This is a genomic window from Brevundimonas sp. KH_058, from assembly GCF_057838505.1.
In genome coordinates, this window is the sequence record NZ_CM174469.1 from 2,014,789 (window position 1) to 2,066,838 (window position 52,050).

The 52,050-nt window shown below is 67.1% G+C and carries 63 protein-coding genes and 1 other annotated feature (2 of these 64 cut by a window edge); of the genes, 29 read left to right on the forward strand and 34 right to left on the reverse strand.

Annotated elements, in window-relative coordinates; translation table 11 throughout:
* Positions 1–271 carry the end of a TSUP family transporter gene (locus AC3ISA_RS09650; RefSeq protein WP_489177716.1) on the forward strand. 518 nt of this gene lie to the left of the window's left edge, so 271 of the gene's 789 nt are visible here — the last part of the coding sequence; its start codon lies off the left edge, out of view; it ends in the stop codon at positions 269–271.
* Here AC3ISA_RS09650 and pgm read toward each other — a convergent pair.
* The 3 genes from pgm to AC3ISA_RS09665 all read right to left on the reverse strand — a co-directional run bounded on the left by pgm (position 268) and on the right by AC3ISA_RS09665 (position 3,262).
* Positions 268–1,905 carry a phosphoglucomutase (alpha-D-glucose-1,6-bisphosphate-dependent) gene (gene pgm / locus AC3ISA_RS09655; protein ID WP_489177717.1) on the reverse strand — a complete coding sequence of 546 codons (1,638 nt, stop codon included), beginning with the start codon at positions 1,903–1,905 and terminating at the stop codon, positions 268–270. The two genes, AC3ISA_RS09650 and pgm, sit on opposite strands and share 4 nt — an antisense overlap.
* Positions 1,906–1,940: 35 nt before the next feature.
* Positions 1,941–2,795 (reverse strand): KPN_02809 family neutral zinc metallopeptidase, encoded by an 855-nt coding sequence (ypfJ, locus tag AC3ISA_RS09660; protein ID WP_489177718.1) that lies wholly within the window; start codon positions 2,793–2,795, stop codon positions 1,941–1,943.
* A 77-nt stretch (positions 2,796–2,872) separates the two neighbouring features.
* The gene (locus AC3ISA_RS09665; RefSeq protein WP_489177719.1) at positions 2,873–3,262 is read right to left on the reverse strand and encodes a hypothetical protein; all 390 of its coding nucleotides are present in this window, start codon (positions 3,260–3,262) and stop codon (positions 2,873–2,875) included.
* 106 nt (positions 3,263–3,368) lie between these two features.
* Here AC3ISA_RS09665 and AC3ISA_RS09670 point away from each other — a divergent pair, with 106 nt between their 5' ends.
* Entirely contained in the window at positions 3,369–3,932 is a 564-nt protein-coding gene (locus AC3ISA_RS09670; protein WP_489177720.1) for a type 1 glutamine amidotransferase domain-containing protein, read from the forward strand.
* Here the strand turns inward: AC3ISA_RS09670 and AC3ISA_RS09675 are convergent.
* Positions 3,929–4,579, reverse strand: a complete 651-nt coding sequence (locus AC3ISA_RS09675) for a class I SAM-dependent methyltransferase (protein WP_489177721.1) — start codon at positions 4,577–4,579, stop codon at positions 3,929–3,931. The genes AC3ISA_RS09670 and AC3ISA_RS09675 overlap by 4 nt on opposite strands.
* 184 nt (positions 4,580–4,763) lie before the next feature.
* Between AC3ISA_RS09675 and AC3ISA_RS09680 the strand changes: the two genes are divergently transcribed.
* From AC3ISA_RS09680 to AC3ISA_RS09695, 4 genes are read left to right on the forward strand one after another with little or no spacing between them, the layout of a single operon-like run.
* Entirely contained in the window at positions 4,764–5,114 is a 351-nt protein-coding gene (locus AC3ISA_RS09680; protein ID WP_489177722.1) for a hypothetical protein, read from the forward strand.
* Positions 5,111–5,311: a helix-turn-helix transcriptional regulator gene (locus AC3ISA_RS09685; protein ID WP_489177723.1), complete on the forward strand. Its 201-nt coding sequence runs from the start codon at positions 5,111–5,113 to the stop codon at positions 5,309–5,311. The genes AC3ISA_RS09680 and AC3ISA_RS09685 overlap by 4 nt, the downstream gene beginning before the upstream one ends.
* Before the next feature lie 37 nt (positions 5,312–5,348).
* Positions 5,349–5,771: an alpha/beta fold hydrolase gene (locus AC3ISA_RS09690; RefSeq protein ID WP_489177724.1), complete on the forward strand. Its 423-nt coding sequence runs from the start codon at positions 5,349–5,351 to the stop codon at positions 5,769–5,771.
* Positions 5,768–6,295, forward strand: coding sequence for an alpha/beta fold hydrolase (locus tag AC3ISA_RS09695; protein WP_489177725.1), 528 nt, complete (start codon positions 5,768–5,770; stop codon positions 6,293–6,295). The genes AC3ISA_RS09690 and AC3ISA_RS09695 overlap by 4 nt, the downstream gene beginning before the upstream one ends.
* Positions 6,296–6,335: 40 nt before the next feature.
* On the opposite strand, the gene AC3ISA_RS09700 is transcribed toward AC3ISA_RS09695, so the two are convergent.
* From AC3ISA_RS09700 to AC3ISA_RS09720, 5 genes are all read right to left on the reverse strand, one after another.
* A complete protein-coding gene (locus AC3ISA_RS09700; RefSeq protein ID WP_489177726.1) occupies positions 6,336–7,160 on the reverse strand; it encodes a DUF3298 and DUF4163 domain-containing protein in 825 nt (274 codons plus the stop codon).
* A 14-nt stretch (positions 7,161–7,174) separates the two neighbouring features.
* Positions 7,175–8,203: a UbiA family prenyltransferase gene (locus tag AC3ISA_RS09705; protein WP_489177727.1), complete on the reverse strand. Its 1,029-nt coding sequence runs from the start codon at positions 8,201–8,203 to the stop codon at positions 7,175–7,177.
* A gap of 288 nt (positions 8,204–8,491) precedes the next feature.
* Positions 8,492–9,274 (reverse strand): GIN domain-containing protein, encoded by a 783-nt coding sequence (locus tag AC3ISA_RS09710; protein WP_489177728.1) that lies wholly within the window; start codon positions 9,272–9,274, stop codon positions 8,492–8,494.
* Positions 9,271–9,885 carry a DUF1700 domain-containing protein gene (locus tag AC3ISA_RS09715; RefSeq protein WP_372692616.1) on the reverse strand — a complete coding sequence of 205 codons (615 nt, stop codon included), beginning with the start codon at positions 9,883–9,885 and terminating at the stop codon, positions 9,271–9,273. The genes AC3ISA_RS09710 and AC3ISA_RS09715 overlap by 4 nt, the downstream gene beginning before the upstream one ends.
* Entirely contained in the window at positions 9,882–10,226 is a 345-nt protein-coding gene (locus AC3ISA_RS09720; protein ID WP_159846234.1) for a PadR family transcriptional regulator, read from the reverse strand. The genes AC3ISA_RS09715 and AC3ISA_RS09720 overlap by 4 nt, the downstream gene beginning before the upstream one ends.
* 254 nt (positions 10,227–10,480) lie before the next feature.
* On the opposite strand from AC3ISA_RS09720, the gene coxB reads away from it, so the two are divergent.
* From coxB to AC3ISA_RS09780, 12 genes are all read left to right on the forward strand, one after another.
* Positions 10,481–11,482 (forward strand): cytochrome c oxidase subunit II, encoded by a 1,002-nt coding sequence (gene coxB / locus AC3ISA_RS09725; RefSeq protein WP_489180089.1) that lies wholly within the window; start codon positions 10,481–10,483, stop codon positions 11,480–11,482.
* A 15-nt stretch (positions 11,483–11,497) separates the two neighbouring features.
* Positions 11,498–13,180: a cytochrome c oxidase subunit I gene (gene ctaD / locus AC3ISA_RS09730; RefSeq protein ID WP_489177729.1), complete on the forward strand. Its 1,683-nt coding sequence runs from the start codon at positions 11,498–11,500 to the stop codon at positions 13,178–13,180.
* 151 nt (positions 13,181–13,331) lie between these two features.
* Complete coding sequence (gene cyoE, locus AC3ISA_RS09735) at positions 13,332–14,309, forward strand: heme o synthase (protein WP_489177730.1); 978 nt, start codon at positions 13,332–13,334, stop codon at positions 14,307–14,309.
* A 4-nt stretch (positions 14,310–14,313) separates the two neighbouring features.
* Complete coding sequence (locus tag AC3ISA_RS09740) at positions 14,314–14,487, forward strand: hypothetical protein (RefSeq protein ID WP_372692611.1); 174 nt, start codon at positions 14,314–14,316, stop codon at positions 14,485–14,487.
* Positions 14,484–15,020, forward strand: a complete 537-nt coding sequence (locus AC3ISA_RS09745) for a cytochrome c oxidase assembly protein (RefSeq protein ID WP_372692610.1) — start codon at positions 14,484–14,486, stop codon at positions 15,018–15,020. Before AC3ISA_RS09740 ends, AC3ISA_RS09745 begins: the two co-directional genes overlap by 4 nt.
* A complete protein-coding gene (locus AC3ISA_RS09750; protein ID WP_489177731.1) occupies positions 15,017–15,454 on the forward strand; it encodes an NUDIX domain-containing protein in 438 nt (145 codons plus the stop codon). Before AC3ISA_RS09745 ends, AC3ISA_RS09750 begins: the two co-directional genes overlap by 4 nt.
* 271 nt (positions 15,455–15,725) lie before the next feature.
* Entirely contained in the window at positions 15,726–16,634 is a 909-nt protein-coding gene (locus AC3ISA_RS09755) for a cytochrome c oxidase subunit 3 (protein ID WP_372692608.1), read from the forward strand.
* A gap of 89 nt (positions 16,635–16,723) precedes the next feature.
* Positions 16,724–17,179, forward strand: a complete 456-nt coding sequence (locus AC3ISA_RS09760; RefSeq protein WP_489180090.1) for a DUF983 domain-containing protein — start codon at positions 16,724–16,726, stop codon at positions 17,177–17,179.
* Positions 17,176–17,877 (forward strand): SURF1 family protein, encoded by a 702-nt coding sequence (locus tag AC3ISA_RS09765; protein WP_489177732.1) that lies wholly within the window; start codon positions 17,176–17,178, stop codon positions 17,875–17,877. The genes AC3ISA_RS09760 and AC3ISA_RS09765 overlap by 4 nt, the downstream gene beginning before the upstream one ends.
* A gap of 50 nt (positions 17,878–17,927) precedes the next feature.
* Entirely contained in the window at positions 17,928–19,142 is a 1,215-nt protein-coding gene (locus AC3ISA_RS09770; RefSeq protein WP_489177733.1) for a M16 family metallopeptidase, read from the forward strand.
* 214 nt (positions 19,143–19,356) lie between these two features.
* Entirely contained in the window at positions 19,357–19,911 is a 555-nt protein-coding gene (locus AC3ISA_RS09775; protein WP_489177734.1) for an NADPH-dependent FMN reductase, read from the forward strand.
* Between the two features lie 78 nt (positions 19,912–19,989).
* Complete coding sequence (locus AC3ISA_RS09780) at positions 19,990–20,406, forward strand: BLUF domain-containing protein (RefSeq protein ID WP_489177735.1); 417 nt, start codon at positions 19,990–19,992, stop codon at positions 20,404–20,406.
* A gap of 570 nt (positions 20,407–20,976) precedes the next feature.
* Here the strand turns inward: AC3ISA_RS09780 and AC3ISA_RS09785 are convergent.
* On the reverse strand, positions 20,977–21,189 hold the full coding sequence (locus tag AC3ISA_RS09785) for a cold-shock protein (protein ID WP_008260410.1): 213 nt from the start codon (positions 21,187–21,189) through the stop codon (positions 20,977–20,979).
* Between the two features lie 237 nt (positions 21,190–21,426).
* Between AC3ISA_RS09785 and AC3ISA_RS09790 the strand changes: the two genes are divergently transcribed.
* Positions 21,427–21,651, forward strand: a complete 225-nt coding sequence (locus AC3ISA_RS09790; protein ID WP_425985958.1) for a hypothetical protein — start codon at positions 21,427–21,429, stop codon at positions 21,649–21,651.
* A gap of 7 nt (positions 21,652–21,658) precedes the next feature.
* Here the strand turns inward: AC3ISA_RS09790 and AC3ISA_RS09795 are convergent, their stop codons facing one another.
* The 4 genes from AC3ISA_RS09795 to AC3ISA_RS09810 all read right to left on the reverse strand — a co-directional run bounded on the left by AC3ISA_RS09795 (position 21,659) and on the right by AC3ISA_RS09810 (position 27,018).
* A complete protein-coding gene (locus AC3ISA_RS09795; RefSeq protein WP_489177736.1) occupies positions 21,659–23,143 on the reverse strand; it encodes a SulP family inorganic anion transporter in 1,485 nt (494 codons plus the stop codon).
* Positions 23,144–23,197: 54 nt separating this feature from the next.
* Positions 23,198–23,261, reverse strand: a sequence feature (sul1 is cis-regulatory element that is thought to sense ions involved in sulfur or methionine metabolism; They are found in Alphaproteobacteria).
* A 175-nt stretch (positions 23,262–23,436) separates the two neighbouring features.
* Positions 23,437–24,618 (reverse strand): DUF1501 domain-containing protein, encoded by a 1,182-nt coding sequence (locus AC3ISA_RS09800; protein ID WP_489177737.1) that lies wholly within the window; start codon positions 24,616–24,618, stop codon positions 23,437–23,439.
* A complete protein-coding gene (locus AC3ISA_RS09805) occupies positions 24,615–26,105 on the reverse strand; it encodes a DUF1800 domain-containing protein (RefSeq protein ID WP_489177738.1) in 1,491 nt (496 codons plus the stop codon). The genes AC3ISA_RS09800 and AC3ISA_RS09805 overlap by 4 nt, the downstream gene beginning before the upstream one ends.
* A 76-nt stretch (positions 26,106–26,181) precedes the next feature.
* Positions 26,182–27,018 (reverse strand): metal-dependent hydrolase, encoded by an 837-nt coding sequence (locus AC3ISA_RS09810; RefSeq protein ID WP_489177739.1) that lies wholly within the window; start codon positions 27,016–27,018, stop codon positions 26,182–26,184.
* Between the two features lie 65 nt (positions 27,019–27,083).
* Here AC3ISA_RS09810 and AC3ISA_RS09815 point away from each other — a divergent pair, with 65 nt between their 5' ends.
* Genes AC3ISA_RS09815 through AC3ISA_RS09825 form a run of 3 tightly spaced genes read left to right on the forward strand, consistent with a single transcriptional unit; the run spans position 27,084 to position 29,984 of the window.
* Positions 27,084–27,671, forward strand: a complete 588-nt coding sequence (locus AC3ISA_RS09815; RefSeq protein WP_489177740.1) for a TetR/AcrR family transcriptional regulator — start codon at positions 27,084–27,086, stop codon at positions 27,669–27,671.
* 35 nt (positions 27,672–27,706) lie between these two features.
* On the forward strand, positions 27,707–28,285 hold the full coding sequence (locus tag AC3ISA_RS09820; RefSeq protein ID WP_489177741.1) for a GNAT family N-acetyltransferase: 579 nt from the start codon (positions 27,707–27,709) through the stop codon (positions 28,283–28,285).
* A 31-nt stretch (positions 28,286–28,316) separates the two neighbouring features.
* Entirely contained in the window at positions 28,317–29,984 is a 1,668-nt protein-coding gene (locus AC3ISA_RS09825; RefSeq protein WP_489177742.1) for a putative bifunctional diguanylate cyclase/phosphodiesterase, read from the forward strand.
* Between the two features lie 3 nt (positions 29,985–29,987).
* Here the strand turns inward: AC3ISA_RS09825 and AC3ISA_RS09830 are convergent, their stop codons facing one another.
* Entirely contained in the window at positions 29,988–30,341 is a 354-nt protein-coding gene (locus AC3ISA_RS09830) for a VOC family protein (RefSeq protein ID WP_489177743.1), read from the reverse strand.
* A gap of 158 nt (positions 30,342–30,499) precedes the next feature.
* Here AC3ISA_RS09830 and AC3ISA_RS09835 point away from each other — a divergent pair, with 158 nt between their 5' ends.
* Positions 30,500–31,054 (forward strand): TetR/AcrR family transcriptional regulator, encoded by a 555-nt coding sequence (locus AC3ISA_RS09835; RefSeq protein WP_489177744.1) that lies wholly within the window; start codon positions 30,500–30,502, stop codon positions 31,052–31,054.
* Here the strand turns inward: AC3ISA_RS09835 and AC3ISA_RS09840 are convergent.
* Positions 31,032–31,568: a hypothetical protein gene (locus AC3ISA_RS09840; protein WP_489177745.1), complete on the reverse strand. Its 537-nt coding sequence runs from the start codon at positions 31,566–31,568 to the stop codon at positions 31,032–31,034. The two genes, AC3ISA_RS09835 and AC3ISA_RS09840, sit on opposite strands and share 23 nt — an antisense overlap.
* A 141-nt stretch (positions 31,569–31,709) precedes the next feature.
* Here AC3ISA_RS09840 and AC3ISA_RS09845 point away from each other — a divergent pair, with 141 nt between their 5' ends.
* Together AC3ISA_RS09845 and AC3ISA_RS09850 are read left to right on the forward strand one after the other, a co-directional pair.
* Complete coding sequence (locus tag AC3ISA_RS09845) at positions 31,710–33,410, forward strand: bifunctional protein-serine/threonine kinase/phosphatase (protein WP_489177746.1); 1,701 nt, start codon at positions 31,710–31,712, stop codon at positions 33,408–33,410.
* 137 nt (positions 33,411–33,547) lie between these two features.
* On the forward strand, positions 33,548–34,384 hold the full coding sequence (locus tag AC3ISA_RS09850) for an outer membrane protein (protein WP_489177747.1): 837 nt from the start codon (positions 33,548–33,550) through the stop codon (positions 34,382–34,384).
* Between the two features lie 20 nt (positions 34,385–34,404).
* Here the strand turns inward: AC3ISA_RS09850 and AC3ISA_RS09855 are convergent, their stop codons facing one another.
* Positions 34,405–34,974, reverse strand: coding sequence for a YqgE/AlgH family protein (locus AC3ISA_RS09855; RefSeq protein WP_372692592.1), 570 nt, complete (start codon positions 34,972–34,974; stop codon positions 34,405–34,407).
* Between the two features lie 126 nt (positions 34,975–35,100).
* On the opposite strand from AC3ISA_RS09855, the gene AC3ISA_RS09860 reads away from it, so the two are divergent.
* On the forward strand, positions 35,101–35,586 hold the full coding sequence (locus AC3ISA_RS09860) for a peroxiredoxin (protein ID WP_489177748.1): 486 nt from the start codon (positions 35,101–35,103) through the stop codon (positions 35,584–35,586).
* Positions 35,587–35,640: 54 nt separating this feature from the next.
* The gene (locus tag AC3ISA_RS09865) at positions 35,641–36,069 is read left to right on the forward strand and encodes a very short patch repair endonuclease (protein ID WP_489177749.1); all 429 of its coding nucleotides are present in this window, start codon (positions 35,641–35,643) and stop codon (positions 36,067–36,069) included.
* On the opposite strand, the gene AC3ISA_RS09870 is transcribed toward AC3ISA_RS09865, so the two are convergent.
* The 5 genes from AC3ISA_RS09870 to AC3ISA_RS09890 all read right to left on the reverse strand — a co-directional run bounded on the left by AC3ISA_RS09870 (position 36,045) and on the right by AC3ISA_RS09890 (position 40,702).
* Positions 36,045–37,931 (reverse strand): ATP-binding protein, encoded by a 1,887-nt coding sequence (locus AC3ISA_RS09870; protein ID WP_489177750.1) that lies wholly within the window; start codon positions 37,929–37,931, stop codon positions 36,045–36,047. The two genes, AC3ISA_RS09865 and AC3ISA_RS09870, sit on opposite strands and share 25 nt — an antisense overlap.
* Before the next feature lie 70 nt (positions 37,932–38,001).
* Positions 38,002–39,048, reverse strand: coding sequence for a quinone-dependent dihydroorotate dehydrogenase (locus AC3ISA_RS09875; protein WP_489177751.1), 1,047 nt, complete (start codon positions 39,046–39,048; stop codon positions 38,002–38,004).
* Entirely contained in the window at positions 39,045–39,389 is a 345-nt protein-coding gene (locus tag AC3ISA_RS09880) for a DUF952 domain-containing protein (protein WP_489177752.1), read from the reverse strand. The genes AC3ISA_RS09875 and AC3ISA_RS09880 overlap by 4 nt, the downstream gene beginning before the upstream one ends.
* Positions 39,386–39,910 (reverse strand): SixA phosphatase family protein, encoded by a 525-nt coding sequence (locus AC3ISA_RS09885; protein WP_489177753.1) that lies wholly within the window; start codon positions 39,908–39,910, stop codon positions 39,386–39,388. The genes AC3ISA_RS09880 and AC3ISA_RS09885 overlap by 4 nt, the downstream gene beginning before the upstream one ends.
* Before the next feature lie 48 nt (positions 39,911–39,958).
* Positions 39,959–40,702, reverse strand: a complete 744-nt coding sequence (locus tag AC3ISA_RS09890; protein ID WP_372692584.1) for a methyltransferase domain-containing protein — start codon at positions 40,700–40,702, stop codon at positions 39,959–39,961.
* A gap of 46 nt (positions 40,703–40,748) precedes the next feature.
* Here AC3ISA_RS09890 and gloB point away from each other — a divergent pair, with 46 nt between their 5' ends.
* A complete protein-coding gene (gene gloB, locus AC3ISA_RS09895; protein ID WP_489177754.1) occupies positions 40,749–41,471 on the forward strand; it encodes a hydroxyacylglutathione hydrolase in 723 nt (240 codons plus the stop codon).
* A gap of 265 nt (positions 41,472–41,736) precedes the next feature.
* On the opposite strand, the gene AC3ISA_RS09900 is transcribed toward gloB, so the two are convergent.
* The 7 genes from AC3ISA_RS09900 to AC3ISA_RS09930 form a co-directional block, all read right to left on the reverse strand.
* Positions 41,737–42,441 (reverse strand): DUF4908 domain-containing protein, encoded by a 705-nt coding sequence (locus tag AC3ISA_RS09900; protein WP_489180091.1) that lies wholly within the window; start codon positions 42,439–42,441, stop codon positions 41,737–41,739.
* A gap of 99 nt (positions 42,442–42,540) precedes the next feature.
* Positions 42,541–43,266, reverse strand: a complete 726-nt coding sequence (phbB, locus tag AC3ISA_RS09905; RefSeq protein ID WP_489177755.1) for an acetoacetyl-CoA reductase — start codon at positions 43,264–43,266, stop codon at positions 42,541–42,543.
* A 130-nt stretch (positions 43,267–43,396) separates the two neighbouring features.
* On the reverse strand, positions 43,397–44,458 hold the full coding sequence (locus AC3ISA_RS09910; RefSeq protein WP_489177756.1) for an NAD(P)-dependent alcohol dehydrogenase: 1,062 nt from the start codon (positions 44,456–44,458) through the stop codon (positions 43,397–43,399).
* 76 nt (positions 44,459–44,534) lie between these two features.
* On the reverse strand, positions 44,535–45,284 hold the full coding sequence (locus AC3ISA_RS09915) for a DUF72 domain-containing protein (RefSeq protein WP_489177757.1): 750 nt from the start codon (positions 45,282–45,284) through the stop codon (positions 44,535–44,537).
* Positions 45,281–45,601 carry a type II toxin-antitoxin system RelE/ParE family toxin gene (locus AC3ISA_RS09920; protein ID WP_372692577.1) on the reverse strand — a complete coding sequence of 107 codons (321 nt, stop codon included), beginning with the start codon at positions 45,599–45,601 and terminating at the stop codon, positions 45,281–45,283. The genes AC3ISA_RS09915 and AC3ISA_RS09920 overlap by 4 nt, the downstream gene beginning before the upstream one ends.
* Positions 45,598–45,852, reverse strand: coding sequence for a type II toxin-antitoxin system ParD family antitoxin (locus AC3ISA_RS09925; RefSeq protein ID WP_372692576.1), 255 nt, complete (start codon positions 45,850–45,852; stop codon positions 45,598–45,600). The genes AC3ISA_RS09920 and AC3ISA_RS09925 overlap by 4 nt, the downstream gene beginning before the upstream one ends.
* 55 nt (positions 45,853–45,907) lie before the next feature.
* Positions 45,908–47,479 carry an ATP-binding protein gene (locus AC3ISA_RS09930; RefSeq protein WP_489177758.1) on the reverse strand — a complete coding sequence of 524 codons (1,572 nt, stop codon included), beginning with the start codon at positions 47,477–47,479 and terminating at the stop codon, positions 45,908–45,910.
* 111 nt (positions 47,480–47,590) lie between these two features.
* Here AC3ISA_RS09930 and AC3ISA_RS09935 point away from each other — a divergent pair, with 111 nt between their 5' ends.
* On the forward strand, positions 47,591–48,328 hold the full coding sequence (locus AC3ISA_RS09935; RefSeq protein WP_489177759.1) for a hypothetical protein: 738 nt from the start codon (positions 47,591–47,593) through the stop codon (positions 48,326–48,328).
* Here the strand turns inward: AC3ISA_RS09935 and AC3ISA_RS09940 are convergent.
* From AC3ISA_RS09940 to AC3ISA_RS09960, 5 genes are all read right to left on the reverse strand, one after another.
* Positions 48,325–49,686: a glutamate--cysteine ligase gene (locus tag AC3ISA_RS09940; protein WP_372692571.1), complete on the reverse strand. Its 1,362-nt coding sequence runs from the start codon at positions 49,684–49,686 to the stop codon at positions 48,325–48,327. The two genes, AC3ISA_RS09935 and AC3ISA_RS09940, sit on opposite strands and share 4 nt — an antisense overlap.
* A gap of 134 nt (positions 49,687–49,820) precedes the next feature.
* Entirely contained in the window at positions 49,821–50,657 is an 837-nt protein-coding gene (locus AC3ISA_RS09945) for a 16S rRNA (uracil(1498)-N(3))-methyltransferase (protein WP_372692569.1), read from the reverse strand.
* Positions 50,654–50,914 (reverse strand): Txe/YoeB family addiction module toxin, encoded by a 261-nt coding sequence (locus AC3ISA_RS09950; protein WP_372692568.1) that lies wholly within the window; start codon positions 50,912–50,914, stop codon positions 50,654–50,656. Before AC3ISA_RS09950 ends, AC3ISA_RS09945 begins: the two co-directional genes overlap by 4 nt.
* Positions 50,911–51,165, reverse strand: a complete 255-nt coding sequence (locus AC3ISA_RS09955) for a type II toxin-antitoxin system Phd/YefM family antitoxin (RefSeq protein ID WP_489177760.1) — start codon at positions 51,163–51,165, stop codon at positions 50,911–50,913. The genes AC3ISA_RS09950 and AC3ISA_RS09955 overlap by 4 nt, the downstream gene beginning before the upstream one ends.
* 53 nt (positions 51,166–51,218) lie before the next feature.
* A protein-coding gene (locus tag AC3ISA_RS09960; protein ID WP_489177761.1) for an acyl-CoA dehydrogenase family protein crosses the window boundary here: on the reverse strand, positions 51,219–52,050 show its 3' portion. 332 nt of this gene lie beyond the right edge of the window; 832 of the gene's 1,164 nt are visible here — the last part of the coding sequence; its start codon lies beyond the right edge, outside the window; its stop codon occupies positions 51,219–51,221.

Genomic DNA, 52,050 nt, shown 5'->3' on the forward strand with positions numbered 1-52,050 from the left:
ACGCGCCACGGCCCATACCAAGGCGCTGAACTTTTCCAGCAATCTGGTGTCCGTGGTGGTGTTCGCCATCGGCGGCCATGTGCTGTGGGCCATCGGCCTGATCATGGCGGTGGGTCAGGTGCTGGGAGGCTGGCTAGGGTCGCACGCAGCCATGCGGTTCGGGCCCAAGCTGATCCGCCCGCTGCTGGTGGTGATCTGCATCGGCATGGTGATCAAGCTGCTGTCCGATCCCGCCAACCCGCTGAGGGCGTGGGTCGAGGGCCTGATCTAGCCCGCCAGCGCCGTCGCCACCACGGCCCTGGCCTCGGCCTGGACGGTCGCCAGATGGTCGGGACCGAGGAAGGATTCGGCGTAGATCTTGTAGACGTCCTCTGTGCCCGAGGGGCGGGCGGCGAACCAGGCGTCGGCGGTGACGACCTTGAGCCCGCCGATGGCCTCGCCGTTGCCGGGGGCCTTGGTCAGGATGTCTGTGATGGGTTGTCCGGCCAGTGTGGTGGCGGTGATGTCCGAAGGGCTTAAGGCTGCGAGCCGAGCCTTCTGCGTGCGGTTCGCCGGAGCGTCGACGCGGGCATAGACGGGCGCGCCGTACTGGTCGGTCAGGCCGGCGTAGAGCTGGCTGGCGCTCCGGCCCGTGCGGGCCTGGATCTCGGCGGCCAGCAGGCACAGCAGAAGCCCGTCCTTGTCGGTGGTCCAGACCGTGCCGTCGTGGCGCAGGAAGGAGGCGCCGGCCGATTCCTCGCCGCCGAAGCCGACGCTTCCGTCCAGCAGGCCGGGTACGAAATGCTTGAAGCCGACGGGGACTTCCAGCAGGCGGCGGCCCATTCCGGCGACGACCCGGTCGATCATCGACGACGAGACCAGGGTCTTGCCCACCGCCACGTCCGCGCCCCAGCCAGGCCGATTGGCGAACAGATAGGCGATGGCGGCGGCCAGGAAATGATTGGGGTTCATCAGGCCGGCGTCGGGGGTGACGATGCCGTGGCGGTCCGCGTCGGCGTCGTTGCCGAAGGCGACATCGTAGGCCGAACCGCCCTTCATCATGCCGATCAGTCCGGCCATGGCGCAGGGCGACGAACAGTCCATGCGGATCTTGCCGTCGGCGTCCAGCGGCATGAAGGCCCAGCGCGGATCGACGGCGTCGTTGACCACGGTCAGGTTCAGCCGGTGGCGCGTTGCGATCTCGCCCCAATAGGCGACGGCCGCGCCGCCCAGCGGATCAGCGCCGATGCGGACCCCGGCGTTGCGGATGGCGTCCAGGTCCAGCACGCTGGGCAGGTCGTCGATATAGGCGGACAGGTAGTCGAACCGGCCCGCAGTCGCATGGGCCTGGGCGAACGGGACGCGCCGGACCTCGGTCAGGCCGCCCTCGATCAACTGGTTGGCGCGGGCGGCGATGGCGGCGGTGGCCTCGCCCCCGGCCGGGCCGCCGGAGGGGGGATTGTATTTGATGCCGCCGTCGCGGGGCGGATTGTGCGACGGGGTGATCAGGACGCCGTCGGCCTTGCGTGTGTTCGCGCGGTTGTGCGTCAGGATGGCGTGCGACACGGCAGGGGTCGGGGTGAAGCCGTCGCGGGCGTCGATCAGCACCTCGACCCCGTTGGCGATCAGGACTTCCAGCGTGGTGCGCCAGGCCGGTTCGGACAGGCCGTGGGTGTCGCGGCCGATGAACAGGGGGCCGTCGACGCCCTGAGCCGCGCGGTATTCGGCGATCGACTGGGCGATGGCGAGGATGTGGGCCTGGTTGAAGGCGCCGTCCAGGCTGGAACCACGATGGCCCGAGGTGCCGAACACGACCCGCTGCATCGGGTCAGTCATGTCGGGCCGCACCGCCTCATAGGCGCCGATCAGGGCGTCGAGGTCGATCAGGTCTTCGGGGCGAGCGGTCGTACCGGCGCGATCATGCATCGTCAGTCAATCAATCGTTGTCGGGGAAAGGGCGATCAGGCGCCGCTGAAGGTGTCGCACGACGCAGGGTCGCCCGACTCGTAACCGCGTTGCAGCCATTCGACGCGCTGGGCCGAGGAGCCGTGGGTGAAGCTTTCGGGCGAGACCCGTCCGCCGCCGCGCCGTTGCAGGGTGTCGTCGCCGATGGCCTGGGCGGTCTTCATGCCCTCCGCAAACTCGCCCGCATCAAGAGCGACTTCGCCGTTCGAGACGGCCGAGGCGTTCTTGGCCCAGACGCCGGCGTAGCAGTCGGCCTGAAGCTCCAGCGCGACGGAATAGCGGTTGGCCTCGCCCTGACCGCTGGCGCGCTGCTGGGCCTGGCGGACCTGTTCCGAGGTGCCGGTCAGGGTCTGGATGTGATGGCCGAACTCGTGGGCGATGACATAGGCGCGGGCGAAGTCGGCGCCCGATGCGCCCAGCTGGGTCTCCATCTCCTGCCAGAAGCCGAGGTCCAGATAGACGGTCTTGTCGGTCGGGCAATAGAAGGGGCCCATGGCGGACTGGCCCATGCCGCAGCCGGTCTGGGTGCCCTGTTCGTAGATGACGACAGTGGGGGGCTGATAGCCTTTCAGCTTTTGCGCCCAGACATCGTTGATGTTTCCGCCGATGACATCGACGAACTGGCCGGCTTCGTCGCGCGGCGTGCCGACCTGGCCCTGCTGCTGTTCCGCGCCGACGCCGCCGAACTGGCTGGCCAACTGGGTCGTCGTGGAGGGATCGATGCCGAAGACCAGATAGCCGATGATGGCCAGGACGCCCACGCCCAGGCCGCCGCCTGCGATGGCGCCGCCGCCCATACCGCGTCGATCCTCGACGCCGCCGCCGCCCTGTCGTCCGCCCTGCCAGCGCATGTGTCGTTCTCCGCCTGATCGCCCCTAAGCTAGGCCGGAACGCAGGGGCAAGGGAAGGGATGCGTCAGGGTGACGCTTCATTGAGGACGGTTCAGCCAGTCGTCGATCTGGCTCATGCCCTGGGCGGTCTGCTGGCGGCGTTCGGCGGCGGACTGGCGCAAGGCCCGCTCCTGCTCGGGGCTGTAGAGCGGGCGGGGCGGCAGGGCGTAGGACGCCGCCGGTTCGCGCGCGGATTCGATGGACCGCAGGCGAAGCTGGGTCTCGACCTGCTGCTGGCGGGCCTGGTCGGCGTTGGACTGCGCCTGAGAACGCAGGCGGTCGTTTTCGTAGCGATGCTGGTCGGCGATGGCGGCAGGGACGCCGCCCGGATAGGCGCCGTAGGGCCGGCCGGGCTGGGGGTAGGTCTGGGCCAGGACGGGCGTCGCGGTCGCCGCCAGCAGGGCCGTCAGGGTCAGGATGCGTCGCATGGAAGGGATGTGGGGACGCCGGCCGGTCGCGCCAAGCGGAGCCGCAACCCTTTGAGTTTCTGTGGGTTCATCGCGCCGAACCCCTTTCTCGAACGGAGACCTTCTCATGGCCCAATCCCTTTCCGGCAAGACCGTCGCCATCCTGGCGACCGACGGCGTCGAGTTGATCGAACTGAATGAACCGATGAAGGCGCTGAAGGATGCGGGGGCGGTGGTGGAGATCGTCTCGCTGAAGGCCGGCGAGTTTCAGGGCTTCGACCATCTGACGCCCGGAGACAAGGTGGCGGCGGACAAGGCCGTGGCGGCGGTGGATGCGGCGTCATACTCCGCCCTGCTGCTGCCGGGCGGGGTGGCCAACCCGGACCTGCTGCGCGCCGATGCGGATGCGGTCGCCTTCGTGCGGGCCTTCTTCGATGCGGGCAAGCCGGTCGCCGCCATTTGTCACGCGCCCTGGCTGTTGATCGAGGCGGGCGTGGTCAAGGGGCGGACGATGACATCGTTCGAAAGCATCCGCACCGACCTGAAGAACGCCGGCGCGATCGTCGTGGACGAAGAGGTGGTGGTGGATCGGGGTCTGGTCACCAGCCGCAAGCCCGACGACATCCCGGCCTTCAACGCCAAGATGATCGAGGAATTCGCCGAGGGGCGACACGACGGCCAAACAGCCTAGGGCATGGCCCAGACGGAGGATTGTTTGATCTCCTGGTCTTCCAGCTCGCGCGAGGTCGGGACGCGGTATTCCGCCAGGAAATCCAGGCCCGTGCGCGGGAAATAGGTGCGGCCCGGATCGCCGATCAGGACGCACGTTCCCCTGGCGCGGGCTCGGGCCAGCCAGGCCAGGACGGCGTCGGTCATCGGCCGTTCGTAGCAGATGTCGCCCGCGCAGATGACCTCGACATCCGGCGGGGCGGCGTCCAGCAGATTGGCTTGGGTGAAGTCCAGCGCCACGCCGTTCGCCCGCGCATTGGCGGCGACGGCGGCCTGGCAAAACGGGTCGATGTCGGCGCACAGCACCGAGGCCGCGCCCGCCTGCATCGCCGCCACGCCGACCAGGCCCGAGCCGGCGGCGAAATCCAGCACCCGCTTGCCTGCCACCTCGTGCGGATGATCGAGGATGTAGCGGCTGAGCGCCTGTCCCCCCGCCCAGGCGAAGGCCCAGAAGGGCGGCGGCACGCCCATCTCGCCCAGTTCCTCCTCCGTCAGCCGCCAGATCGGGGTGATCTCATCGGCGAGCCACAACGAGATTTCGGGCGCATGCGGCACGGGCTGAAGCCGCGTGTTGGCGCGGATGAAGGCGGCGGGATCGAGAATGGTCATCGGGGCACCCTAGTGGTCCGGGCGGCGGCGGCAAAGCGGGAGAGGGATGTGGGGCGGGCCTGACAAAAAGTCAGGTTGACATGACATTGGGTTGGTGTCAGGTTGTCCTTACACAAGGAGAGCCAAGATGTTTGCTGCATGGAAAAGCGGAACGCCAGCGCACCGACGCTATATCATCCGCACGATGGCGTTTTCCGTGCCCTATGTCGCGATCTGCATATCGATGATGACGACGGACGCGTTCGATCAAGTCGTGGGCACGCCGGCGGCCTGGGGGCTGGCGGCGGTGCTGTCCGCGCCGGTGATCGGTCAAATCTGGGCGACCCTGGCCCTGATGCGCGAGAGCGACGAGTTCGTGCGCGGCGTGACCGCCAAACAGTTCATCGTGGCGGCGGGCCTTGCGATGGCCGTGGCCACTTTCTGGGGCTTTGGCGAGAGTTTCGCCCGAGCGCCTCATATGCAGACCTGGCTGATCGTGCCGTTGTTCTGGGCGATGTACGGCATCGTGTCGCCCTTCATAAAGACCAGCCGATGAAGAACCGTCTGAAGCTTCTGCGCGTCGAACGCGGCTGGACCCAGGAACAGATGGGGCAGGCTCTGGGGGTGTCGCGCCAGGCGGTGATCGCCCTGGAGACCGAGCGGCACGATCCGTCGCTTGACCTGGCCTACCGCATCGCCGCCGTGTTCGAGCGGCCGGTCGAAGAGATTTTCGAGAACCCGCACTCGGGCTGACCGAAAAGTCAGAATAACCTTACAATTGGAGACTGTGATGTCGAACTTCATTCGCCCTTGCCGGGGCGTCTTCGCCCCGCCACGCCTGGCCGTCATTCTCGGCGTTCTGATCGCCTGCGCCGTCGCGAACGATCAGGCCCGCGCTCAAACCGCGCCCCCTGGCGCGTCCGCTGCAGCGCCCTTCGTCTCGGACCGGCTGTCGGTCGAGGTGGTTGGGGCGGGGCCTGACGTGATCCTGATCCCCGGTCTTTCGTCCTCGCGCGAGGTGTGGCGGGCGACGGCGGATCGGCTGAAGGCGACGCACCGGGTGCATCTGGTGCAGCTGGCCGGGTTCGCCGGGAAGCCCTGGGCGCATGGCGACGGCGCCTTCGTCCAGCCCGAGGTGTATGAACTGGCGCGCTATATCCGCGAGGCTGGGCTGGATCGGCCGGCGGTGATCGGTCACTCCATGGGCGGTTGAGCGGCCTGTTGCTGACGCAGCAGCAGTCGGGTCTGGTCGGGCGGCTGATGACGGTGGATTCGCTGCCCTTCTACAGCGCCATGTTCGGACCGACCGCGACCGCCGAAAGCGCGCGACCGTTCGCGGATCAGGCGGCGGGCATGATCCTGGGGGCGGACGACGCGAGCTTCCGCACGCAGCAGGAAGCGACGGCGCAGGCCCTGTCGCGGACGCCGTCGGAACAGGCGCGGATCGTGGACTGGTCGATGGCCAGCGACCGGCACGCGGTGGCCTCGGCGATGAAGGATGTGATGACCACCGATGCGCGGCCGGGTTTGGCGGCCATGACGACGCCGGTGATGGCGCTTTATGCCGCCGATGCGGACGGCGGGGCGCCTGCGGCGATGGCCGACGGCATGTGGGGGCGGGAGTATGCGGCCCTGCCTGGCGTGACGCTGATCCGGGTGGACGGATCGCGGCACTTCATCATGGCCGATCAGCCCGAGCGGTTCGCCGAGCTGGTGGATGCGTTCCTGGCGAAGTGAGCGCCTAGATCCTCCCCCGCAAGCGGGGGAGGAATGGTGTTTAGTTCTTCGGCGTCACGTCGCCGGCCTTGGCGGGGGCGCCGTCGAACTGGTCGGCGTAGGCGGGGGCGAGCAGGGCGCGGAAGGCGGATTGCGGCAGGGCGATCCAGTAGGGGCCGTCCGAATAGGGGCCGATCTGATACGGTCCCATCAGGAAGGTGACGCCGCCCGCCTTGCCCGGCGTCGTGCCCGGCGTCAGGACGAACGGGGTCGAGACGGCCTTGGGGCAGGTCCACATCTTGCCGTCCAGGGTGGCGGTTTCCGACCCCGGCGAGCGGGCCTGTTTGGCGGCGTTGGCGGCGGCGCACAGGGCCTTGTCCAGCACCGACAGATCGGCGCCCGGCCGGAACAGGTCGGCGAAGCCCAGCCGCTTGTTGGTCGTCTTGTCCCAGATCACCGAGGCGAAGCTGGTGTTGGGGTGGGCGCCGCCGGTGAACTCGAAATCGGTGCGGGCCAGGCTGACCAGTTTCGCGGTCTCGGCGCCGGGGGCGAAGGCGATGGTCTTCTCGTAGGGGTTGGGACCGCCGCCGGCCTCGCTGAGATCGGCCTGGGCCCCTTCCTCGAACTGCTTCAGGTCGCGCACCATGTCGGCATAGAGGGCGGCGTGCAGGGCGGGCGTGGTCTTGACTGCCTGGGGCAGGGTCAGTTTGACGGTGGCGTAGGGGGTCTTGCTGTCATAGCCGACCGGGGTGTTGGAGACGGCAGGCGCGACGGCGGCGGGCGCGGGTTTGGCCGGGGCCTGGGTCTTGTCCTCCTTGCGCTGGCAGGCGGCCAGGGTCGCGGCGACGGCGACGGACAGCAGGAGGAGGCGGGCGGCGTGAGGCATGAGAGGCTCCTTCATCAAACCAGGGATCCGAGTGCGATGGCGAACAGCAGGACGAAGCCGGCCTCGCGATTGGACTTGAACAGTTTCAGCGCCAGGGCGCCGTCGTTGCGGTCGAGCCGGGCGACCTGACGCGCCAGATGGGCGGCATAGGCGACCAGGCCCAACCAGAACAGCGGCCCCAGTCCGGCGGCGAAGCCGGTCAGGGCGGCCAGGATCACGGTCAGGACATAGAAGATCGCCACGCCGGGCCGCACGGCCGAGGCCAGGCGACGGGCTGAGGATTTGACGCCGATCATGGCGTCGTCCTCGATGTCCTGAAGCGCATAGATCGTGTCGTAGCCGAGGGTCCAGAACACGCCGCCGATCCATAACAGGACGGCGGGGATATAGGCCTGCCAGGCCAGGGCGACGGCATGTCCGCTGTCGCTCGCGGGGGACCACAGGAAGGGGCGGAACTCGCCGGCGATATCGGCGGGCAGCAGAAGGGCTGCGGCCGCCAGAGGCAAAGCGGCGGCGAACCCCATCAGGGCTCCCCAGTTGAACGTCAGGCCCAGCCAGGCCTGGGGCCACCAGGTGATCCGCTTCATGAAGGGATAGGCCGCAACCAGGGCCAGCGAGCCGACGCCCAGCAGGATGGCGATGGTCGGCAGGGTCAGCAGGATCAACAGGCTGATCAGGCTGCACGCCACCACGAAGGCCCAGGCCTGTTTGACTGTGATGCGACCCGAGGGGATGGGGCGCTGGGCGGTGCGGGCGACCTGGGCGTCGAAATCGCGATCGACGATGTCGTTGAAGGCGCAGCCCGCCGCGCGCATCAGACAGGCGCCGATGGCGAAGCCGACGAACAGCCACAGATCATAGAGGCCGGGCGGTTGCCGATACTGGGCCAGGGCCAGGGCGATCCCCTGCCAGCCGGGCAGCAGCAACAGCCAGATGCCGATGGGCCGGTCGAACCGCCCCAGCTTCAGCCACGGCTTCAGCCCCTCCGGCGCATGGCGGTCGACCCAGTTGGCGCCGGCGTCGGGAAGGGGGGCGAAAGTCATGCGGGTGACTTAGCGGGAATGGGGCGGGGGGTGAAGGCGTGGCCCCTTCTTTCGTCATCCTCTGGCTTTCGTCATCCTCCGGCGCGAAGCGACCGGGGGACCCAGCGGCGCGCGTGAGCGCGAACCTGTCGAGTGTTCGTCGTTTGACGACGGCGCGGTGGACGCATCGCCTTCGGCGCCGCTGGGTTCCCCGGTCTTCGCCGCGAAGACGCGGCTTGCCGGAGGATGACGAAAAGAAAAAGGGAGCTGGATGGATCCAGCCCCCTTCGGTTCGACGCTTCGTGTCGATCAGTCCTGATACACCTCGCCCGAGCCGGTGACGGTGCTGTTCACATTGGCGGCGCGGGTGGCCAGGGCGACGTCGCCGGAGCCGGCGATGACGACCTTGACTTGGCCCGACGGGGCGATGCGGGCGTCGCCGGAGCCGGCGATGTCCACCGAGGCGTCGCGGGTCGTCAGGTCGCCGAACGAAGCATCGCCCGAGCCGGCGATGTCCACCTTCAGATCGTCGGTGCGACCCGAGGCCGTGACCTCGGCCGAGCCGGAGATGTCCACCGCCAGCGACGGCTGATCATAGCCGGTGATCTGAAGATCGCCGGAACCGTTGGCGGTGAACCGGTTCACCTTGGGCGCGGTGACAACGACCTTCAGCTCGTCGCGCTCGGAGCGGGCGGAGAAGTTGCCCTTGTCCCAGCCGAACACGACCCGCTCGTCGCCGTCGCCCAGATCGAAGCGGCCGTCGACCAGGCGGACCCGGTCGGTCAGACCCTTGGGTCCGGTGATGACGACGGTGTTCGCATCGCCCTGGATGTATTCGACATCGATGCTGGAATCGACGGTCAGGCTCTCGCCGCCGGTCCAGGGTATGGTGCGGGTGGTGAGGGGGCCAAGGTCGTCGGTCCCGCCGCCCTTGACCCGCTCGAAGCGGACGCTTTCGCCGTTGTCGTCCTTGAAGGTCCAGGCCCAGCCGTGGCGCTGGAGGTCGTGGCCGCCGATGGCGAGGGCGCCGCCGACGGTGACCAGGCACAGCACCAGGGCGGCGCCGGCGATGACGAACAATGTGCGGATCATGCCGAAACTCCCGAGGTCGAGGTGGATTGGCCAGATGTTGAAGGATTGGGCGAGGACTCCAGCGCCGGCTTCAGCAGGCGATAGTGCAGGCGGGCGAACCAGACGACGCCGTTGACCAGCCAGATGGTGAAGATGGCCAAGAGGGCGCCGATGAAGACGGCCCCGGCCATCAGGCCCAGACCCATCAGGATCGCCGCGAACGGTCCGCCGGGGAAGCCGGCGAAGGGTCCTGCGACCATGATCACGCCGCCGCAGATGAACAGGGCGATGGCGGCGATGAAGAAGCCGAACACGGTCCCGACCACGCCCATCAGCAGGGGCAACAGGATCAGGATGTCGAGCGCCCCCAGGCCCAGGACCGCGAAGACGGCGGCGGCGGCGGCGGAGGGGTTCTTCTCCTGATGCCAGCGCTGGATGCCGGCCTCGGCCTTCAGCTCGCGGGCCAGGCGGATCGGATCGCCCAGGGCGGTGGCGACCTCGGCCTCGGTCCGGCCGGCGGCGATGCCGTCGTCGAAATGGGTCTGATAGTCGGCGATGATGTCGTTGGCGGTCGCGGTCGGCAGGCCGACGAGGCCTTCTTTCAGACGATCGATGAACTCGGCGCGCGTCATTGTGCGGCTCCCTGATCGGCGTCGTTCGCCACAATGGCGTCGACGGCCTTGGTGAAGGCGGACCATTCGGCGGTCTGGGCGGCGAGGGCCCCCCGGCCCGCTTCGGTCAGTCGGTAGTATTTGCGCGAAGGCCCGGCGGAGGATTCGACCAGATAGGTCTCCACCTGTCCGTCCGACTGCATGCGGCGCATCAGGGGGTAGATGGTACCTTCCCCCATATCGATCGCGTCCGACAGGCGGCTGGCGATCTCGTAGGCGTAGCTGTCCGCCCGGTTCAGAAGCGCCAGGACGCACAGTCCGAGCACTCCCTTCTTCAGCTGGATCTCGATGGTTTCAGGCACCTCTGTTCTCCCGTTGATGACGATTGATTACGGCAAGGTATCTTGTGACGCAAGGTAGCTGGCGAAACATGACAGCGATTTAATCGAGGCAGGTTCGCGGCCGCTTCGGGGCGTCAATGGCGTTGATCGCTTGGCAAGCCGAAAGCGATCCGATAGGTGACCGAGATCGCCGGGCGTGGGAATCGCGCCAGTGTGATTTCTTGCGAACCATTCGCAAGTGTCTGCTGCATAACGGTTTTATGGGGAAGTCTCATATGGGGATGGGCAAGCGAGCCCGGGGGACGTTGAAGGGCGCTGCGGCTTGCGCGTCTTCGATCGTCCTGGGCGCCGGACTGGCGGTGTTCGCTGCGACGCCGACGTGGGCGCAGGATCTGATGGGCCAGCCGACGCCGAACGGCATCGGTCTTCAGGCGGCCGCTGCGCCGCTGAAGCACGACGCCATCTGGTTCCACGACATCATCCTGATGCCGATCATCACGGCCATCACCCTGCTGGTGCTGGGCCTGCTGGCCTGGATCGTGATCCGCTACAACAAGAAGTCCAATCCGACGCCTGCGCGCTGGAGTCACAACACTGCGGTCGAAATCGTCTGGACCGTGCTGCCGGTGGTGATCCTGGTCTTCATCTCCCTGTTCTCGTTCCGCCTGTTGTTCGCCTATCACAATATGCCGTCGCCCGACCTGACGGTGAAGGTGACCGGCAACCAGTGGAACTGGGCCTATGAGTACCCGGACCAGGGCGTCGCCGAATACATCTCCAACATGCTGCCGGAAGAGGAAGCCAAGGCCAAGGGCGTGCCCTATCGCCTGGCCGCGACCGAGCCGATGGTCGTGCCGGTCGGCAAGACCGTCCAACTGGTCATCACCGCCTCCGACGTCATCCACGCCGTCGCCCTGCCGGCGTTCGGCCTGAAGACCGACGCCGTTCCCGGCCGGATCAACACCACCTGGTTCAAGGCCGAGCGCACCGGCGTCTTCTATGGCCAGTGCTCGGAACTGTGCGGCGTCGATCACGCCTTCATGCCGCTGGAAATCCGGGTCGTGACCCAGGCCCAGTTCGAACAGTGGATCGCCTCCAAGGGCGGATCGATGACCCCCAAGGTCGCCGAGCCCGCGCCGGCCGCCGCCGCTCCGGCGGCTGCGACCGCCGAGACGCCCGCCGCCGGCGAAGCCGCCGCGACCCCGGAGGCCGGCGCAACCGCACCTGCCTCCCAACCCGTTCCCGCCGCGGCGCCCGCCGCGCCGGCCGCCCAGTAAGAGGCGAACAGACACATGGCTGACGCTACCGTAACCCGCGACGCGACCGACCTCGGTCACGCCCCCGACCATCATCACGACGACCACAAGGTGGGCTTCTTCACCCGCTGGTTCCTGTCCACCAACCACAAGGACATCGGCACCCTGTACCTGATGTTCGCCATCATGGCGGGCATCGTGGGCGGCGCCCTGTCGGGCCTGATCCGCTGGGAACTGGCCGAGCCGGGCATCCAGATCTTCAAGGAAGGCTCGTCGATCCAGCTGCTGGGTCTCGTCGAGCAGTCCAAGCACGGCTACAACGCCGTGGTCACGGCCCACGCCCTGATCATGATCTTCTTCATGGTCATGCCCGCCATGATCGGCGGCTTCGGCAACTGGTTCGTGCCGATCATGATCGGCGCGCCGGACATGGCCTTCCCGCGCATGAACAACATCTCGTTCTGGCTGCTGGTCGCCGCCTGGTGCCTGTTGATCCTGTCGATGTTCGTCGACGGTGGGCCAGGCAAGGGCTTCGGCGGGGGCTGGACGGCCTATCCTCCGCTGTCGACCACGGGCCACGTCGGGCCGGCCTTCGACCTGGCGATCTTCGCCCTGCACGTCGCGGGCGCCAGCTCGATCCTGGGCGCGATCAACTTCATCACCACCATCCTGAACATGCGCGCGCCGGGCATGACGATCCACCGGATGCCGCTGTTCGCCTGGTCGGTGCTGATCACCGCCTTCCTGCTGCTGCTGAGCCTGCCCGTCCTGGCCGGCGCCATCACCATGCTGCTGACGGACCGCAACTTCGGCACCCACTTCTTCGATCCCGCCGGCGGCGGCGATCCGGTCATGTACCAGCACCTGTTCTGGTTCTTCGGCCACCCGGAAGTGTACATCCTGATCCTGCCGGGCTTCGGCATCATCAGCCACATCGTCTCGACCTTCAGCCGCAAGCCCGTATTCGGCTATCTGGCCATGGCCTACGCCATGGTGGCCATCGGCTTCGTCGGCTTCATCGTGTGGGCGCACCACATGTACACGGTCGGCATGAGCATCAATCTGCGCGCCTATTTCATCGCCGCCACCATGATCATCGCGGTGCCGACGGGCGTGAAGATCTTCAGCTGGATCGCCACCATGTGGGGCGGGTCCATCAGCTTCAAGACGCCCATGCTGTGGGCGATGGGCTTCATCTTCCTGTTCACCGTCGGCGGCGTGACCGGCGTGGTCCTGTCCAACGCCGGCATCGATTACAGCCTGCACGACACCTATTACGTGGTGGCCCACTTCCACTACGTGCTGTCGCTGGGCGCCGTCTTCGCGATCTTCGCGGGCTTCTACTACTGGTTCGAGAAGATGTTCGGCGTGAAGTACAACGAGTTCCTGGGCGCGACCCACTTCTGGATCATGTTCGTGGGCGTGAACCTGGTGTTCTTCCCGCAGCATTTCCTGGGTCTGCAGGGGATGCCGCGTCGCTACATCGACTATCCCGAGGCCTTCACCCTGTGGAACCACGTCTCGTCGGTCGGCTATGCGATCACGGCGTTCGGCGTGCTGGTCTTCCTGATCATGCTGGCCGAGGCGGCGATCCGTCGTCGTCCGGGCGTCGCCAACCCGTGGGGCGAAGGCGCCACGACCCTGGAGTGGACCCTGTCCTCGCCGCCGCCGACGCACCAGTTCAACGAACTGCCTGTGATCAAGGAAGAAGAACACTAAATCCCTTCCGTCACCCTCGGGCCTGTCCCGAGGGCCTACGGCGGAAGCGGACTCAAAAGACTGCGAAGGGCCTCGGGCGGAATGTTCGAGGCCCTTTCGTATCGCGGAGACGTGGACCCTAGGGACAAGCCCGAGGGTGACGGTGTAGAAGATGACCATCGTGACCCCGACTGACCTCAACACACCAGCCATCTCGACCGCGCAGCCGGAGGACTTCTTCCAGCTGTTGAAGCCGCGCGTGATGTCGCTGGTGGTGTTCACCGCCGCGACGGGCCTGGTGGTGGCGCCGGGATCGATCAATCCGCTGGTGGCGGCCATCGCCGTCCTGTGCATCGCCGTGGGCGCGGGCGCGGCCGGCGCGCTGAACATGGCGCTGGAAGGCGAGACCGACGCCCTGATGCGGCGCACGCGCGGCCGGCCGGTGGCGGCGGGGCGGGTGCGCAAGAACGACGCGATGGCGTTCGGCGTCATTCTGAGCCTGTTCTCGGTCATGCTGCTGGGCATGAATGCGAACTGGCTGGCGGCGGGCCTTCTGGGCATGACCATCGTCTATTACGCCGGCTTCTACACCCTGCTGCTGAAGCGTCGGACGCCCCAGAACATCGTCATCGGCGGCGCGGCGGGCGCCTTTCCGCCGGTGATCGGCTGGGCGGCGGCGACGGGCCATGCGCCGTGGCAGGCCTGGCTGTTGTTCGCCATCATCTTCCTGTGGACCCCGCCGCACAGCTGGGCGCTGGCGCTCTATTCGGCCGGCGACTACGCCAAGGCGGGCATTCCGATGATGCCGGTGGCGCGCGGGGCGAAGTCCACGCGGTTGCAGATCCTGCTCTACACCCTGGTGTTCGTGCCGGTCGCTATCGCCCCGGCCTTCGTGGGCCTGGGCGGCCTGATCTATCTGGTGGTGTCGGTTGCAGGCGGCCTGGGCTTCCTGGGTCTGGCGCTGCGTCTTTATCGGTCGCGTGCGGGCGACGAGCCCGACAAGGCCGAGGCCGTGGGACGCGAGGCCGCATTGTATGATGTGCGCGCCCAGGCCAAACCGGCGCGAGACCTGTTCGCCTTTTCCATCCTCTATCTGATGGCCCTGTTCTCGGCCCTTCTGGTCGAGGCCTTGTCCGGTCTGGGAGCGTAAAACCATGCGTCTGACGCCTGAGGAACTTCGCGCGCGCAAGCGCCGCAACGTCTGGATCGCGACGGCGCTGGTCGCCTTCATCGTGCTGGTCTTCACCACCACCGTCCTGCGGCTGCAGCAGAACCAGGCGACCGAGCGGGCGCTGCTGGAGGCGGCGACGGGGACCACGACGAAATGAATGCGAACCGCAAGAATCTGATCGCCATCGCCTGCGTCCTGGGCGTGATGGGGATGACGGGGGCGGCGTTCGCAGCGGTGCCGCTTTATCGGATGTTCTGCCAGGTCACCGGCTTCGGCGGCACGACGATGAAGGCGGACAAGGCCTCGGACACGGTTCTGGACGAGACGGTGCTGGTGCGGTTCGACACCAATGTCCGCGGCCTGCCCATGACCTTCAAGGCCGAACAGTCGACGCAGCGCGTGCGGATCGGCGAGACGGGCCTAGCCTATTTCGACGTGACCAACACCTCGGACAAGCCGCTGTTCGTGCGGGCCAGCTACAATGTCGAGCCGGAACAGACGGGTCAGTATTTCCTGAAGCTGCAATGCTTCTGCTTCACCGACCAGACGCTGGCGCCCGGCGAGACGCGCCAGTTCCCGATGCAGTATTTCATCGCCCCCGAAATGGCGGCGGATCGCGAGGCCAAGGGCGTGCGCGACATCACCCTGAGCTACACCTTCTATCCGTCCCCGGACGCGCCGAAAGCTTGAGCAAGCCCATTCTAGCAAGGCCCGGCGTCGATTTTCCCGGCGTCGGCTGCGGCCTGGTGATCCAGCGCGCCGATGGGAGGGTGCTGCTGTGCAAGCGGTTGAAGGCGCCCGAGGCCGGGTTCTGGAACATCGTCGGCGGCAAGGTCGACCTGATGGAACGATCCATCGACGCCGCCCGCCGCGAGGCCGAGGAAGAGAGCGGGCTGAAGATCGGCGCCGTCGATTTCCTGTGCCTGGCCGAAGAGATCATTCCCGCCGACGGCCAGCACTGGGTGTCGCTGATCTATGTCACGCGCGACTTCACCGGCGAGGCGACGCTGACCGAGCCAGACAAGCTGTCGGACATCGGCTGGTTCGACCTGGCGGACCTGCCCCAGCCGCTGTCGGCCTTTTCCGCCAAGGCGTTCGCGGCGTTGAAGACATCCCATGCCTGAGTACAAAGTCACCGTCACTCTCGGGCTTGTCCCGAGAGCCTACGGCGGGTCTGACTCGAAGCCAGTCGTGAGCTCCGGTTTGTGCAACATCCGTGAGATAGGAGACGCATCCAGCGTGGGCCCTCGGGACAAGCCCGAGGGTGACGAGAAAAGATGTCGGCGTGTCCCAGCCTTGAACAAGGCCGAAAGGCGGCGCGGCTCTGGCGTCGGGCAAACGGGGACGCTATAGCCGCTATAACAACCGACTCTGGCCGACGAAGAGACGCGATACATGGCTGACGCCCACGCCACTCCGCAGCACGACTACCATCTGGTGCCGCCCAGCCCCTGGCCGCTGCTGTCGTCCGCCGCTGCGACCATCATGTTCATCGGCGCGGTGATCTGGATGAAGGGTCTGGCCCCGGCCGATGGCGGCCCGATCGCCGCCAACTTCCTGGCCGAGGGCAAGCCGGGCGTCTTCTTCGCCGGTCTGGCCGGCGTGCTGATCTCAGCCTTCGGCTGGTGGGCGGACGTGATCAAGGAATCCAAGGCGGGCGATCACACGCCGGTCGTGTCCATCGGCCTGCGCTACGGCATGATCCTGTTCATCGCGTCGGAGGTGATGTTCTTCGTCGCCTTCTTCTGGATGTTCTTCGATATGGCGCTGTTCCATGAATCCCGCGCCCTGACGCCGGAAGTCGGCACCTGGGCCGACACCGCCAAGGCTTGGTCGACCTGGCCGCCCAAGGGCGTCGAGGTGCTGAGCCCCTGGCAGCTGCCGCTGTTGAACACCGTGACCCTGCTGCTCAGCGGCTGCACCGTCACCTGGGCGCACCACGCGATCCAGGTCGGCGACCGCAAGGGCGCCAAGATCGCCCTGGGCATCACCGTGGCGCTGGGCGTGATCTTCACCTGCGTCCAGGCCTATGAGTATCAACACATCCTGCACGAGAAGCTGTTCTTCAACGAAGAAGCGATCAACTCGGGTCTGTACGGCTCGATCTTCTTCATGGCGACGGGCTTCCACGGCTTCCACGTCCTGATCGGCACCATCTTCCTGGCGGTCTGCCTGATCCGCCTGCTGGCCGGCGACTTCACTCCGCAGAAGCATTTCGGTTTCGAGGCGGCGGCCTGGTACTGGCACTTCGTGGACGTGGTCTGGCTGTTCCTGTTCGCCTTCGTCTATGTCGTCTTCGGTTGATCCAAGACGGTCCTGAAGACCTTGAGGCGGCGCGGGACGAGGGATCGTCCCGCGCCGTCGTCGTTTGCGACACTCCGGTTCGCGCGGCGATGCGGGGGCGCTGTCCCCGGTGCGGGCAGGGCGCGCTGTTCGCGGGCTTTCTGAAGGTGGCGCCCGCCTGCGCGGTCTGCGGCCTGGATTACACGACCATCCAGACGGGTGACGGCCCGGCCAGCTTCATCATGCAGATCGCCGGCTTTATCGTCGGGTTCTCGGCCCTGTTCGTCGAGATCAAATACCATCCGCCGATGTGGGTGCATCTGATCGTCTGGCTGCCACTGGTCGTGGCCCTGTCGCTGGCCTTGATGCGGCCGGGGCGGGGGCTAATGATCGGCCTGCAATACCGGAATCAGGTGGATGGATCCTCCCCTGCGGAGCGGGGGAGGGGGACCACGCCTGGCGTGGTGGAGGGGGCGACCCCAGACTCGGTGCGAGGTTCCGCCCCCTCCACCGCTTCGCGGTCCCCCTCCCCCGTTCCGCTGCGCTCCACGGAGGAGGATTTATGAGACGTTTTCCCTGGATACTGACCGTGCTGACGGTCCTGGCCCTGATCCTGCTGATCGGCCTGGGCGTGTGGCAGGTCGAGCGGCTGAAGTGGAAAGAGGGCCTGATCGCGGCGGCCGATGCAGCGGCGGCGAAACCGCCTGCGCCGCTGGACCAGGTTCTGGGCGAGGGCGATCTGGAGTTCCGCAAGGCCTTGATGGTCTGTCCGGGCCTGGCCAGCGCGCCCTTCATCGAGCTTCAGTCCATCCATGACGGCGAGGCCGGGGTTCGGCTGATCTCGGCGTGCAAGCCGGCGGGGGCCGATTTCAGCCTGCTGATCGACCGGGGCTTCGTCGGCGACGGGGTGACCGCGCGGCCGCGCGTGGTGGAGACCACCCTGCTGCTGGTGATGGTCGGGGAGTTCCGCACCTTCGACAAGCCGGGCGCCATGAGCCCTGCGCCGAGGGACGGCCGCTTCTACGCCCGCGACACGGCCGCCATGGCCAGGGCGCTGAACGTCACGGGGCCGGTGCGGCCCGAGGCTGTGTTCGCGGTCACCGCCGTCAATCCCGAGTTCCCGGCGCTGAGGCCGTCCGCGCCGCCGGCGGCCTTTTCCAACAATCATTTCGGATACGCCCTAACGTGGTTCGGACTGGCGATCGCGCTGGCGGGCTTCTATGTGGCCCTGCTTCGACGCCGAATGAAGAAAGACACCCCCTGACCGCTACGCTCCACACCCTGTCGAACGGCGTCCGCGTCATCTGCGACCCCATGCCGGGGCTCAAGACCCTGGCCGTCGTCGTCACCGTCAAGGGCGGGGCGCGGTGGGAGGCGGAGGATCGATCCGGCTGGTCGCACCTCTTGGAGCATCTGGTGTTCAAGGGCGCCGGCGACATGGCCGCGCGCGAGATCGTCGAGCGGATCGAGGCCGAGGGCGGCACGATCAACGCCTCGACCGGATACGAGCGGACCAGTTTCGAGGTGCGGGGGCTGGACGGTTCGCTGCCGCTGGCGATGCAGGTGCTGTCGGACCTGGTGTTCCGCCCCACGCTGGACCCCGCCGAGATCGAGCGCGAGAAGGACGTGGTGGCGCAGGAGATCGCCGAGGCCTTCGACACGCCCGACGACCATGTTTTCGAAATGGTCCAGACCCGCGCCTTCACCGGCCAGCCGCTGGGCCGGCCGATCCTGGGCTCGATCAACAGTCTGAAGCCGGCGGATAAGGCCAGCGTCGAGGCCTGGCGCGCGCGGCTCTATTCGCCTGACCGGATGGTGGTGTCGGTGTCTGGCGCGGTGAACGAGACCGAGTTGCTGGCATTAGCAGAGCGCTGGTTCGGCGATGCGGTGGCGACCCCGGTCGATGCGCCCGCGCCGGCCGCCTTCGTCGGCGGCCATGCGAAACTGACGCGCAAGATCGAACAGGCCAATCTGGTGTTCCAACTGCCGGCCCTGTCGGCGACCGACCCGGCCCTGTCGGCCATGCGGCTGTTCGGCGAGATTCTGGGCGGGGGCATGGCCTCGCGCCTGTTCCAGAGCGCGCGCGAGGAGCGGGGTCTGGCCTACGCCATCGACGCCTATCAGGAGCCGTACGAGGATACGGGCGTGCTGGGCATCTACGCCGGGGCGGCGGCGGACCGGGCGAAGGAACTGGCCGAGGTGGCGGCGGCCGAGGTGCGGGCCATGGCCGAGACCGGCCCGACCGAAAAGGAACTGTCGCGGGCCAAGGCGGTAATGAAGGCCGGTCTGTGGATGTCGGACGAAAACCCGATGAGCCGGGCAGGCCGCAACGCCGCCCAGACCCTGATCTTCGGCGCGCCGCGCTCCAGCCTGTCGATGACCGAACAGCTGGAAGCCCAGACGGTCGAGGACGTGCGGGCGGTCGGCGGGCGGTTGCTGGCCTCGGGCCAGGCGGCCAGCGCCGTGCTGGGGCCGAAATCGGCCGGACCGGCGGGCGAGGCGTTCGCGACGGCGCTGTTCGGGGGGTAAGCCCTCCACTCCCGTCACCCTCGGGCTCGTCCCGAGGGCCTACCTTTCATCAGACACGGCCCGCCGTTGCTGCGACGGGTTTGAGATCAGCGACCGGCCTCGCCGTGGGCGCTCGGGACGAGCCCGAGGGTGACGGGTTGGCGGGTGGGCGGAACATCCGACCACCGAGATCGGTTATACTGGCGCTTGAACCCGTCCAGCCCGGAGACTTTCCATGACCGCCCGCGTCGCCCTGATCGTCGGCAGCCTGCGTGAGGGATCCTATTCCCGCGCCATCGGCCTGGAGATGAAGGCCATCGCCGCGCCCGGTCTGGAACTGGAACTGATCGAGATCGGCGACCTGCCGCTCTACAATCCCGATCTGGAGACGGACGCGCCGCCGGCCCCTTGGGTCCGGTTCCGAGAGGAGGTCGATACGACGCAGGCCGTGCTGTTCGTGACGCCGGAATACAATCGCTCCATCCCCGGCGCGCTGAAGAACGCCCTGGACGTCGGCTCGCGCCCCTATGGCCACAGCATCTGGCAGGGCAAGCCCGCCGCCATCGTCAGCATCTCGCCCGGCGCTATCGGAGCCTTCGGCGCCAACCACCACCTGCGCCAGCCCCTGGTCTTCCTGAACATGCCCACAATGCAACAGCCGGAAGCCTATATCGGCAACGTCGCCGACCTGCTGGACGACGACGGCAAGCTGAAGAAGGACGATACGAGGGCGTTCCTGAAGAGCTTCACGGACGCGTTCGCGGCGTGGATCGACAAGACCAAGGGCTGAGGTCGGCCTGAGCGCCGACTCGACTCTCTCGGTGGAAGGTGACCACGTCCCTGCATCGGGGGGCGAAAGCCAATGGGATTGGAACGCTTGGCTTACGTCAGCCGCTCGACAGGGCCTGCGGAGGCGCTGATCGGCGTCTCCGACATCGTCGAACAGTCGGTTCGAAACAATTGGGCCAACAACATCACCGGAGCCCTGGCGTTCACATCATCCCGCTTCGCCCAGGTTCTGGAAGGGTCGCACGGGTCGCTGGACGTTTTGGTGCTGAAGCTCGCGATGGATACGCGTCACTGCGACATGGTGATCGTGGATCGCGTGCCGATCCAGCATCGGCGCTTTGCCGACTGGGCCATGATCGCGCCGCGCTTCACGCCTCACGGGCAGGTCAGGTTGGTTGCGATCATCGACGATAGAACGCCCTCAATGACGGATCTGACCGAACTCCTGTTCGAAATGGTCGGCGAGCAGAAGGCCGAAAGCGGCCCGCACGTATAGGTCTGCAACGTCAATGAAGTCGGGTTTCGCAATCCAGACTGCTGCCCTGACGATCGTCGTGAGCGGGGATGGAAGTCGGCCTTCGTCGGGAAGTATTTCTTCGAGGCCGGAAATCAATCATCGGCGCGGCAATCGTAACAATACAATGGTGTCGTCGATGTCGCGTAAATGGGCGCTAAAAGCCACAACCATTAAAGGTTCGAATTTCGATCCCGATAAGTAAAATGGAACGAAATACTCTGTCGAACGCTGATATGGGGAACAGCGTTATTGGACTCGAACCCATGTGCCTCTCTATCAAGATGAAGATCACTTCGACCATCAGGTTCTAGACCTCGGCGGCTTTCTTTCGTCGTTGCTCGTAGGTCTGGGCGCCCATATGAAACGAAGAGATGCAGCCCGCCCAGCCGCGACGGTCGATCCCAAGGAGATTTGGGCTGTGGATTGCACCACGGAGCCTGCCGACCAGTCGTTCGCAGACGAGCCCGAGCTAAAGGCCGCCTAGACCCGGAATTGAAAACGGCGGCTCCGTGAGGAGCCGCCGTCGCCATATCAGCCGTGAAGCTGAAATCAGCCGATGGTTTGCAGCTGGCCAGCCGATTCCTTGCCCGAACGCTTGTCGCGTTCCAGCTCGTAGGAAACCTTCTGGTTTTCATCCAGGCCGCGCAGGCCAGCGCCTTCGACGGCCGAGATGTGGACGAAGACGTCCTTGCCGCCGTCGTCGGGTTGGATGAAGCCGTAACCCTTGGTGGGGTTGAACCATTTAACAGTGCCGGTAGCCATTTTGAGACCTCCGTTAGAAGTTGACCGAGGGAACGCCCCTGCGGCCTGTCGGGTCTGAATGGGAGCGGCCTTGACTCGTGCGTTCGCAGAGAGAGTGGGCGTTACGCAGAGAGATCGACGAAGCCTATGTGCGCAGATATTTGTGACGGATGCAAGCGCGGGCGATGTGAAGGAAATTCAACGGCCGGAACGGTTTAGCTTGGCGGGCGTTGTTAAGGGGCACGAAAGGCTCCCATCATGAACCGCACTCACGTCGTGGAGCGCGCTTATCAGCTCGCCCGTTCGCCCGACTGTCTGAACACCGGCGACGTCGTCAAGGCCTTGTCCGGCGAGGGTTATTCCGGCGCCGAGATCTCGCATTTCCAGGGCAGTTCGATCCGCGCCGATCTGAACCGCATCTGCAAGATGCCCAAGCCGGACGCCGCCAACGCCGAGGCCGAACAGACCTCCGACGCCGCCTGACGCCCCCTCAATGCGCGCCGGCCCCGTCCGGCAGATGCATCTTCTCGAACCGCCCCACCCGCGCGACCAGGGTGCGGGCGGCGTCGTTCATGCCCACCACCTCGACCTGCGCGCCCTGGCGGCGATAGCGGAAGACGACCTTGTCAACGGCCGCGACGCCGGTCAGGTCCCACAGATGGGCGTCGCTGAGATCGATCTCGACGCGTGTGGGATGGCCATGGTGCTCGAAGCTGGCGGCGAACAGGTCGGCCGAGGCGAAGAAGAGCTGGCCTGAGACGCGGTAGCGCAGCACGCCGTCTTCGGGCGTCTCGATCTCGGTGACCGTGATCGTCTTGCCGACCTTGCGCATGAAGAAGACCGCCGACAGCAGCACGCCCAGGATCACGCCCTTTGACAGGTCGTGGGTCAAAACGACCGTGACGGTGGTGGCGATCATGACCACCGAAGACTGGAAGGGCAGGCTGCGCAGGTTCCGCAACGAGGACCAGTCGAACGTCCCGACCGAGACCATGATCATGACCGCGACCAGGGCCGCCATGGGGATCTGCGCGACCCAGTCCTGAAGCACCAGCATCAGGAACAGCAGGAACAGACCGGCCCACAGGGTGGACAGCCGCCCGCGCGCGCCGGACCCCACATTGATCATCGACTGGCCGATCATGGCGCAGCCGGCCATGCCGCCGAACAGGGGCGACAGGATGTTGGCGATGCCCTGGCCGCGTGTCTCGCGGTCCTTGTCGGATGGGGTGTCGGTGATGTCGTCGATCAGATTGGCGGTCAGCAGGCTTTCCAGCAAACCCACGAAGGCCAGGGTCGCCGAGATCGGGGCGATGATCGCCAGTGTCTCCCACGTCAGGGGGACGGCGGGCAGGTGGAACATCGGCAGGGTCGTGGGCATCTGGCCCATGTCGCCGACGGTGCGCACGTCCAGCTTCATCACGATCACCACCGCGCTGATGGCGACGATGGCGACCAGGGGCGAGGGCACGGCCTTTGTGATGCGGGGAAAGCCGTAGATGACCACCAGAGCCGCCGCGACCAGGGCGTAGGTGATCCAGCCCCTGCCGATCAGCTCGGGCATCTGGGCCAGGAAGATCAGGATCGCCAAGGAGTTGACGAAGCCGGTCATGACGCTGCGGCTGACGAACTTGATGTAGCGGCCCAGCTTCAGCAGGCCGATGACGATCTGGAACACGCCGCACAGGATGGAGGCGGCGAACAGATATTCGAGGCCATGGTCGCGCACGAGCGTGACCATCAGCAGGGCCATGGCCCCGGTGGCGGCCGAGATCATGGCCGGACGCCCGCCGACGAAGGCGATGGTCACGGCGATGACGACGCTGGCGTAGAGTCCGACGGCGGGATCGACGCCGGCGATGATGGAAAAGGCGATGGCTTCCGGGATCAGGGCCAGGGCCACGACGGTCCCCGCCAGCAGGTCGCGGCGAGGATTGGCGAGCCATTGCTGGCGCGCGGAGGCGATGATGGACATTTCAGGATTTCATCTGGATGAGCCGCGCCCGATGGTTCGGTTTCAAGGCGGTTCGGTTTCCCAGCGGATCGGCGGCGGGGATAGCCACCCGTCGCCTGCGAACAGGGCCGGGTCCAAGGTGATGGCGTCCTGATGCGGCGTTGCGCCGCGAAAAGCAAGCGTGGCGGCTGGAGCGAAATCGGTTGAGTTGGACGCAGTCCAACTCAGCTCAGATTTCGCTCCAGCATCAATCTGGAGCCTGATTCACGGCATCAGCGGAATCGCGAAGCGATTCCACCTCAGCCGATCAGGCTCTAGACCAGGCCGTCCATCGCCGGCGCCTCGGCGGCGCTGGCGGGGAAGACGCGGGCGTCCAGGGCGGCGCGGTCCAGGCCCATATGATCGCGCAGCACGCCCTTGAACACCGAACGGATGTCCAGGGTCGGGGCCAGATCGCGATTCTCGAACAGACGGTTGTCGGCCAGGGTCGGCCAGTCGCCGATGGGGCCGCCGCGCTTGATCGCCCCGCCCGCCAGCAACAGCGACGAGCCGGTGCCGTGGTCTGTGCCTTGCGTGCCGTTGGCGCGGGCGGTGCGGCCGAACTCGGTGGCAACGACGACAGCGGTTCGCGACCAGGTCTCGCCCAGCCCGTCCTTCAGGCCCGTGACCAGTTGATCCAGGCCGGTCAGCCGTGTCTGAAGCTGCGCCTTCTGGCCTGCGTGGGTATCCCAGCCGTCCAGCGAGACGGCGACGATGTCGGCGCCCTCGGGTCCGGTCATCAGCCGGGCGACGGCCTGGCCCAGGCCCTGAACGTCGTTGCGGCGCAGGCGTTGGTCGCCGCCGTCTATGCTGACCAGCTGTTCGGTCGCCAGGCCGCGCGCCAGGTTCTGGCCCAGCATCGGATCCTCGACATAGAGATCCTGCAGCAGGGAGGCGATGCGGTCGCCGCCGCGCACCTGTCCGCCCGGCGCCCAGCTGGAGACCGGGGCGTCGCCGCGCAGGATCAGCGGCGTCTGGGCGCCGATCGACAGGCCCTTCAGCGACGTGCCGCCGGCCGCGACGATGGCGCGGTTCAGCCAGCCGTCGGTCTGTTGACGCAGACCCTCGCCGCCGTTCTCCAACACGTCCTGGGCATCGAAATGGGAGCGGATGCGGACGGGCAGGGCGACGGCGGGCGCGAACCGCATCTGGCCCAGGCCATACAGGTCGTGCAGGCCGGCCAGCGCCGGATGCAGGCCGAAACCTTCGCCCAGCGCCAGGGCGCCGTTCGCCTCGCCAGGGGCGGCGATGGCCAGGCCGCCACGTAGCGGAACGTAGTTGGGGTCGCCATAGGGGACGGTGACGGACAGGCCGTCCATGGCGCCGCGCGCAATGACGACGACCAGCTTGTTGGCCGGGCCGTTGGTCTGGGCGGCGACCCGTCCGGCGAAGGCCAGGCCGACCCCGGCCGAGGCGGCGGCCAGCAGACGGCGGCGGTTCATATTGAGGGCGGTCATCGGCGTTGGAACTCCGGCGACATGAAGAGAAGGGTGAGGGCCTCGGGCCGGCTTTCGGCGCGGGCGACGGCGAGGCGCGTGCGCTCGCTGAGGCGCGCACCGAGGGCGGCGACGGCGAGGGCGCTGGGGTCGGCCGCCTGGGCCGCGTCGGCGGCGGTGCGCGACCAGTTCAGCCGTTTGACCAAAGCGTCGGGACCGGCCCAGTCGGCGGCGGCGTCGGGCCAGCCCTCGGGCGAGGGGGCCGCGAACGGCGGCTGGCCCATGTCCAGCAGGGCCTGACGCAGGGGCTGGATCCGCTGGGGCCGGGTTCCCAGGGCGCGGTGGGTGGAGACGACGAACTCATACGGCGTCTTGATCTTGGCGGGCTGTGGCGTCCAGGTCTCGGGCGCCTCGACCAGGGCGCGGGCGACCTGGGCCAGGTCGCCGCCGGATCGGGTCCAGGCGTCTTCCAGCCGAGCGACCAGGGCCGGTGGCGGGTCGTCGGCGACGAAATGGGCGGCGAGGCGGTGCGATAGCCGCTTGGCGGTCGCCGGATGTCGGGCCAGGTCGCGCAGGATGGCCTGACCCTGGGCCAGGCCTGACGCCGGATAGGTCTTGCCCATCACCGTGCGCGGACCCGGTTCATGGACATTGGCGCGGAAGACGAAGCCGTCGGGGCCGGGCTCGATCTGGTTCGCCATCGCTCGGGCCCGACGGGGCCTGTTGGGAGAAGGGTTGGCGGTCTGGCCTTGGTCACGCGCAGTAGGGATCGACCAGCCGGTCAGGGCGCGGGCCAGTTCGGTCACGTCGCCTTGGGTATAGCCGCCGTCCGCGCCGACGGTGTGCAACTCCATCATCTCGCGGGCCAGGTTCTCGTTCAGCCCGGCGTTGCGGCGCGCGCCGGCCATGCTGTCGGGACCGACCGAGCGGGCCTGGTCCAGGTACAGAAGCATGGCGGGATGCTGTTCGGCGGCCAGGACCAGATCCTCGAACCGGCCGAAGACGTGGGGGCGGATGGCCTCGCGCTCGTACTGGCCGACGAAGGCGCCGCTGGCGAACTTGACGGCCGAGACGGTGACGGCGTTGGCCCAGAACAGCGTCCACCGCTCGGCGAACCCGTCATCTGTGGTCGCGCCCAGTTGGGCGCGGGCCAGAAACTCCTGGGCTGTGTCCTGGGTGATGTCGCGACGCGCGGCCTGACGGGCCTCGCGCCGGGCGACGGCCTGGGGATCGGCGGCGGACGCGGTCTGCGCCGTGTCTGACGCCATGGACGTGGGCGGGCGCCGGTCGCGGCGAACCTGACCGGCGTCGCTTTGATAGTCGACATACTGGGCGACGCGTTCGGCGGTGTCGGCAAACTGGCCGGACGGCTGTGGCGCGCCCTGGGGCCGGATCTGAGCCGTGGCCCAGCCGCGCGGATCTGCGGCGACGCGTTCGATCTCGCCAGGCCTGGCGCCGAGACCCAGGCGGGTCAGGGCGATGGCGGCGTCGGTCGGTGATGAAGCCATGGCCTTCTCCTCGTCCGTCCCCGCAGAGTGTAACGCAGTCGGTGCGTAAACTCCGTCGCGAGATCGGATCAAAGGATCAGGCGGGCTGGGCCAGGCCCGCCTCGGCGTCGGCGATCAGGTCGCGGTCGTCCACCTGCCACGGGTGGAAGTCGGGTTTGTAGAAGGCGACATAGTCCCCGATCATGCGGCGATAGAGGCCCGGCTTCAGCCACAGCCAGCGGAACAGGCCAAAGCGCGCCTTCCAGCCGACGATGCCGTCCTGTTTCAGCAGCATCAGGGTCGTCTCGCGCACCGTTCGGGTGAACAGCAGGGTCGTCAGGAACATGGCCCAGCGTCGCAACCGCCAGCGCTTCAGCGGGCTGAGGTCGCGGGTGGCGTGCAGGAAGACGTCATAGGCCACGCCCTTGTGCTCGATCTCCTCGATGGAGTGCCAGCGCCACAGGCGGGCCAGGTCGTGGGGCGAGCCCTTCAGCAGGTCCGGGTCGGCCAGAAGCCGATGGGCGAAGGCGGCGGTGAAATGCTCCAGCGCCATGGTGGCGGCCAGCTGGGCGATGGCCGGGCGGGCGCGGGCGAGGTCGAGGCGGGCCGTGACATAGGCCTCGATCTCGGCGGTCTCGTAGCCGGCGCGGGCGGTGATGGCGTTGAAGGCGATGTGTTCGCGCGTATGGGCGCCTTCCTGAACGGTGAAGGCGCGGATGTCGGCGGCCAGGTTCGCGGGCGTATCCTTGGCGAACCGCTTGACCGACTGGATGAAGAACCGCTCGCCGTCGGGAAAGGTCAGACTGAGAGCGTTCATCACTGCCGTGCCGAACGGGTCGCCGTTCAGCCACCAGCGTGGCGTCGGGGCCTCGCGGTCGATATGCAGGTCCCGCGGCTTGATCTGGAGGTCGGCGGGGGTGGCGGATTTCGCCATGGGTCTGCTCCTCGATTTCAAGCGCAAGATGGAGTTAACTGACATCAATGTCAACTAATGGTCCAGTGAAGCGGCGACGCGGGGCGGTGGCGCGCGAAGAGGCGCTGGAAGCGGCGCGCGACCTGCTGCTGTCCGGCGGCCCGGCGGCGGTGACGCTGAAGGCCGTGGGCGAGCGGATGGGCGTGGGCCACGCCAATCTGATCCACCATTTCGGCTCGGCGGCCGGGCTTCAGGGCGCGCTGATGGACGCGATGGTGCGCGATCTGGCCGAGCGGATCGAGGTGGGCCTGAACGAAGGGTCGGGCGAAGGGCGCGAGGGCGTGGAGCCGGATCGGTTGATGACCGTCGTCTTCGACGCCTTCGGCAAGGGCGGGGCGTCGCAGATGGCGGCCTGGCTGGCCCTGGCACGCGAACAGGGGCGGGCGGAAAGCTTCGGCGGGGTGGTGCGGGACTTGGCCGACCGGCTGGCGGCCATGGCGCCCGACGATCCCCGGGCGGCCGAACGGGCGCGGTCGCTGGTCATGACGGCGGCCTATATGGCGTTCGCCGAGGGGCTGATCGGTGAAATATTGACGCCGATGCTGGGTGCGCCCGACGGTCTGGGCCGCGAACTGGCGTTGAAGCTGACGGCGACAGTCTTGGCGGAACCGTGAGTTCAGGCCACAGTCGTCCTGTTGTATGAGGCGTCATGGCCCTGTTGGACTGGATGAGCGATGTGGCCGGGCCGGTGGTCCGGGGCGACGGCGTGCTGCTGCGGCCGCCGCGCGCGGGCGACTATGCCGCCTGGTCCACGCTGCGTGACGGATCACGCGACTATCTGCAACCGTGGGAGCCGGCCTGGCCCGACGACGACCTGACCAAGCCGGCGTTCCGGCGCCGGCTGTCCATCTATGCGCGCGAGATGGAGCTGGGCCATGCCTGGCCCTTCTTCGTGCTGGTGGACGGCGGCAAGACCCTGGCGGGGGCGGTGACCCTGTCGAACGTGCGGCGCGGCGTCGCAGAGACGGGGACGCTGGGCTACTGGGTCGGTCAGCCCCATTCCGGTCAGGGCGTGGCGACGGCGGCGGTGCAGGCGGTGGTCGGCTATGCGTTCGAGAAGCTGAAACTGCACCGGCTGGAGGCGGCCTGCCTGCCGAGCAACCACGGTTCGCGCCGGGTTCTGGAGAAATCGGGCTTTCGCAACGAAGGTCGGGCTCGCGCTTATTTGAAAATTAACGGCGAGTGGGCAGATCATCTGCTGTTCGGCCTGGTCGAGGACGAGCGTTGACGGCCGGGGGCCGTCTGGAAGGGCGAGACGCGTGACACCACGATCCCGATCGCTGGCCTGGGACGCCACGACCGCCATCGAGGCGTTGGCGGCCGCCGACACGGCCCTGTGGGTCTGGACGCCGGCGACGGACGAGCTGCGCTTCACCGGCGCGACGCGGTCGCTGGGCCTGGGGCCGCTGGCCCCGGAATGCACGGCCGCCGGCTTCGTCGCCCTGGCCCTGCCCCAGGATCGCAGCCTGGCCGAACGCATGCTGAAACCGCAGGACGAGGGGGCCGAGGTCGCCGTGCGCCTGCGGATGCGCGGGTCCGAGACCTGCCTTTGGCGCGGTGTCTGGCTGGAGGACGGACTGCGCGCCGCCGGCGTCGTGGCGCTGGAGACCAAGTTCGCCGGATCGGATCGCGATACTCTGACAGGCCTGCTGGACCGTCGCGCCTTCATTGCGCGCGTGGGCGAGGTTCTGACCCAGCCGGGCGAATACGAGATCGTGGTCGGCGACGTGGACCGTCTGCGGCGCCTGAACGAGGCGCTGGGGCATGAGCGGACCGACCTAGTGCTGTCGGCTCTGGGCTCGCGCCTGGCCGCCGCCTTCAACAAGGACGCCTCGGCGGCGCGGATCGGCGAGGACGAGTTCGCCATCATCGTGCCCAAGACCGCCTCGCACACCAGCTATCGCGTGCGTGACGCGCTGGAGCAGCCGCTGCGGGTGGCGGGCTTCGACATCTATCCGACCGTCTCCATCGGGGCGGTGATGGTGGAGGGCGGGCCGGATGCGCCCGACGCCGCCGAACTGTTGCGCCGGGTCGAGCTGGCGGTGGAATCGGCCAAGGGCGCCGGGCGCGGCGGATCGGCCGCCTATGGCCGGGCGCTGGAGAGCGACAGCCTCAGCCGTCTGGCGCTGGAGGCGGACCTCAGGAACGCCTTCGTGCGCGGCGAGATCGTGCCCTTCTTCCAGCCCATCGTGAACCTGAACACCGGGGCGGTGGCGGGCTTCGAGGCCCTGGCGCGCTGGCGTCACCCGCGCCGTGGCCTGGTGCCGCCGGACGAGTTCCTGGGCCTGACCGCCGATCTGGGGATGATGAACGACCTGGGCCTGCTGATGATGACCCAGTCGGCGCGGCAACTGGCCGAATGGATCGAACGCCATCCGCTGGCGGGCAAGATGTTCTGCAGCGTCAACCTGTCGGTCGGCGAGATCGAACGCCCGCACCTGTGCGAAGACGTGGCGCGCATCATCAAGGAAACCGGCCTGCCCAAGGGCGCGCTGAAGCTGGAGGTCACCGAGGGCGACATCATGCGCGACACCGCGCACGCCGCCGAGGTGCTGCAATCGCTGAAGGATGTCGGGGCGTCGCTGGCGCTGGACGACTTCGGCACCGGCTTCTCGTCCCTGTCCTATCTGGCGCGCCTGCCGTTCGATACGCTGAAGATCGACCGCTATTTCGTGCTGACGATGAACAAGGACGAAGGCTCGGCCAAGATCGTCAAGTCGGTGGTTAACCTGGGCCGCGACCTGTCGCTGGAGGTCGTCGCCGAGGGTGTCGAGAACGCCGAACTGGCCCGCCTGCTGCTGGACGCCCAATGCCACTACGGCCAGGGCTTCGGTTACGCGCCGGCGCTCCCGGCCCAGGAGGCCGAAGTCTATCTGGCCGAGAGCCTGGCGGATGGGACCGCTCCTCTGAAGCAGCGGTCGGCCTAGGCTTCAATCCACGGGGCGACCGATACGCACCAGCGCGCCGTTGGGGTCGCTGACGGCGAACTCGTAGATTCCCCAAGGTTTGTTTTCCGGGCCTGCGCCGATGATCAGTTCGCGCACGCGGTCGGCGGCGGCGTCGACATCCTCGACATAGAGGTAGAGCCCCAGGGCGTTGTCCTCGATCCGGGCCGGCCAACCGGGTGTGGCGTTGAGGTGCAGATGGCCGCCGCGTCCATCCTCCAGAATGCGATAATCGCCGTAGTCGCTGACCACGTCGAAGCCCAAACGACGATAGAAGGCTTCGCTGACGTCCATGTCGCGTGCGGGCACGATGGCGACGGCCCGGTGTTGTGCAGTCATTGAAACCTCTCTGATTACGAGGCGATGATGCCTTTTGCTCGGCCCGCGCGAAACCCTTAACGCCGCGGCTTTCGGCCGTTTCCGGACAGTGGGGCCATCTTGTCCGCAAGGCTTGGAAAGTTCTGCCTGGCATGGCTTGCGTAGGCTAGGTTGTGGGCATGACGGCAGGCGAGACGCAGGATCGGGACGGGCGCCGCGCGCGGACGCGGCAGGCGATCACGGATGCGCTGATCCGGCTGATGTCGGATCGACGATATTCGGCCATCCGCACGACGGATCTGATCCAGGCCGCCGGCGTCGGCCGCTCGACCTTCTACGAGCATTTTCAGAGCAAGGCGGCGGTGCTCGAAGCCGTCGTCGAGCCGATTCTGATCCCTTTGGCGCAGGCCGGCGCGGGGCAGGGCAATACGGCGCGGCTCAAGGTCATGCTGGACCACCTCTGGGATCGTCGCGCCCTGACGCGCCATCTGTTCGATGCGCCGTTGCAGACGAAACTGCAACGCAGGCTGGCGGCGATGATCGAAACGAAGATTGCGGATCGCACCGACGACGCCCTTCCATCTTCGCTGATCGCGAGGGGCGCGGCGGCCGGCCAATTCGCGGTGGTGCAGATGTGGCTGTCCGGCGAGGCCTCATGCCGTTCCGGTGCTCTGGCGAATGCGCTGGCGGGCGTCCGGCGGACCCAAACGATCAGATGCGATCCTGCGCTCTGATAAGGTCATAGACCTGTCTCGGATTCCTGATCTGCAGGAACTGCGAAGAGCCACCGAGTGACGGAGTCCAGAGTCCAAATCCATTCATGGCGATGGCTGACGTCATCCAGTTGCCTTCGAAAACGATGCTACCCGTTCCGTCGCTGCGCTCCGAAAGTTCCAGCTTCGGCAATCGCCGGATCTCAAGAGACGTAAGCTTAGGCTGCTTGCGACCCCGCAACATCAGAACGCGTTGGTTCGTCACGGCGTAGAACTGGGTTTTTCTGATCATCGCGTCGTGAAAGAACCGGCCGACGATCATGTAGAGGCCGACGACGAGGAATGGCAGGCCCCACAGGCGAAAGAACCAGAGGCCCGCTTGTTCGCCGCCCGGCAGGATCCACACCATCGCATTCCAGAAGATCGCAAAGCCGCCCCAAAGCAGGGTGAATGGGATCAGGAAGATGTCCTTGCCGCTGACCATCAGCCCTTGCTTAGGCTGCCCTGCCCATAGAATGTTTTCGTCTGCGGCCAAGTAAGATTTGAAACGGTCGGTTGCATCTAGGGAGTTCATAGCGCGCTTCTAACCGACTTCGGAAAGCGGCGCTATATGTGGCGGCATATATGGCCGCGCTTCCACCTAGCCATCGGCGCTGCGATTCCGCACAGTGCGCCCATGACCGACGCCAGACTGGAGATCGCCGCCGGCTTTGCGACCTTGCAGGGGCCAAAGGCGGACAATCAGGATTTCGGCGGCGTCCATATCGGCACGGCGGCCGAGCAGCGCGAGCATGGGGTCGTGGCGGTGATCGCCGACGGGGTGTCGGGGTCCAAGGCCGGGCGGATGGCGGCGGAGCTGACGACGCGCAGCTTCATCGACGGCTATCTGGACCAGAACCCGCTGAACGGCATCGCCGCCAACGGGATCAAGGCGCTGAGGGGCTTCAACCGCTGGCTCCATTCGCGCGGCAAGATCGATCCGGCGATGGAGGGGGCGGCGACCACATTCACGGCGGTCATCCTGCGCGGGCGCGAGGCGACGGCGCTTCATGTGGGCGACAGCCGGGCCTGGCATTTCCGTGACGGGGTGCTGACGCGGCTGACCGAGGATCATACGCGCGCCCAGCAGGGGCTCAGCCATGTGCTGTACCGCGCCGTGGGCATCGAGGCGGACGTGAAGCTGGACGTGCGTCAGGTCCGGCTGGAGCCGCATGACCGACTGCTGCTAACCACCGACGGCGTGCATGGGGTGCTGGCCGATGCGGTGATCGCGGGCCTCTTAGGGCGGCGCAGTTCGCCCGACGCGGACGCCAAGGCGATCCTGGCCGAGGTCGAGGCTGCGGGCGCGCGCGACAACGCCACCGCCATCGTCATCGACGTGGTCCGCACCGGCGCGCCCGACTGGGAGGCGATCACGGCCGAGGCGGAGGGGCTGGCCATCCTGCCGCCGCCCGCCGTGGGCGACAATGTCGACGGCTTCGCCTTGCAGCGGCTGGTCGCGGACGGGCGCTATACGCGGCTGTTCCTGGGCAAGGACACGTTGGGCGACGGAGGCATGGTGGTGCTGAAGTTCCCCAAGCCCGCCGTGGTGTCCGAGCGCGGCGCGCGCACCGCTTTCCTGCGCGAGGCCTTCATCGGCCGGCGCATAGACAGCCCGTTCGTGGGCAAGGTGTTGAGCCTGGATGCGGGCCGCCAGAGCCGTCTCTATATCGCCCAGCCATTTTATGCCGGTCAGACCCTGCACGCGCGGCTGGCGGAGGAGGGGCCGTTCGAGATCGCAGAGGGGATCGGCGTGGCCCTGCGTCTGTCGCGCGCGGTGTCGGCCCTGCACCGGGCAGGGGTGACCCACCGCGACATCAAGCCGGACAATGTGATCCTGGAGACCAACGACGGGCTGAAGCTGGTCGATCTGGGGGTGGCGCGGCTTAGGCTGGCCGAGGAGTTCGCCGAGGCCGAGGCGCCTGGCACCGCCGGCTACAAGGCGCCCGAAATGTATGCGGGCGAGAGCGGCAATGCCGCCACCGACCAGTTCGCCCTGGGGGTGACGCTGTATCGTCTGTTCACCCGCACCTATCCGTGGGGCGAGGTCGATCCGGCCGATGCGCCGCGCTTCGACCGGGCGCCCGTTGCTCCGACGCGGCATCGGCCGGACATGCCCGCCTGGCTGGAGGCGGCCATCATGCGCGCCGTCGCCGTCGATCCAAACGAGCGGTTCGAGGATGTGGAGGAGCTGATCCACGTGCTGGAAACCGGCAGTGCCGTCGCCGCCCCGCCACCGCGCCAGCTGTCCCTGATCGAGCGCGATCCGGTGCGGTTCTGGCAGGGGGTCAGCCTGCTGCTGTTGCTGGCGCTGCTGGTGTCGATGGCGACGCGTTAGGCCCCCATACGTCCAGATTAAGCGTTTGGATGTGCGACATTTAGCGATGCGACGTCAGGGAACCTGTGGCCGCGTTCGGCTTTTGTGACGGCGAGCGGGGATATCGCGCCCGCACTTTTGGCACGAAAGCCTCCCCAATGATCAAGACTCTCGCATCCAGCGCCCTGGCGCTGGCCATGGTCTCCACCCCCGCCCTGGCGCAATCGGTCGCCCCTGACTGGTCCGGCCCCTACGTCGGCATCTTCGGCGGTTACAACCAGTCGAACGACGACGGCGACGAAAACCTCGGCTTCGACCGCAATCTGGACGGCCGCTACGGCGATCAGGTTTCGACCGCCCTCGGCGCCAACGCCTTCAGCCCCGGCTTCTGCGGCGGCATGGCGACCAGCACTGCGCCCGGCACCGGCTGCCGTGACGACAACGACGGCGTCGAAGCGGGCGTCCGCGCCGGCTACGACATGCAGTTCGGCAACTTCGTCGTCGGCGCCTTGGCGGAATACAGCGTCAACAACGTGCAGGACTCGGTGACGGGCTTCTCGACCACCCCGGCCTTCTACACCTTCACGCGCGAACTGGAGAGCACGGCGGCCGCCCGTCTCAAACTGGGCTACGCCTATGGCCCGGCCCTGATCTACGGCACCGGCGGTTACGCCTACGGCAAGTTCGAGAACAAGTTCCGCACCTCGAACCAGGCCAACAGCTTCACCGAAACCAGCGAAGGCGACGACGGTGACGGCTGGCAGGCCGGCGGCGGCGTGGAATACGCCCTGGGTCGCGGCCTGACGGTCAACGGCGAATACCTGTACACCTCGCTGGACGTCGAAAGCCCGGTGATCCGCGTCGGCAACAACGGCACGACCCCAGCCGCCAACCCGTTCATCTCGGCCCCGAACACGACGGGCACCGACATGATCCGGAGCAACGGCAAGTTCGGAACCCACATGTTCCGCATCGGCATGAACTACCGCTTCTAGGCCCAAACGGGCGGTCGGGCTTACGCTCGGCCGCCCTGGCTGGACAACATGGCTGCGTCCACGCCCATTTGGGCCAGGGCTCGCGTCCATTTCGACGTGTGTTCGCCGTCGAAGATCAGATCGAGATCGGCGTCGGCGGTCAGCCAGACGTTCTCGGCCAACTCTCCCTCCAACTGCCCCTCGCCCCAGCCGGCATAGCCCAGCAGCAGCGCCGAACGGCTTGGCCCCGAGACCGCGTCGGTCATGGCGGCCAGGGCCTCGCGCGTGCCGGTCATGGCCAGGCCGTCGCCGAAGGGCAGGCTGTCGTCCCCTATCATCCAGTCGTCGGTGTGCAGCACGAAGCCGCGCTCGCGCTCGACCGGCCCGCCCATCAGGACCGCACGGCCGATCGACTGGTCCGGGGCCGGAGCCTCCAGCTTGTCTAGAACCGTCTTCAGATCCACGCCCGGCGCCGGGTGGTCCAGCCGCAGGCCCATGGCGTGATCCGGCCCGTGGGCGCAGATCAGGATGACGGCGTGTTCGAACCGGGGGTCGTCGATGCCGGGCATGGCGACCAGCAGGCGGCCGGTCAGGGTGGAGGCTTGGCTCATGATCCGATCATCGGTCGCGAAAGCGGCGCTTGCAAGTCGAGCGGACGCTTGCGGTCCCGGCGGCGCTCTCTATGTGTCGCTGACGGCGTCTAGAACCCCGTCAGCCCCAACCTCAGCGAGACAATCATGACCATCCAGATCGGCGATCGCATCCCGAACGCGACCCTCGCCCAGGCGACCGCCGAAGGGCCCAAGCCCGTCAGCACCGCCGACATCTTCGCGGGCAAGACCGTGGCCCTGTTCGCCGTGCCCGGCGCCTTCACCCCGACCTGCTCGGCACGCCACCTGCCAGGCTTCAAGGATCACCTGTCCGACATCCAGGGCAAGGGCGTCGATACGGTCGCCTGCATCTCGGTCAACGACGCCTTCGTCATGAAGGCCTGGGCCGACAGCCAGGACATCACCGACGACAGCATCGTCATGCTGGCCGACGGCAACGGCGAACTGACCAAGGCCCTGGGCCTGGTGCTGGACGGTTCGGGCTTCGGTCTTGGCGAGCGTTCGCAACGCTATTCGATGCTGGTCAAGGACGGCGTGGTCGAGCAGTTGAACATCGAACAGGGCGGCGAGTTCAAGGTCTCCTCGGCCGAGCATCTGCTCGCGCAGCTCTGATGGGGGTCGATCCAGGCTATCGCTTTGCTATTTGAGCCTGGATCGACGCAAGTAATGAGCGATGTGTTCAGCCCCGAGAAGCGCAGCGCCGTGATGCGTCGCGTGAAGGGCAAGGACACGTCGCCGGAGCTGGCCGTGCGCAGGATCCTGCGCGCGGCCGGGATCGGTTATCGGCTGGGCGGTATGGGTCTGCCCGGTCGGCCGGATGTCGTGATGAAGGGCCGCCGGGTCGCCGTGTTGGTCCACGGCTGTTTCTGGCACGGCCACGACTGTGCGCGCGGCGCGCGCCAGCCCAAGACCAACGCCGACTACTGGATCGCCAAGATCGCCCGCAATCGCGCCCGCGACGCCGCCGCCGTTCAGGCGCTGGAGGCGTCAGGCTGGCGCGTGGTGACGGTGTGGGAATGCGAGATGCGTGGGCCGGATTTCGCCGCGACCCTGGTCGCCGCCGTCAGGGATCAGGCGGCCTCGGTCCGGGCCTGAGCGGCGGTCTCGTCCAGGACGTGTTGCAGGGCGCCGATCAGCGCCGTGGGCGTCAGGGGCTTGGAGACGAAATAGGCCATGCCGGCCGCCTGACAGGCCGCGACATCCTCGGGCGCGGTGTCGGCGGTGACGGCGACGACGGGCGTGCGGGCGTTGGGTCCGCCGCCGGCGCGCAGGCGACGCGTGGTCTCGCGCCCGTCTAGTTCGGGCATGCGCACATCCATGAAGATGACGTCGAAGACGGCTTCCTCGCAGCGCTGCAAGGCGATCAGGCCATCGGCGGCGGTGGTGATCTCGCAGCCCAGCGGCTGAAGGATCAACTGTACGGCGCGGCGGTTGATGTCGTGATCGTCCACGACCAGCAGGCGCAGGGGTTGGTCGTCCGTTTCGCCGGGTTCAGCCTCTGGCTCGGCCGCCGCAGGTTCGGGCGTCGGCTCGGGCGCCGCCGCGACCACGGCCTGGGCTGCCGGCGTGAAGGGAACCAGCGACCGGGCGATGTCCAGGCGGCTTTCCTCGACGATCTCGGCGATCGGCTCAGCGTCCTCGCCCTTGGGCAGGATCAGGGAGACGGTGAAGCGCGAGCCTTCGCCCGGCGTGCTGCGCACCGTCAGGCGTCCGCCCATCAGGTCGATCAGATTGCGGCTGATCGCCAGGCCCAGGCCCGAGCCGCCATAGCGGGCGGTGACCCCGTCGGCCGTCTGGTCGAAGGGGGTGAACAGGCGCGCCAGTTGGTCGGTCGTCATGCCGGGGCCGGTGTCGACGATCTCGAACAGCAGGGCGTAGCCCGACGGTTCCTCGGACCAGGCCTGGACCCGCAGGGTGATCTGGCCTTCTTCGGTGAACTTCATCGCGTTCGACATCAGGTTATTGAGCACCTGACGGATGCGCATCACGTCGCCCTTGACCTGGCGGGGGACGCCGTTCGCGCCCTCGACGCGCAGCCTCAGGCCCTTGGCGTCGGCCGGGCCGCGCCACAGTCGAAGCGTCTGGGCCAGCATCTGACGCAGGTCGAAGTCGTTGGCCTCGACCGTCATGCGGCCCGCGCCAATGCGGCTGTGGTCCAGCAGGTCGTCCAGAAGGGCCTTCATCATCAGACCGGCGTCGGTGATCAGGTTGGCGCTGGCGCGAGATTGGGCGTCGGGCGCGCGCAGTTCGGCGGCGCCGGTCAGGATGGCGCCGATGGGCGTGCGCAGGTCGTGACCGACGGCGGCCAGGAAGGCGGTGTGATCGGCCAGGCTGCGTTCGGCCGTGAGGCGCAGGTCCTGGGCCTCGGCATGGGCGCGGATCAGATCGGTCGTGGCGTCGCTCATCCGTTGCCAGGTGACGACGACGTAGAAGGCGTACAGGACCACCGTCGCCGCCGCCGTCATCACCAGCGGTGCGGGCGCGCCGAACGAATAGGCGAAGAAAGGGGTCGCCATCAGATAGAGCAGCTGCGGCGCCAGGCTGGCGATCATCATCGGCTGGCAACGCGCGGCGGTCGTCATGGACGACAGCATGATGGCCGGCAGCATCAGGGCCGCGCAGACCCCGCCCAGAGGGCCGCCGATCTGCCACATCACCAGGGACAGGCCGCCGAACACCGTGGCGCTGACTGCGAGTGCGATGCAGCCGGCGACCTTGCGCGCCGTGGACATCTCGTCCCTGTCGCCGCGCGTGACCGGACCGAAGACCACCAGTTCGACGCCCTGGACGGCCATATACAGCACCGCCCAGCTCAGGCTGAACCAGACGCCCACCATCGGCGTGACGACAAGGGCGACCGCCCAGCTCGATGCGATGCGTTGCAGCAGCGCGCCACGACGCAGGCGTACGGCGGCGGCCCAGCCGTTTTCAGCCTTATCGACGACGGTCGATTTCATGCAGGCCCTCGAATGGCGAACGCCGGTCGTTCGCATCGGCGAGAGTATGCCGGTCGAGCCTAACGCTCCGTCAACGGCCGGAAGCGACCGCTTCGGTTGCTGTGGAAAAACCGTCGGCGTGAAGACGGGCGGCCAGGTCGCGCTTGATACGGGTGACCAGGCCCGGCCCCTCGTAGATCAGGGCGGAATAGATCTGGACCGCCGTGGCGCCCAGGCGGATGCGGGCATAGGCCTCGGCGCCGCTGTCGATGCCGCCGACCGCGATCAGGGGCAGGCGGCCGCCCGCCGCCTCGGCCGCCGCGCGCAGGGCCTTCTCCGCAAAGGGACGGATAGGGGCGCCGGACAGTCCGCCGGTCTCGTGCGCGTCGGGCGACCGCAGGGTCTCAGGGCGTTCCAGCGTGGTGTTGGACACGATCAGGCCGTCGATCCGGTGCGCCAGCGAGGCCTCGACGATCATGCCGATCTCGTCGGCGATCAGGTCTGGCGCGATCTTAAGGAAGACCGGCACGCGGTCGGGGCCGGCCGTCGGGCGAGCGGCGTCGATGCGGCCCAACAGGTCGTCCAACTGCTCGCGGCCCTGCAGCGCGCGCAGGCCCGGCGTATTGGGCGAGGAGATGTTGACGGTGAAATAGGAGGCGCGGCCGGCCAGTCGCTGCAGGCCGGCGACATAGTCCGCCGCCTTGTCCTCGGTATCCTTGTTGGCCCCCAGATTGGCGCCGATGACCACGCCCGACGGACGGCGATCCAACCGGGCGGCGAAGGCGTCCAGCCCGGCGTTGTTGAACCCCATCCGGTTGATGATGGCCCGGTCTTCGGTCAGGCGGAACAGGCGGGGCTTGGGATTGCCGGCCTGGGCGCGCGGGGTGACCGAGCCGCATTCGACGAAGCCGAAGCCCAGGCGCGACAGGCCGCGCAGGGCCTCGCCGTTCTTGTCCAGCCCCGCCGCCAGACCGACCGGATTGGGCAGGTCCAGACCCGCCAGCTGTGTTCGCAGGATTGGATCGTCGGCAGGCGGCGCGGGCAGGAGGGCGAGGGCCAGCCCCCTTATCGCCAGCTGGTGCGCCTGTTCCGGGTCCAGCCGTCGCAGCAGGGCGGCGCCCAAATCCGTCAGGCTCATCGCGCGTCCTCGAACGTCATCTCGCCGTCGGCCGTGACGGAGAAGGCGCGCGAGGCCGTGACGGCGGCGACGGGCAGGGGCGCATAAAGGTGGGGGAACAGGTCCCCGCCACGCGACGGCTCCCAGATCAGGTCGTCGCCGAACCGGCTCAGATCGACCGTCAGCAACAGCAGGTCGCCGCGACCGGCGAAGTGACGCCGTGCGGTCTCGGCCAGTTGCGCCTCGGTGGACATGTGGATGTAGCCGTCAGCGAGATCGACAGGCGCGCCGTCATACCGGCCCTCGGCGACGGCGGCGCGCCATTCGGCGGCGTCGACGATCTTGTAGGCTATGTCGCTCATGCTGACGGCGCGCCCAGCGACCGCGGCGTCAGGAAACCTTCGTAGGTGCAGCGGCCCGCCACATCGACGGTGAACAGGGCGGCTGCGCCGGTGGGAAAGCCCCCCGACAGCTTGTCCACCACAGCCGGCGAGGCGGCGCTCTCGATCAGATATTCGGCGGCCAGCACATGGACGCCCGGATTGTGGGCCAGGATCAGCAGGCAGCCGGCCTCGTCCTCGCTGTTTTCGACGAAGCGGCGGATCACGTCCGAGCCGGCGTTGTACAGGGCGGCCTCGTCGCGCACTTCGACGTCGCCGAAGGCGTCGTGCATCTGGTCCCAGGTCTGGCGGGTGCGCACGGCGCTGGAGACCAGAGCCAGGTCGGGCTTCAGCCCCCGTTCGGCCAGGGTGCGCGCCATCAGCAGGGCCTCGGCGCGGCCGGCGGCGGACAGGGGGCGGGCCTCGTCGCCGCCGCCGGACGGGGCGGAGGTTTCGGCCTGGGCGTGCCGCATCAGGATCAGTCGGTGCATGATCTTCGCCATAAGGCGGTTTCGCCTCGCCGACCAGATGGGGCGAGGGTCAACTCCGCGTCAGGTGTGCGGCTTTCGTCGCGACGAAAGCGAGGCGGCTGGCTGGGGCGTCAAGGCCGGGGCGGCGACACGCTGAGCATGGCCGCTGGGCCGGATGCGGGCATAGTTCTGGCGCGAGGCCTCCAGCAGGATAAGGCCGGCGGCGCCGGGAAACACATGGCGGCCCACCTGTTCGAACCCGTCCGCCAAGGCCAGCATCGGCGCCCAGGGCGGCGCATACAGCGTCTGGGACCAGGCCATGGGCTCCAGCCCCACGTCGCGCACCAGCCCTTCCAGCTGGCGTCGGGTGAAGGGCCGACCGTGGCCAAAGGGGGTGTTGTCGGCCCGCGCCCACAGGCCGCCGCGCGCCGCCGCCGCCAGGATGATCCGCCCGGTCGGCGCCAGCGCCCGCACCGCCTCCAGCAGCAGGGCGGCGGGATCGTCCGCCTCCTCCAGCGCATGGACCAGCAGGATGCGGTCGAAAGATCCGGCGGGGAAGGGCAGGCGGCGGTCGTCCACCAGCAGGGTGCGGTTGCGCCCGACCGAGGGCCAGTGCTCGACCCCCTGGCCGCCCGGCATGGCCGCGACCACGCGTCGGGCGCCGACGAAGGCGTCCAGCCACGGCGTCGCATAGCCGATGCCCAGCACGTCGCAATCGGCCGCCTCGCCCCAGGCGTCGTCCAGCCGTCGCGCCACCAGACGCCGCGCCAGGGCGCCGGTCGGTTCGCCGTAGAAGGTTCGAAGCTCGTCGATGCTGCGCCGCATGGGCGCACTATAGGCCTGTCGGCGGCCCTGCTGCTAGGATGGGCGCATGACCCTGGATGTGCATCTGTTTCCCTGCCGCAGCGACAACTACGGCTTCCTGATCCGCGACGCCGCGACGAGCGTAGTGGCGGCGGTCGATACGCCCGATGCGGCGCGGATTCTGGAAGAGTTGGAAGGCTTGGGCTGGGGACGGCTGGACCTGATCCTGAACACCCATTGGCACCCGGATCATACCGAGGGCAATGAACGGTTGAAGGCCGAGATGGGCTGCGAGATCGTCGGGCCGGAGGAGGTGCGCAAGGTCGCGCCGCTGGACCGGGTGGTCGCCGACGGCGACGTGGTGATGGTGGGCGATACGCGGTTCGAGGTCACCCTGACGCCCGGCCACACCCTGGGCCATGTGGTGTTTCATGCGCCGGCGGATGCCCTGGCATTCACCGGCGACACCCTGTTCGCCCTGGGCTGCGGCCGTCTGTTCGAAGGTACGCCCGAGCAGATGTTCGACAGTCTGCAACGGCTGAAGGCCTGGCCCGATCAGACCGTGATCTGGTGCGCGCACGAATATACGGCGTCCAACGCCCGCTTCACCCTGAGCCTGGACGATAGGCCCGAAACCCTGTCGCATGCCGAGGCGATATTCGCCGCGCGGGACCGGGGCGAACCGACCGTGCCGACGACGATAGGGGTGGAGAAGCGGTTCAACCCGTTCATGACCGCGACGGATGCGGCTCAGTTCGCCGCGCGCCGGGCGGGCAAGGACGTTTTTTAGAGGCGCTGGCGAAGGCGTTCATCACAACGGTCACGACGAGGTCACAACGATCACGACGGCGCCGAACGCGCGTCTGCTGCCCGACCTCATGGCCAGGCCGTCGCTGACACTGCGGCTACGCCGCGCCGCAGGCCATCAAGATTTTCCGAACCGGCAAGGCTCCGTCGTGTTCGTCGTGACCTCGTCGTGATCGCTGTGATGAACCCCTTCTTGAATCGCGCCAATGGTTTTCATCGGCCCGCCTCCGCCGAACCCAAAGTAGAATTCAGCGATTCAGCGCCTCGCCGCCCACGACCCGCACGATCCGGGCGGAAGACGGGCGACCGGCGATGCCGGCGTCGGCGTCGATGACGATCCGCAAGGTGCCCTGGACCAGGGTGACCGACGGACGGCCCTGATCGGACACCACGACGCGGCGGACCCGCTCGACCTGAGACCGCAGGTTGGACGACCGCGCCATGCGCACGATGGCGTCGCTGGCGGCCGAGACAGTGTCGGCGGCGACCTGTTCCGAGCCGGGCTGGATGTCCACGTCGATGACGATCAGCCGCCCCATCGCATGGCTGGCACGATAGCTCTGGCGCATGAAATAGTCGACCAGCTGGGCGCCGGTCATGGCCGCATTGGCCAGGCCTTGCGCATCCCCGACGCGCGAGGCGGGCGAGCCCTGGGGCGCGGTGGTCGTATAGAGGGTCACGGCCCCATTGGGTGTGACCCGCAGCACCTGATCGCCGTTGTCGTTGCGATAGATGATGTCGCCGCGCGGCGCGGGCGTGGCGCGCAGGACCCAGACCTCGGTCGACCGTTCGAACCGCATCAGGGCGCGCGACCCCGAGGTGTCCAGGATGAAGCCCTGGCCGTTGCTGCTGACATAACGGGCCGTGGGCGGGACCGAACGGCCCGACTGGGCGTGGGAAACGGCAGGCGCGGTCAGGCTGACGCCGATGACTGCGATGGCGGCGACCGCCATCGCAGTCACGCGTGGCGATTTTTTCGCCGTGACCGATCCCAACAACTTCATGAGAGACTTGATGAAAGCGCCGCGCGGCGGATTTTGGGCGAAGGCCCCTCAACCCACCAGGTACTGACCGCCGTTCAACGAGAGTGTGCAGCCTGTGACATATCCGGCACGCTCGCCCACCAGCCAGGATACCATGTCGGCGATCTCCTCGCCCTTGCCCAGGCGGCCGACGGGGATGTGGCTGATGATGCCTTCCAGAACCTTGGGGTCCATGGCGCCGACCATTTCAGTGTCGATATAGCCGGGCGCGATACAGTTCACGGTGACACCCTTGCGCGCATTCTCCAGCGCCAGCGCCTTGGTGAAGCCGATCATGCCGGCCTTGGCGGCGGAATAGTTGGTCTGGCCGATCTGACCCTTCTGGCCGTTGATCGAGGAGATGTTGACGATGCGGCCGTGGCCCCGGTCACGCATGCCGTTGATGACCTGGCGCGTCATGTTGAACACGCTGTCCATGTTGACGCGGATCACGTCGGACCACTGGTCGTGGCTCATCTTGTGGAAGAAGCCGTCGCGGGTGATGCCGGCGTTGTTGACCAGGATGTCGATGGGGCCCAGTTCGGCCTCGACCTCGGCCACCGCGCGGGCGCAGTCGTCGAAGCTGCCGACGTTGCCCTTGACCACCATGACGCCCAGCGCCTTGGCCGTGGCCTGGGCCGCCTCGTCATTGCCGGAATAGCCGGCGGCGACCTTGAAGCCGTCCTCAGAGAGGCGTTGAACGATCGCCCTGCCGATGCCCCGGGTCCCGCCCGTCACGAAAGCTACGCGCGTCATATCGTCTCCTGTCCCTATCCAGGCCCTTGGAAGGCCTTGTCGGGGTTCAGGATTAACGAGGGAGCGAAACCGCGCAAGGCGTGAATCTGACGCGACGGAAGTTTCATGCTTCCGTCGCGTTTTTCAGGGATCAGGCCGCCAGCTTTTCCATGTCGATCACGAAGCGATAGCGCACGTCGGATTTCAGCATCCGCTCATAGGCGTCGTTGATCTGGTCCGGGGCGATGGTCTCGATGTCGCAGGCGATGCCGTGCTTGGCGCAGAAGTCCAGCATCTCCTGCGTCTCCTTGATGCCGCCGATCAGCGAACCGGCGATGCGGCGACGACGCCACAGCAGCGGCAGGGCGAAGACCGGCAGGCCCTCGGTCGTCAGGCCCAGCATGATCATGGTGCCGTCACGCGCCAGAAGCTGGACGTGGCTGGCGATCTCGTGCGTGGCCGAGACGGTGTTGATGATCAGGTCGAACTTTTCGGCCGCCGCCTTCATCGCGTCCTTGTCGGAGTTGATCAGGAAGTGTTTGGCGCCCATCCGCTCGGCGTCCGCCTTCTTGCGGTCCGAGGTGGACAGGACGGTGACCTCCGCCCCCATGGCCGCCGCCAGCTTGACCGCCATATGGCCCAGGCCGCCCAGGCCGATGACCGCCACCTTGGAACCCGGTCCGACGCCCCATTCCTTCAGCGGCGAATAGGTGGTGATGCCGGCGCACAGCAAAGGCGCGGCGACATCCAGCGCCAGGCTGTCGGGGATGGACAGGACGAAATGCTGATCGACCGTGATGTGGTCGGAATAACCGCCCTGGGTGATGGTCTCGCCGGTCCCGCCCTTCTTGTCCTTGCCGCCATAGGTGCCGGTGAAGCCGGGGACGCAGTACTGCTCGACGCCTTCCTGGCACGAGGCGCATTCGCGACAGCTGTCGACCATGCAGCCCACGCCGACGCGGTCGCCTTCCTTGAAACGGGTGACGTTGGCGCCCACCGCCTTCACCAGACCGGCGATCTCGTGACCCGGCACCAGCGGATAGGACTGGCCGCCCATTTCCCCGCGCGCAGCGTGCAGGTCGGAATGGCAGACGCCGCAGTATTTGACGTCGATCAGCACGTCGTCCGGGCCGGGATCGCGACGGTCGAAACTATAGGGCGTCAGCGGCTTGTCGGCGGCGGTCGCGGCGAAGGCGCGTGTGGCGATCGGCATGGGAAAGTCCTTCAGGCTTTGCAGTGAGCCAGCCTCAGATGAGGCGGCGGGCGCAGGTCCGCAAGCATGCGGACGGCTATTTCAGCTTGCCGATCAGCGCCTGAGCCGCCGCCGGGTTCCGCACCTTCGCGCCCGAGATGAAATAGGCGAACACCTCGCCGCGTTTCGCCCAGTTTTTGGCCTGATCCGCCACCGCATCCAGCTCGACCGCCGTCATGCCGGTCGGCTCGTCCTCGCGGCTGGACATCAGCCGGGCGTAGGTAAAGTCAGCGGTCGCCTCGTCGATCTGGGGCCAGGTCGGCTCCTCGTCATCGACGGCATAGACGATTGCCGCGCCGTATTTGCGGGCCAGGTCGTAGAACTGTTCGACAGCGAAGGTGGGGTTCCTGACCTCCAGCGCATGACGCAGGCGGACCCCGTCTTTTTCCTTGGGCAACAGCTTCAGAAAGCCTTCGAAGTCCTCGGCGTCGAACTTCTTCGTCCCCATGAACTGCCAGTTGATGGGCCCCAGCTTGTCGCCCAATTCGGTCAGGCCCTGGGACAGGAATTTGTCGAAGCTCTCGCCCCCTTCGGACAGGATCTTGCGATTGGTGCAGTAGCGGCTGGCCTTGACCGAGAACACGAAATCCGCCGGCGTCTCGTCGCGCCACTTGCGCCAGCTATCGGGCTTGAAGGTCGAATAATAGGTGCCGTTGATCTCGATCGAGGTCAGTTTCGACGCCGCATATTCCAGCTCGCGTTTCTGAATCAGGCCCTCGGGATAGAAGACCCCGCGCCACGGCTCAAACGTCCAGCCGCCGACGCCGACATGGATGGAGTGGGTCATGGTTCGCTCCGTTCGTCGTTGGATCCGTGAGGATCGCCCTGCCAATCTTCGTGTCCATGCCTAACGCGCTGTATGAGAATCCCGTCCGGTTCCTGATCATAGATTATGACATGGGCCTTGAAGGCGAACGCCCGCACGGGCGGATCATATTCCAGACGCAGTCGAGTCATGCCGGGCGATGCCGCCAGCCGCCGAAACAAGGCGTCGAGTTCGTCTTGATAGCGGTCGGCCTGTCGCGGACCGAACTGGTCGTGACCCTGAATATAGATGGCGACGAGATCCTCGCTCGCCTCCTTCGACAGCCTATAGCCGCTCATCCCGCCTTACGCCGCGCGGCGATGCGAGAAAGGGCTTCGGCGCGAATATCCGCCATGGTCATGTCGCTCACGCCGCTGGCCCGGCCTTCATCGATCAGCCTTTGCATGTGCGCGATCTTGTCGGCCTTGATCTGCTCGCGGCGGATCAAGTCGCGCACCACGTCGGACGTATTGGCGTAGCGGCCGGATTTCGCCTGTTCCTCGACCCAGGCCTTCATCGGATCGGGCAGGGAGATGTTCATCGTCGCCATGGTCGGCCTCCTCTCCAAGAGAGTGGGCGCTTGGCAAGGTTTGTCAACCCGTCGGTCAGGCCGCCATCACCGCCTGAATCCCGGCCAGCAGGCTGGCGGCGGTGATGGGTTTGGGGACGTGGAGGTCGGCGCCGGCGGCCTGGGCCTGGTCGCGGTGTTCGGCCATGGCGTTGGCGCTGAGCATGACGATGGGGGTGCGGGCCTGGGCGGGGCGGTCGGCCTCCATCCGGCGGATGGCGCGGGTGGCGGTCAGGCCGTCCATGCCCGGCATCTGCATGTCCATCAGCACCAGGTCGAAGGTCTCGGCCTGGAAGGCGGCGAGGGCCTGTTCGCCGTCGCCGACGGTGACGACCTGCATGGCGTGGGCCGCCAGGATCAGCTGGACCACGCGCTGATTGACGGGGTGGTCCTCGGCCAGCAGCACGCGCAGGGCGGCGAGGGGCCGTTCGGCCTCGGCCGCGCGGGCGCGCTGTCGCGCATCGTGGTCGGTCAGGGAAGCGGCGCGCGTCAGCGGGATTTCGACCATGAACCGGCTGCCCACCCCCGGCGTCGAGGCGGCGGAAATCCGTCCGCCCATCAGTTCGACCAGAGACCGGCAGATCGACAGGCCCAGGCCCGTGCCGCCGAACCGGCGGGTGATGGTCGTATCCGCCTGGCTAAACCGGTCGAACAGGCGGGCGGCATGATCGGGCGAGAAACCGACGCCGGTGTCCTCGATCCGCAGCGTCAACTGGGTCAGGCCGTCGGAATCCTCGTCAACCGCGATGGCGACGCCGACTGAGCCCTGATGCGTGAACTTGATCGCATTGGACAACAGATTGTCCAGCACCTGGCGGATACGGGTGCTGTCGCCGACGAACAGGCCGCGCGCATCGGCGTCGCGGCGGATGTCGAAGGTCAGGCCCTTGGCCTCGGCCCGCAGGCGCATGACGTCCAGCGGGGCGGCCAGGGCCTCGTCCAGGTCGAAGGGACGGGTCTCCAAATCCAGATGGCCGGCCTCGATCTTGGACACGTCCAGAATGTCGGACACCAGCCGTTCCAGCGTCACGCCCGAACTACCGATCAGGTCCACCATCTCGGCCTGTTCGGGGGTCAGATCCGTGCGCGACAAAGCGTCGACGATGCCGATGACGCCGTTCAGGGGCGTGCGGATTTCATGGCTCATATTGGCGAGAAAGTCGGACTTGGCGTGGTTGGCGGCCTCGGCGGCGGCGGTGGCCTCGCGCAGGGCCTGCTCGGCGGCGACCTTTTCCGTCACGTCGCGGGCGATGCCATAGACCCGGTTCCCCAGCCGGTGCGCGCGCCATTCCACGGTGACGTAATGGCCGGCCTTGTGGCGATAGCGGTTGATCTGGCCCAGGACGGGATCGCCGGGGCGACGGCTTTCGACCTCGACGATGCTGTGCCGGGTGACGGCCTGGTCGTCGGGATGAACGAGCCGGGGCAGGTCGCGGCCCTCGATTTCTTCGGGGTGATAGCCGAGGATGGTGAGCCATGAGGCGCTGGCCTTGACGACCCGCCCGTCCAGTTCTCGCACCACCAGCAGATCCAGCGACACGTCGAAGAAGGTGTCCAGGTCCACGTCGGCGGTGGGGAAGGCCAGGGTCGCAACGGGCAAACAGGTCATGACGCAATCCCTCAACTAAGACCCACGTTAGGCCGCATCCGTTAAGCTTGCCTTTTCAGCCCGGCAGGATGACGGGATGGCGCACTGCGCAGGGTCGGTTAGGATCGAACCATGATTTTCGCCCTCGCCCTGATCGCCGCCCTGCAATCCCCGGCAGCCGTGGATCGATTTGAACCGCTGACCCTGACCGACGACCGGGCCTGTACAGCCGATCAGAGCCTGTGCGTCGGTCTGGTATACGAGACGCGCGGCGGCGAGCCATTCTTCAGCCCTGTCGTGCGCACGCCCGACGCCCTGCCTACCCCGCCGGAAAATGCGTCGGGCGAGGTAGAGACCTATCAGCCCTGGGTCGGCCTGATGCGGCTGGCGCACGGCGGATATCTGGCCGGGGTAGAGATGGGGAGCAGCAGCATGTATTCGGGCGGCGGCGGGCAGGCGACGGAGCTGCGTCTTTATCGGCTGGACGCGAAGGGCGATGCCGGCGCCGCGCCTGTGCTGACCGTGCCGATCCGGGGTTCGTTGATAATCCGCGCCTGTTTCAGCGAAGAAGACATGGAGCAGCGGGCCGGCGCCTGTCACGACGAATACAGTTTCGACGCCGTGCTGACGGCCTCAGGCGAGGCGGGCGACATGCCCGTGTTCGATTACGTCACCACGGCGACCGCCTATCCGCGCGGCGCCTCGCGTTCCGAGGACTCGCTGGAAAAGCCGCCTTTGAAACCCGCCGACCTGGTCACCGTGCGTGATCCGAAATGCAGCTACAGCCGCCGCTTCACCTTCGACGCGGCGGCAGGCGAATACCGCCCTGACAGCAAGCTGCCGGACTGCTCAGACTATACCATGCCCTAATAGGCGAAGTCGGCGTAGATGCGTTTCACATCGCCCTGCCAGGCGCCGTGATACAGGTCCAGCAGGCGTTCGGCGGGGGTGACGCCGCTGTCGGCGATGTCTTCCAGTTCGGACAGATAGCCGCGCTCGTCCACCATGCCGCCCGAGAATTTGGCGCGGTTCTTCAGGCCTTGTTTGGCGATGTTGACCAGGTCCACGGCGATGTCGCGCACGCTGCGGCCGGCGACTTCGGCCTTGAGGCCCAGCCGGGTCACGTCGCGGCGCAGGCGTTCGTGGTCGGCGATGTCCCAGTCCTTGACCAGATCCCAGGCGGCGGCCAGCGACGGGGCGTCGTACAGGACGCCGGCCCACAGGGCGGGCAGGGCGCAGATCCGGCTCCACGGACCGCCGTCGGCGCCGCGCATCTCCAGATAGGATTTCAGCCGCACCTCGGGGAAGAGGGTGGTCAGATGGTCGTTCCAGTCCTTGATCGTGGGGAACTGGCCGGGCAAGGCGGGCAGTTTTCCGGCCTGGAAATCGCGGAACGACTGGCCCGAGGCATCGACGTAATGGCCGTCGCGCTTGGCGAAATACATCGGGGTGTTCAGGGCGTAGTCGGCGTAGCGCTCGAAGCCGAAACCCTCCTCGAACACGAAGCCCAGCATCCCCGTGCGGTCGGCGTCGGTGTCGGTCCAGACATTGGCGCGGGCCGACAGGAAGCCGTTGGGCCGCCCCTCGGTGAAGGGCGAACAGGCGAACAGGGCCGTGGCGACCGGTTGCAGCGCCAGCGAGGTGCGGAACTTGGCCACCATGTCGGCTTCGGAATCGAAGTCGAGATTGGCCTGGATGGTGCAGGTGCGCAGCATCATGTCCAGGCCCAGCGTCCCGACCTTGGGCATATAGGCGCGCATGATGTCGTAGCGGCCCTTGGGCATGACCGGCGCCTGTTCGCGCGTCCACAGCGGGTCGAAGCCGGCGCCCAGGAAGCCGACGCCGATCTGGTCGGCGACTTGCTTGACCTCCATCAGGTGTTGGCCGGTCTCGTTGCAGATGTCGTGGATGGTCAGAAGCGGCGCGCCCGACAGTTCGAACTGACCGCCCGGCTCCAGGCTGACCGAAGCGATGAAGCCCTCGGCGTTGCGACGCTCCAGCCCGATCAGGAAGCCGTTCTCCTCGACCGGCGACCAGCCGAAGCGTTGCAGACCCTCCAGCATGGCCTTGATGCCGTTCGGACCCTCGTAGGCGGGGCGCGCCAGTGTGGTCTTGTCGAAACCGAACTTCTCGTGCTCGGCGCCGATGCGCCACTGGTCCTTGGGCTTGGCCCCCTTGGACATGGCCTCAATGAGGACGGTCCGGGTCAGCGGCGTGTTGTCGGTCATGCGTCAGTCCCTTCGGGCGCATCGTAAGCGACCGTGTGTCGCGGCTAGATGGGCAAGATTACGGCAAGGCTCAAGAGGGCTTTGTTCTTTCCCAGACGCGCGCCGCGCGGCGGCTCGCTGCTTGAGGGGCGCACCTATCGTTCCCAATCACCCACGGCCGCCTGCCACAGGGTCATGGCGGCGATGGCGGCGGTGTCGGCGCGCAGGATGCGCGGACCCAGCGAGACGGCGGTAGCGAAGGGCAGGGACCGCAGCCGTTCGCCTTCTTCCGGCGAGAAACCGCCCTCGGGACCGATCAGGATGGACCAGGGCTGTCCGACAAATCCTCCCCCATCGGGGGAGGGGGACCCCGAAGGGGTGGAGGGGGCCTGATCCAGGCTCGGTGTCCGGGGCCGGCCCCCTCCACCACGCTGCGCGCGGTCCCCCTCCCCCGATGGGGGAGGAATAAGCGCCGACATCGCCGGCGCGCCGCCGGTCTCGTCGCAGAACATCAGTCGACGGCCCGTCTCCCAGCCGTCCAGCAGGGCGTCCAGCTTCATCGGATCATCGACGGCGGGCACGTCCATGCGGCCGGTCTGTTCGGCGGCCTCCTCGGCGATGGCGTCCAGCCGGTCCAGGCGAATACGGTCCGCGTTGGTGCGTTTCGTCAGCACCAGCCGCACCCGGCGCGCGCCCAGTTCGGCGGCCTTTTCGACGATAGTCTCGACCCGCGCCTTCTTCACCACGGCGACGATCAGCTCCAGATCGGGGCCGAAGGTCTGAGCGCGCACCTGTCCATCAGCGCGGAGGATGACGCCCTTCTTCAGGATTTCAGCGACGGAACAGCGCCACTCCCCATCGCGGCCGTTGAACACCAGCAGATCGTCACCGACCTTCAACCGCATGACCTGGGTCAGATAGCGCGACTGGTCCAGCGTCGGCGCGACGGGGGCGGCGGCCTTCAGGTCACCCTTCACATGCAAACGTATCATCTGGCGTAATGGTAGCGGCACTGAGCGATCAGCAGGGTGTCTTCAGTCGCGCGATAGACCAGTCGGTGTTCTTGGTCGATACGGCGCGACCACCAACCCGAGAACTCGCCTTTCAGCGGTTCGGGCTTGCCGGTCCCCGTGAAAGGAGTTCGCAGGCATTCACGGATCAGTCCATTGATCTTCCTGAGCAGTTTCCTGTCGGTGGATTGCCAATGGAGATAATCCTCCCAGCCCTCTTCCTGAAACGTCAGCTTCATTCGATCAGGTCGCGCACCTGACCGCCACCCGCGTCGAGTTCGGCGATGGACTTGCGCAAACGCTCAGCGTTCGCCGGGCTACGCAGCAAATATTCCGTCTCTTGCCAGGAGGCGAAGTCCTCCAGCGACATCAATACCGCCGCCGGCTTGCCGCCTTCGCGCGTAATGATCGTATAGTCGTGATCCGCCGTCACTCGGTCGATAGCCGAGGCGAGGTTCTTGCGGAGATCGGTGACGGACATCGCGTTCATGCCGCTAATGTACGAGATTCCGTACGTTGTCGCAAGTGGTGAGTCTCAGACTTTCACAGCGTCCGCGCGATCAGCAGCTTCATGATCTCGTTCGTGCCGCCGTAGATGCGCTGGACCCGGGCGTCCTTGTATAGCTGGGCGATGGCGTATTCGTTCATATAGCCATAGCCGCCGTGCAGTTGCAGCATCTCGTCCAGGGTCTCGCCCTGGATGTCGGTGACCCAGTATTTGGCCATGGATGCGGTGGCGGCGTCCAGCTGGCCCTTCAGGTGCAGGCCGATGCAATGGTCGACGAACACCTTGGCGACGGTCAGTTTGGTCTTGACCTCGGCCAGCTTGAACTGGGTGTTCTGGAAGTCGATCACCCGCTTGCCGAAGGCCTTGCGTTCCTTGACGTAGGCCAGCGTCGCCTCCAGCCCGCGCTCGGCGGCGGCGACGCCCTGGACGGCGATGTTCAGCCGCTCCTGCGGCAGTTGCTGCATCAGCTGGACAAAGCCCTGGCCCTCGCCGCCGCCGATGATGTTGTCGCCCGGAACCTTGACCTCGTTGAAGAACAGCTCGGAGGTGTCGTTCCCCTCCATGCCGATCTTGTGCAGGTTCCGACCGCGTTCGAAGCCTTCGGCGCTGTCCGTCTCGACCACGATCAGCGAGGTGCCCTTGGCGCCCTCGGCCGGGTCGGTCTTGGCCACCACGATGATGAAGTTGGCCAGTTGGCCGTTGGTGATGAAGGTCTTGGAGCCGTTGACGACATAGCCGTTGCCCGATTTGACCGCCGTCGTCTTGATGCCTTGCAGGTCGGAGCCGGCGCCCGGTTCGGTCATGGCGATGGCGCCGACCAGTTCGCCCGAGGCCAGGCGCGGCAGCCAGCGCGCCTTCTGCTCCTCG

Bases quoted from the DNA above. Each gene is read 5' to 3' on its own strand.
- AC3ISA_RS09795 (WP_489177736.1), bottom strand. From the start codon at position 23,143: ATGTCCATCATCGCCTCCGCGCGCCAGCAATGGCTCGCCAATCCTCGC.
- AC3ISA_RS09910 (WP_489177756.1), bottom strand. From the start codon at position 44,458: ATGCCGATCGCCACACGCGCCTTCGCCGCGACCGCCGCCGACAAGCCG.
- gloB (WP_489177754.1), top strand. From the start codon at position 40,749: ATGACCCTGGATGTGCATCTGTTTCCCTGCCGCAGCGACAACTACGGC.
- phbB (WP_489177755.1), bottom strand. From the start codon at position 43,266: ATGACGCGCGTAGCTTTCGTGACGGGCGGGACCCGGGGCATCGGCAGG.
- AC3ISA_RS09920 (WP_372692577.1), bottom strand. From the start codon at position 45,601: ATGAGCGGCTATAGGCTGTCGAAGGAGGCGAGCGAGGATCTCGTCGCC.
- AC3ISA_RS09690 (WP_489177724.1), top strand. From the start codon at position 5,349: ATGTCGAACTTCATTCGCCCTTGCCGGGGCGTCTTCGCCCCGCCACGC.
- AC3ISA_RS09680 (WP_489177722.1), top strand. From the start codon at position 4,764: ATGGCGTTTTCCGTGCCCTATGTCGCGATCTGCATATCGATGATGACG.
- AC3ISA_RS09845 (WP_489177746.1), top strand. From the start codon at position 31,710: ATGACCGACGCCAGACTGGAGATCGCCGCCGGCTTTGCGACCTTGCAG.
- AC3ISA_RS09760 (WP_489180090.1), top strand. From the start codon at position 16,724: ATGCGGGGGCGCTGTCCCCGGTGCGGGCAGGGCGCGCTGTTCGCGGGC.
- AC3ISA_RS09670 (WP_489177720.1), top strand. From the start codon at position 3,369: ATGGCCCAATCCCTTTCCGGCAAGACCGTCGCCATCCTGGCGACCGAC.
- AC3ISA_RS09935 (WP_489177759.1), top strand. From the start codon at position 47,591: ATGATTTTCGCCCTCGCCCTGATCGCCGCCCTGCAATCCCCGGCAGCC.
- AC3ISA_RS09805 (WP_489177738.1), bottom strand. From the start codon at position 26,105: ATGGCTTCATCACCGACCGACGCCGCCATCGCCCTGACCCGCCTGGGT.
- AC3ISA_RS09685 (WP_489177723.1), top strand. From the start codon at position 5,111: ATGAAGAACCGTCTGAAGCTTCTGCGCGTCGAACGCGGCTGGACCCAG.
- AC3ISA_RS09915 (WP_489177757.1), bottom strand. From the start codon at position 45,284: ATGACCCACTCCATCCATGTCGGCGTCGGCGGCTGGACGTTTGAGCCG.
- AC3ISA_RS09835 (WP_489177744.1), top strand. From the start codon at position 30,500: ATGACGGCAGGCGAGACGCAGGATCGGGACGGGCGCCGCGCGCGGACG.
- AC3ISA_RS09940 (WP_372692571.1), bottom strand. From the start codon at position 49,686: ATGACCGACAACACGCCGCTGACCCGGACCGTCCTCATTGAGGCCATG.
- pgm (WP_489177717.1), bottom strand. From the start codon at position 1,905: ATGCATGATCGCGCCGGTACGACCGCTCGCCCCGAAGACCTGATCGAC.
- coxB (WP_489180089.1), top strand. From the start codon at position 10,481: ATGGGGATGGGCAAGCGAGCCCGGGGGACGTTGAAGGGCGCTGCGGCT.
- AC3ISA_RS09770 (WP_489177733.1), top strand. From the start codon at position 17,928: ATGCCGGGGCTCAAGACCCTGGCCGTCGTCGTCACCGTCAAGGGCGGG.
- AC3ISA_RS09785 (WP_008260410.1), bottom strand. From the start codon at position 21,189: ATGGCTACCGGCACTGTTAAATGGTTCAACCCCACCAAGGGTTACGGC.
- AC3ISA_RS09755 (WP_372692608.1), top strand. From the start codon at position 15,726: ATGGCTGACGCCCACGCCACTCCGCAGCACGACTACCATCTGGTGCCG.
- AC3ISA_RS09790 (WP_425985958.1), top strand. From the start codon at position 21,427: ATGAACCGCACTCACGTCGTGGAGCGCGCTTATCAGCTCGCCCGTTCG.
- AC3ISA_RS09715 (WP_372692616.1), bottom strand. From the start codon at position 9,885: ATGACGCGCGCCGAGTTCATCGATCGTCTGAAAGAAGGCCTCGTCGGC.
- AC3ISA_RS09925 (WP_372692576.1), bottom strand. From the start codon at position 45,852: ATGGCGACGATGAACATCTCCCTGCCCGATCCGATGAAGGCCTGGGTC.
- AC3ISA_RS09705 (WP_489177727.1), bottom strand. From the start codon at position 8,203: ATGACTTTCGCCCCCCTTCCCGACGCCGGCGCCAACTGGGTCGACCGC.
- AC3ISA_RS09950 (WP_372692568.1), bottom strand. From the start codon at position 50,914: ATGAAGCTGACGTTTCAGGAAGAGGGCTGGGAGGATTATCTCCATTGG.
- AC3ISA_RS09865 (WP_489177749.1), top strand. From the start codon at position 35,641: ATGAGCGATGTGTTCAGCCCCGAGAAGCGCAGCGCCGTGATGCGTCGC.
- AC3ISA_RS09800 (WP_489177737.1), bottom strand. From the start codon at position 24,618: ATGACCGCCCTCAATATGAACCGCCGCCGTCTGCTGGCCGCCGCCTCG.
- AC3ISA_RS09900 (WP_489180091.1), bottom strand. From the start codon at position 42,441: ATGGCGGTCGCCGCCATCGCAGTCATCGGCGTCAGCCTGACCGCGCCT.
- AC3ISA_RS09830 (WP_489177743.1), bottom strand. From the start codon at position 30,341: ATGACTGCACAACACCGGGCCGTCGCCATCGTGCCCGCACGCGACATG.
- AC3ISA_RS09675 (WP_489177721.1), bottom strand. From the start codon at position 4,579: ATGACCATTCTCGATCCCGCCGCCTTCATCCGCGCCAACACGCGGCTT.
- AC3ISA_RS09665 (WP_489177719.1), bottom strand. From the start codon at position 3,262: ATGCGACGCATCCTGACCCTGACGGCCCTGCTGGCGGCGACCGCGACG.
- AC3ISA_RS09855 (WP_372692592.1), bottom strand. From the start codon at position 34,974: ATGAGCCAAGCCTCCACCCTGACCGGCCGCCTGCTGGTCGCCATGCCC.
- AC3ISA_RS09820 (WP_489177741.1), top strand. From the start codon at position 27,707: ATGGCCCTGTTGGACTGGATGAGCGATGTGGCCGGGCCGGTGGTCCGG.
- AC3ISA_RS09700 (WP_489177726.1), bottom strand. From the start codon at position 7,160: ATGCCTCACGCCGCCCGCCTCCTCCTGCTGTCCGTCGCCGTCGCCGCG.
- AC3ISA_RS09775 (WP_489177734.1), top strand. From the start codon at position 19,357: ATGACCGCCCGCGTCGCCCTGATCGTCGGCAGCCTGCGTGAGGGATCC.
- ctaD (WP_489177729.1), top strand. From the start codon at position 11,498: ATGGCTGACGCTACCGTAACCCGCGACGCGACCGACCTCGGTCACGCC.
- AC3ISA_RS09710 (WP_489177728.1), bottom strand. From the start codon at position 9,274: ATGATCCGCACATTGTTCGTCATCGCCGGCGCCGCCCTGGTGCTGTGC.
- ypfJ (WP_489177718.1), bottom strand. From the start codon at position 2,795: ATGCGCTGGCAGGGCGGACGACAGGGCGGCGGCGGCGTCGAGGATCGA.
- AC3ISA_RS09850 (WP_489177747.1), top strand. From the start codon at position 33,548: ATGATCAAGACTCTCGCATCCAGCGCCCTGGCGCTGGCCATGGTCTCC.
- AC3ISA_RS09875 (WP_489177751.1), bottom strand. From the start codon at position 39,048: ATGAGCCTGACGGATTTGGGCGCCGCCCTGCTGCGACGGCTGGACCCG.
- AC3ISA_RS09740 (WP_372692611.1), top strand. From the start codon at position 14,314: ATGCGTCTGACGCCTGAGGAACTTCGCGCGCGCAAGCGCCGCAACGTC.
- AC3ISA_RS09745 (WP_372692610.1), top strand. From the start codon at position 14,484: ATGAATGCGAACCGCAAGAATCTGATCGCCATCGCCTGCGTCCTGGGC.
- AC3ISA_RS09890 (WP_372692584.1), bottom strand. From the start codon at position 40,702: ATGCGGCGCAGCATCGACGAGCTTCGAACCTTCTACGGCGAACCGACC.
- AC3ISA_RS09765 (WP_489177732.1), top strand. From the start codon at position 17,176: ATGAGACGTTTTCCCTGGATACTGACCGTGCTGACGGTCCTGGCCCTG.
- AC3ISA_RS09945 (WP_372692569.1), bottom strand. From the start codon at position 50,657: ATGATACGTTTGCATGTGAAGGGTGACCTGAAGGCCGCCGCCCCCGTC.
- cyoE (WP_489177730.1), top strand. From the start codon at position 13,332: ATGACCATCGTGACCCCGACTGACCTCAACACACCAGCCATCTCGACC.
- AC3ISA_RS09880 (WP_489177752.1), bottom strand. From the start codon at position 39,389: ATGAGCGACATAGCCTACAAGATCGTCGACGCCGCCGAATGGCGCGCC.
- AC3ISA_RS09930 (WP_489177758.1), bottom strand. From the start codon at position 47,479: ATGACCTGTTTGCCCGTTGCGACCCTGGCCTTCCCCACCGCCGACGTG.
- AC3ISA_RS09870 (WP_489177750.1), bottom strand. From the start codon at position 37,931: ATGAAATCGACCGTCGTCGATAAGGCTGAAAACGGCTGGGCCGCCGCC.
- AC3ISA_RS09955 (WP_489177760.1), bottom strand. From the start codon at position 51,165: ATGAACGCGATGTCCGTCACCGATCTCCGCAAGAACCTCGCCTCGGCT.
- AC3ISA_RS09885 (WP_489177753.1), bottom strand. From the start codon at position 39,910: ATGGCGAAGATCATGCACCGACTGATCCTGATGCGGCACGCCCAGGCC.
- AC3ISA_RS09810 (WP_489177739.1), bottom strand. From the start codon at position 27,018: ATGGCGAAATCCGCCACCCCCGCCGACCTCCAGATCAAGCCGCGGGAC.
- AC3ISA_RS09860 (WP_489177748.1), top strand. From the start codon at position 35,101: ATGACCATCCAGATCGGCGATCGCATCCCGAACGCGACCCTCGCCCAG.